The organism is Rhodococcus phenolicus, assembly GCF_001646785.1.
Lineage (GTDB): Bacteria > Actinomycetota > Actinomycetes > Mycobacteriales > Mycobacteriaceae > Rhodococcus > Rhodococcus phenolicus.
Map to the genome: position 1 here is coordinate 1 of NZ_LRRH01000024.1, position 57,671 is coordinate 57,671.

Consider the following 57,671-nt stretch of genomic DNA (forward strand, 5'->3'; position numbering starts at 1 on the left):
CGCCGAGCAGAACGGCCTCGGCGCACAGTTCCAGCAGCTGATCGACATCGCCGGTCGCTGACCCGAACGCAAGGAAGCCGGGCCCCGCACTTGTGCGGGGCCCGGCTTCGTCGTCGGTGATCTACGATCAGCCGCCGGTTGCCTGGTAGGCGTCGACGGCCCGCTGGACCCGCTCGAGGGCCCGGCCGTAGGCGGCGAAGTCACCGCTGCGCTGTGCGTTGCTCAGCTCACCCAGCGCGGCGTCGAGCTCGGTCACCGCGGCTGCCCGGTCCGCCGGTACCGGGGCCGGAGCGGCAGGCTGCGGCTGCGGCTGCGGCACTGCGCCCTCAGCCTGGCCGGTGGACTCGCCCGGCTCCGCCGGTGCGGTCGGTGCCGATTCGCCGCCCGGCGCGGTGGCCGCGTTACCGACGCCACCACCGAACACCTGGTCCAGCGCTCCCGCCAACGTCGGCGCGTAGCCGATGCGCACGCCGCCACCCTGTCCCGGCTCGCGGTAGCTCACCAGCACTCGCGACAGCTGCGGGAACGTCGACGTACTGCCACCGGTGGAGTTGCGTTCGGTGTACATCGGCTGGACATACAGGATGCCGCCCTCCGCGATGGGCAAGGTGAGCAGGTTGCCGTAGTGGATCCGGTTCGATCTCTCGAGCAGGGTCCGTTCCGACGCCACCCGGGTATCGGAGATCATCGCGTTCTGCGTCTGCTCGGGACCGAACGTCTGCGTGTCCGTCGGCAATTGCAGGATCGTGAACTTGCCGTAGTCCTCCGGATCGGCATTCACCGAGATGTACGCCGACAGGAACTGCCGGTTGTAGCCGACCATCGCCGAGCTCAGCCGGAACGAGGGCGCTGCCGTCTTCTCGTCACCGACGAGCACGTAGTACGGCGGCTGGTTGGCGTTCGTCTCCACCGTCGGGTCCGAGGGCACGGACCAGAACGCGTTGTTGGTGAAGAACTCACGCGGATCGTCCACGTGGTACTTGGCGAGCATCTCGCGCTGCACCTTGAACAGGTCCTCCGGGTACCGGAAGTGCGAGCGCAGCTCGTCGGTGATCTGGTCCTGCGGGGTCACCGCATCCGGGAACACGCCCATCCATGCCTTCAGGACGGGGTCCTGATCGTCGACCTGGTACAGGGTGACCGTTCCGTCGTACGCGTCGACGGTCGCCTTCACCGAGTTACGGATGTAGGAGACCTCCTTGCGGGGCAGCAGCCGGCCGGTGTTCTGGTCGATGCTGTCCTCGACGAGGCCTTCGAGGGAACTGCGCTGCGCGTACGGGTAGTTGTCGAGTGTGGTGTACGCGTCGACGATCCACACGATCCGTCCGTCCACCGCCGCCGGGTACGCGTCGCCGTCGGCGGTCAGCCACGGCGCGACCTTGGTGACGCGGTCGCGGGGGTCGCGGTTGAACAGGAGCTTCGAGTCCTCGCCGATCGCGCCGGAGAACAGGATGTTGCGCTCGGCGTACTTCGCGGCGAATGCGAGGCGGTTGAACCAGTTGCCGATCGAGACGCCGCCGGATCCCTCGTAGGTGTACTTGTCGGTGTCGGTGTCGTACTCGCGCGGGCCGGAGTCGCCGGACGCGCCGACGATCGCATAGTCCGGATTCGCCTGCGCGATGACCTCACCGAAGTAGATCCGCGGCTGCTCGACCGGGATCACTTGGGTGTCGGACTTGAGCGAGGCGAGGTCGCTGACCATGTACACGGGATAACCGCTGTTGCTGTTCGCGGCTTCCTCCGCGGATTCGCTGGCGGCCGCGTTGACCCGGTTGGCCGGGGCCGCGACCAGACCGTTGCCGTGGGTGTACACGGTGTGGCGGTTGATCCAGTCGGTCTGGTTGCCGGTCAGGCTCGTCGGCGACAGCTCGCGCGCCGCGACGATGTAGTCCTCGACCTTCCCGTCCACGTTGTACCGGTCGATGTCGAGCGACTGCGGAAACCCGTAGAAGTTCTTGAGCTGCTGTTGCTGCGTGAACGTCCGCGGCAGGACGTTCGGGTCGAGCAGGCGCGTGTTCGCGATGGTCGTGATGTCCGCGGGCACATCGCTCGGGGACTCGGTGCCGACGCCCGGGTAGTCCCGGTACTCCACCTTGTCGTCGGTGATGCCGTACGCCTCCCGGGTCGCGGCGATGTTCCGTTCGATGAACGGGGACTCCTTGTCCGCAGCGTTCGGGCGGACCGAGAACTGCTCGACGACCAGGGGGTACACCGCGCCGACGAGAATCGACGAGAGCACCAGCAGCGCCGTGGCCAGCGCGGGGATGCGCAGATCCCGCAACACGATCGCGGCGAAGAAGGCGATCGCGCAGATGATCGCGATGGACATCAGGATGAGCTTCGCCGGGAGGACGGCGTGGATGTCGGTGTAGCCGGGACCGGTGAACGTCGGTTCCTTGCGACCGCTCCACAGCAACGTGTACCGGTCGAGCCAGTAGGCGACGGCCTTGAGCGCGACGAACAGACCGGCGAGAACAGCGAGCTGGATTCGCGCGGCGCGGCTGACGTTGCCGCCGCGGCCGGCGAGCCGGATCCCGCCGAACACGTAGTGGGTGACCAGGTTCGCGATGAGCGCGAGGATCACCGCGACGAACATCCAGTTCAGCAGGAACCGGTAGAACGGCAGGTCGAACGCATAGAACCCGACGTCGAGACCGAACTGCGGGTCGGCCTTGCCGAACGAGCCGCCGTTCATGAACATCTGGACGGTCACCCAGCTGGCCTGCGCGACAAGACCCGACAACAGACCCAGCACGATGGGGATGCCGAGTCCGAACGCGCGCATCCGGGTCATCACCGTGGTGCGGTACCGCGCGACCGGGTCGTTGGGTCCGGCCGTGGGCACGAACACCGGCCGCGATCGATAGGCCAGCAGCATCGCCAGCCACACGACGGCGCCGATGAACAAAGCCGCCACCAGGAACAGGACGATACGGGTCACCAGCACCTTGACGTACACGTCCCGGAACTGGACCTCACCGAACCACAGCCAGTTGGTGTACGCGTCGACGAGCCGGGGACCGAGCAACAACAAGGCCGCGACCACCAGCGCGAGGATCAGCAGAACCTTGCTCCGTCTCGACAGGGTGGGTACCCCTGAGGGGGGCCTCATTCCCACGTGTCACACTCCCAACTCTCCGGCGACGCCGGGTCACGCCGCAGTTGCTCGCCCCCGTACGTCGCGCATCGCGCGTGCCGGTGACCGTTTCGCCCCACTCTACGGAACGAACCGCCCCCGCCGCCGAATCGCCGACCGCGGGAGCCTCGTCCCGCGCGCCGGGGTGACTCGTGGTGGGCTCACGGTGCAAGGATAGGACGGTGAGTGAGCATCTTCCCGTCCCGTCCGAAGAAGGCCTGCGTCGCTGCGTCGGTGAGATCGTCGACTTCGTCGACGCCGACGGCTGGGGCCGTCCGCCGGTCATGTTCGCGCTGGTCCCGACCGTGCTGCTGGCGGCGGAGGAGCCGTCGCTCGGCGATCAGCTCGACGAGGGCAACGAGTACACCCCGATCGAGCAGGACGCCTTCCCCGACGACGTCGAAGGCGGCAGCCCGGCGTTGGACGAGTTCCTGGCGACGACCAGCTGGCCGCCGTCGGTCGCCGGGTGTGTGCTCGTCCAGGAAATCGTGGTGTTGCCGCCGAGCGCCGAAACCGACCTCGACGACGCGCTCGCGCCGCGGCTGGCGGACGCGCACGCCGCGGACGAGGCCGCCCGTCAGACGGCGCACACTCATCCCGAGCGGCGCGACGCGCGCCTGATCGCGGCGGTGCTGCGCGACGGTCCGTCGCTGTGCCTGCTGCAGTTGCGTCCCACCGACGACGACGATCCGTTCGCGGGCATCGAACTGCGCACCTACGAGAACCTCGCCCCGAACCTGGTGGCCGCGCTCTACGCGACGCTCGAACCCGGCGACGACTACTGACGTCCGTCAGCCGCAGGCGGGTGCGTCGCCGCCGGCGGCGAGGGTCGCGAGAGCGTCGATCGCACCGTCGAGGGATTCGACCTCGACCAGGCGGAGGCCGTCGGGGACGTCGGTGAGCGCCTCGGCGCAGTTGCCGGCGGGTACCAGGAACACGGTGGCGCCGTCGTCGACCGCACCGTCGAGCTTGTGGGTGATGCCGCCGATCGGTCCGACCTTGCCGTCCGAGTCGATGGTGCCGGTGCCCGCGACCGCGAGTCCGCCGTTGAGCGGGCCGGGACTGAGCTTGTCGACGACGGCGAGGCTGAACATCAGGCCGGCCGAAGGTCCGCCGATGTCGGCGAGGTTGAAGGTGACGGTGAAAGGAACCTCGGGTACTTCCTCGGTGGTGATTCCGAGGTAGCCGCTGTCCGGGTCACCGGGCCGCGACGCGACGGTGACGCGCACGTCCTCGTCGGTGCCGTCGCGGCGCACCCGCACGTCCAGGTCGGTGCCCGGCGCGACCGCGCCGACCGCGCGTTGCACGCTGCCGGCGGTCGTCACCGGCTCCCCCGCGACCGCGACGATCCGATCGCCCTCCCGCAACAATCCGGTGGCGGGTGCGTCGTCGCCGACCTGCGCGACCTGCACGGACACCGGCAGGTCGAGGTGGTGCAGCGCAGCGAGTTCGGCGCTGCGTTCGGACTGCGTGAACATGGCCTGGTCGGCGGCGCGGACGTCGTCCTTGCTGACGTCCGGCGGATACACGGTCTCCCGCGGGGTGAGTGCGTACCGGTCGCTGACCCAGACCGTCAGGGCCTGCGCGAGGGTGAGCTGGTCGTTGACACCGACGGTCGTCATCCGCAGCTGGCCGCTGGTCGCGTCGGGTTCGACGCCGTCGATCTGCACCACGGGCTTTCCGTCCGCCTCGCCGAGTGTGTCGAACGTCGGCCCCGGCCCGAGCGCCACGTACGGAACCCTCACGTTGGTGGCGATACCCGTCAGGGCCAGGAGGGGGATCAGCACCGCGAGGGGCGTCACGAAGCGTCGATTCACCCGGCCCAGGGTAGCGGGCGGCCGATGTTCGCGATCAGCGTGATCACGAAGTCCGATCCCCGCGCCGGGCCTTGTACCGTTGAATACATGAGCGACACGCCTTTCGGATTCTCGAACTCCGACGACGACCCGGACCGGAGGAAGAAGGACGACGATTCCGGCACCGGTGCGTCCGGTTCGGAGGGCGGTGCGCCCGGCGGCGGCTTCCCGTTCGGTTTCGGGCTGCCCGGCGGTGCGAGTCCGTTCGGCAGCGGCGAGGCCGGTGCGAATCCCTTCGGTGCACAGGGTTTCGACCCGTCGCAGCTCGGCCAGATGCTCTCCCAGTTCGGTCAGATGCTCAGCGGCATGGGCAGCGCGATGGGCAGTGGCGGTTCCGGGCCGGTGAACTACGAGGTCGCGATGAAGCTGGCCCGGCAGCAGATCGGGTCGTTCACACCTGTCTCCTCCGGCGAATCCGATGCGGTGCGCGACGCGGCGCATCTCGCGGAGCTGTGGCTCGACGGCGCCACGACCCTCCCCGCGGGTGCGACCCGCACGGTCGCGTGGACGCCCGTCGAGTGGCTCGAGAACACCCTCGCCACCTGGAAGCGGTTGTGCGATCCGGTGGCCGAGCAGGTCAACGGCATGTGGATCCAGGGTCTGCCGGAGGAAGCCCGCGCGATGGCGGGTCCGATGCTCGGCATGTTCGGTCAGATGGGCGGGCTCGCGTTCGGCTCCCAGCTCGGTCAGGCCCTCGGCCAGTTGTCGAAGGAGGTGCTGACCTCCACCGACATCGGCCTGCCGCTCGGCCCGGCCGGGACTGCGGCGTTGCTGCCCGAGGCGGTCGACAAGTTCGGCGACGGTCTCGAACAGCCCGCGCAGGAGGTGCTGGTGTTCCTCGCTGCTCGCGAGGCGGCTCACCAGCGGCTGTACAGCCACGTGCCGTGGCTGCGGCAGCGGTTGCTCTCGACCGTCGAGGACTATGCCCGCGGTATCCGCATGGACTTCTCCGCCATCGAGGATCTCGCCCAGGGCCTGGACCCGTCCGCGCTGAGCGATCCGTCGAAGCTCGAGGAGATTCTCAAGCAGGGTGCCCTCGAGCCGCAGACCACCCCGGAGCAGAAGCAGGCCCTCGAACGGCTCGAGACGCTGCTCGCGCTCGTCGAGGGGTGGGTCGAGACCGTCGTGTCGGACGCACTCGGCGAGCGGCTGCCCGGAGCCTCGGCGCTGAGCGAGACGCTGCGGCGCCGGCGCGCGACCGGTGGTCCCGCCGAGCAGACCTTCGCGACGCTGGTCGGCCTCGAGCTGCGGCCGCGCAAACTGCGGGAGGCCGCGTCGCTGTGGCGCACCCTCACCGAGCAGGCCGGCACCGAGGCGCGGGACAAGGTGTGGGCGCATCCGGATCTGCTGCCCGACGCGTCCGACCTGGACAGCCCCGCCGGTTTCGTCGATCGGATGATCGGCGGCGACACCGGGGTCTTCGACGATCCGATCGCCCAGTTGCGGGCCACCGAGGAACGTGAGCGGGCGGAGCGGGAGAAGGGCGGCGACGCCGATCCCGACGAATCGGCCTGACATGCCGTTTCCGCAGGTGGAACGCATTTCTCCCTGTGGACAACTACGTGATCGGGGGCGGGGCCGGACGACGATGCCTGCAGACTCGACGTCATGACGTCGACGACTGCGCACCCGTCCGGCCCCGCCCTCGATCCCTGTCTGGAATTGCTGCGCCGCCCCGACGGCACGGTTCAGCTCGGGTGGGGGCCGGACACCGGCGCCCTGGTGTCCCCACCGGAGGGCATCGATGCGTTCGACCTGCTCGCCGTGTTGCGGATGCTCGACGGTCGCCATTCGCGTGAGACGATCCTCGCCCGCGCCGGCGACCGCGGCATGGACGCCGCCCGGATCGGCACGATCCTCGACGAGCTCGTCGCGTGCGGTGCGCTGCGGGAGCCGGCCGGCCGTCGCGGCCCGGAGATCCCGCCGGAACCGCGGGTCCGGATCCACGGCGACGGGCCGCTCTCGGACGCCGTAGCCGCGCACCTGGCGGTCTCGTCGGTGCGGGTGTCGCGATCCGGCTCGTATACGCAGGCCAGCGATGTCGCGGCGTGGAATGTGCAGTGTGTGCTGCTCACCGACGAGCTGACGCCGGATCCGCATCTCGTGCTGGACCTGATGCGGCACCGGATCCCGCACCTGCCGGTCCGGCTCCGCGACGGCCGGGGCATCGTCGGACCGTTCGTGATCCCGGGCCGGACCAGTTGCCTGCGCTGCGCGGACCTGACCCGCACCGATCTGGATCCGGCGTGGCCGCACCTGGCCGTCCAGCTGTGGGGTCGGGTCGGCCGCGCCGACCCCGCCGTGGTGCTGGCGACCACGGCGGTGGCGGTGGCCCAGCTCGACGCGGTCCTGAACGCCCGCCCGGAGAGCGCTCCGATCCTGGTCGACCGCACGGTCGAGGTGGACCTCGGCGCGCACCGGTTCACGACGCGTCGCTGGTTCCGGCATCCGGCGTGTGCGTGCACGCCGGAGACGGGTGCGGGTCGGGCATGATGGTGGGCGTGGCCGAGATTCCCCGCAAGAGCTCTTCCCGCACCGCCAAACTGGCGAGCATCCCGCTCGGGATCGCCGGACGCGCCGCCGTCGGCTTCGGACGCCGGCTGGCCGGCGGTGACCGCGACGAGATCGATGCCGAACTGACCGCGAAGGCGGCCGAGCAGCTGTTCTCGGTCCTCGGCGAACTCAAGGGTGGCGCCATGAAGTTCGGGCAGGCGCTGAGTGTCATGGAGGCTGCCGTCCCGGAGGAATTCGCCGAACCGTACCGCGAGGCACTGACCAAGCTGCAGTCCGAGGCTCCGCCGCTGCCCGCGAAGGCCGTGCACCGGATGCTCGATCAGCAACTCGGAACGCGGTGGAGGGAGCGATTCTCGTCGTTCGACGACGTGCCGACGGCATCGGCGAGCATCGGGCAGGTGCACCGGGCGGTGTGGTCCGACGGACGCGAGGTCGCGGTGAAGGTCCAGTACCCGGGTGCCGACGAGGCGCTGCGCGCCGATCTGCGTACCCTGCAGCGGTTCGCGGGTCTTTTCGCGACGGTCATGCCCGGCGCCGACGTGCGTCCGGTCCTCGACGAGCTGGCGGCCCGCACCGAGGAGGAACTCGACTACCGCATCGAGGCGGACAACCAGCGGGCTTTCGCCCGCGCCTTCGACGGCGACGACCGCTTCCTGGTGCCGCACGTCGTCGCGAGCGCACCGAAAGTCGTCGTGACCGAATGGCTTTCGGCCACACCGCTGTCCACGATCATCCAGAACGGCACCCGCGAGCAGCGCAACCGCGCGGGGGCGCTGCTCGCCGAGTTCCACTTCGCCTCCCCCGCCGTGGTCGGGTTGCTGCACAGCGATCCGCATCCGGGGAACTTCATGCTGCTCGACGACGGGCGCCTGGGCATCATCGACTTCGGAGCGACGGCGTCGATGCCCGACGGCCTGCCCCCGGTGCTGGGCCGGATGGTGCGCCTGGCAGTGGACGAACGGTTCGACGAACTGACCGAGCTCCTGTACTCGAACCGGTTCGTGCTGCCCGGCAAGGAGGTCACGGACCGCGAGATCGCAGACTACCTGCGACCGTTCACCGATCCGATCCGCACCGAGTCGTTCCACTTCACGCGGGCGTGGCTGCAGAAGGCCGCGGGGACCGCCACCGATTTCTCGAGCCCTCAGTTCCGCACCGCGCGGACACTGAATCTGCCGCCCGAGTACGTGAGTGTGTTCCGTGTGCTCCTCGGCTCGGTGGGCATCTGCGCGCAACTCGACGCGTACGCCCCGTACATGCGGATCCTGTCGGAATGGTTGCCCGGTTTCACCGACGACCGGTCCGAGGCCCTCGACTGATCTCCTGATCCCGAGGGCCCCGGACCGGTTCCGGGTGTGTTTCACGAATTCACGCGCACACCAATTGTTTCCGAGGGCGTCCCCGGGGGCGCTTGCGCGCGACCACGGTCCCGTGGTCGAGGATCTCGCCTCCCCACACGCCCCACGGCTCGGCGCGATCGAGTGCCGCCGCGAGGCAACGCGCGCGGACAGGGCAGTCGGTGCACAGCGCCTTGGCCTGCTCGAGCTCGGCCGGGGTCTCGGCGAACCACAGGTCGGGGTTGTCCTGTCGGCACGGGAGTTCGCGCACACGTGCCGCCCCGGTCCGGTCGATCGCGAAGCCGATCTCGGTCACGGTCGCAGTCGTGGTCGTGGTGGGCACAGTTGCGGTCGGCACAGTGGCCTCCTTCTGGCTGGTTCGAATGATGGAGGCGAACCGATGGCCGGAAAGAGAACGGCCACGGTCCGCTGGGCGGGGTCCGTGGCCGAAACGATGGGGCGGGTTACCGGGAAATCTCCCGGAACCGGCTTCGGGCCACGGACGGGGCGGCGGCAGCGCGGGCACGATGCGCCCACGGTGCGGCAGCAATGGGCGCCACGACGCGCGCGGCGGCCAGGTCCGCTGCAACTGCGTTGAAGCCGATCATCGTGGCCACCTTCTCACATCGTTCGCGCACGAGCTCTTCCCGTGACAACGTCATCCAGCCTAGATATGCGACCATCGATCGCACAAGTTATTTTCTACCTGCGGTTTCACCTTCAGATGTCGAGAGTGTCCGCGGTCCGTTCGCCCCGCACGAGTGCCAGCACGTCCTCGCCGTACTGCTCGAGCTTCTTCGCGCCGATCCCCGGGATCGCCACCAGTGACCGGGTGTCACCGGGCCGCTGCTCGGCGATCGCGACGAGGGTGTTGTCGCTGAACACGACGTAGGCCGGAACCTTCTGCTCCTTCGAGCGTTCCCGCCGCCAGTTCTTGAGTGCCACCAGCAGATCCTCGTCGAGGTTCGACGGGCAGGTTTCACAGCGGCCCAGCATCGTCGACGTCGACCCCATCAGCGGCTTGCCGCACACCCGGCACTGGGGCCGCTTCTTCTTCGACGGCGGCGGTGTCGCGATCCGGGACGCCGGCGAGTCCTCCGGAATGAGCCCGTGCAGGAACCGGGACCGGCGACGTGACCGGCGACCGCCCTCGCTGCGCGACAGGGCCCACGACAGGTGCAGGTGGACGCGGGCACGGGTCACCCCCACATACAGCAGGCGGCGCTCTTCCTCGATACCCGCCTCGTCCGGCGGGGTGTTGCTGTCGCCGGTGACATGGGTGATGGGCAGCGTGCCGTCCGTGAGGCCGACGAGGAACACCGCGTCCCATTCCAGGCCCTTGGCGGCGTGCAACGACGCGAGCGTCACCCCCTGCACGGTCGGGGGCTGCCGCGCTTCGGCGCGCGCAGCGAGGTCGCGCAACAACTCGTCGAGGGTGAGCTCGGGCTGGTGTTCGAGCAGTTCCTCGGTGAGCGCGACGAGCGCGGTCAGCGACGCCCAGCGTTCCCGGGCCTGCGCACCGGCCGGTTCGGTGTCGGTGAGCCCGAGCGGGACCAGGACCGCCCGGACGAGCGTGACGAGCCCGGTGCCTCGACCCGACTCCTCGGGCAGGTCGTCGCGAGCATGGACCTGCCGCAGCGCGTTGACGGCCTGCCGCACCTCGTCGCGCTGGAAGAACCCCTCGCCGCCGCGCACCTGATACGGGATTCCGGCCTGCGTGAACGCCTGCTCGTACACCTCCGACTGCGCGTTGATCCGGTACAGCACCGCGATCTCGGCGGCGTCGACGCCGTCGCGCAGCAGCTTCGCGATCGCCTTCGCGACAGCGGTGGCCTCGGCCGGTTCGTCGTCGTACTCGGCGAAGTGGGGTTCCGGGCCCGGTGGACGCTGCCCGATCAGCTGCAGCCGGGTGCCGGCGATGCGGCCGCGGGCCGCGCCGATCACCCGGTTGGCGAGATCGACGACCTCCGGCGTGGAGCGATAGTCGCGTTCGAGACGCACGATCGTCGCATCCGGGAAGCGCCGGGTGAAATCGAGCAGGTACTTCGGGGTGGCGCCGGTGAACGAATAGATGGTCTGGTTGGCGTCGCCGACGACGGTCAGGTCGTCGCGATCGCCGAGCCACGCATCCAGCACCCGCTGCTGCAAGGGCGTGACGTCCTGGTATTCGTCGACGACGAAGCAGCGGTACCGGTCGCGGAACTCCTCGGCGACGGCGCTGTTCTCCTCGAGTGCGCTGGCGGTGTGCAGCAGCAGGTCGTCGAAGTCGAGGTACATCCCCTCGTCGCGCACCTTGAGCTTCTCGTAGATCTCGTAGACGGCCGCCACCCGCGACGCCTCGGCCGGAGGTTCGCGGCGGACCCGTTCGACCGCGGCCGGATAGTCCTCGGGCGCGATGAGCGAGCCCTTCGCCCATTCGATCTCGGAGAGCAGGTCGCGCACGGTGTCGGTGTCGGTCGCGAACTTGGCGCGGTGCGCGGCCTGCGACACGACCGCGAACTTGCGGTCGAGCAGTTGCCACGGGATGTCGCCGACGACCTGCGGCCAGAAATACCGCAGCTGCCGCAGTGCGGCGGCATGGAAGGTGCGGGCCTGCACCGGTGCGCCCGATCCGCCGACGCCGAGTGCGCGCAGGCGTGAGCGCATCTCCCCGGCTGCGCGCGCGGTGAACGTCACTGCGAGGACCTGTCCGGCGGAGACGTGACCTGCGGAGACGAGGTGCGCGATGCGCCGGGTGATGGTGCGCGTCTTGCCGGTGCCGGCGCCGGCGAGCACGCACACCGGTCCGCGAGGGGCGAGCACCGCCGCCGCCTGCTCTGGGTCCAGCCCGTCCACCGCCGCATCCGCTCGCATGGCCCCCATCATGGCAGTGCGTCCCGACAGCCCGTTGCCGCGACTCCCCCGACGACTGTGGCGCAGAACACATTCGGCACCCTGCCGGGAACAGATCGGCCCCGATGTGGTGTTGTCGCCGACATGACCACGAGTGACGCCTCTGCCCTCACGATGTACTCGACCACCTGGTGTGGCTACTGCCGGCGCCTGAAGACGCAGCTCGATGCGAACGGCATCGCGTACACCGAGATCGACATCGAGGCCGATCCGGCCGCCGCGGAGTTCGTCGGCAGCGTCAACGGCGGCAATCATGTCGTGCCGACCGTCAAGTACGCGGACGGCAGCACCGCGACCAACCCGTCGCTGGTCGAGGTGAAGGCCGCGCTGGGCCTGTAGACACTCCCCCGTTCACGGCAAGAGTCATCCAGCCGGCTCGGCGATCGCGTGTTCCGCGGCCCGGCTCACCTCCGCCCACGCCGTCCAGGTGGCGATCCGCTGCCGAGCTGCCGCGATCGCCGCGTCGAGCACCACGTCGCCCAGAATCAGCCGCAGCGGCGGATCGTCGCTCTCGACGAGGGCCAGCACCGCCTCGGCCGCGAGCGCCGGATCGCTGTCGACGCTGCCGCCGCTCGCGGCCGAGAGATCCTCGCGGACCTGCGCGTAGTCGGCGAGCGGCTCGGTCGTCTCCATCGCGGCGTAGAGGCCGGTCCAGTACCCGCCGGGTTCGACGATGGTGACCGCTGCGCCGAACGGGGCGAGTTCGGCGGCGAACGCTTCGCTCATTCCCTCGAGCGCGAACTTGCTCGCACTGTAGAGGCCGACGGTCGGGCCGGTGACGACACCACCGATGCTCGAGATCTGCACCAGATGACCCGACCCCTGGGCGCGCAGAATCGGGGCGGCGGCCTGGCTCACCCACAGCGCGCCGAAGAAGTTCGTTTCCATCTGCGCGCGGGCCTGGTCCTCGGTGTATTCCTCGACGAAGCCCATCGACATGGTGCCGGCGTTGTTGATCACGACGTCGAGGCGCCCGAACCGTGCGACGGCCCGTTCCACGGCGAGGAATACCGCCGAGCGGTCGGTCACATCCACGGTGAGTGCGAGCACCCGTGGATCACCGCCCAGATCGGCGAGGCTCTCGGCAGTGCGGGACACCGCCACGACGCGGTCCCCGGCGTCGAGTGCGGCCCGCACGAATGCGCGACCGAGCCCGCGGCCCGCGCCGGTGACGAACCACACGCGGGGCGTGTCGGATGATCGGGTCATGAGTCCTCCCGGGTTTCGATCCATCCTGAAACGAGACGGACCGTCTCGTCTCATCGAGAATGAGCCATAGCTCGGCCGCTGTCAAGACGAACCGTCTCGTCTAGTTGCTAGGCTGGCGGCATGCCCGATCGCGCCACCCCCGACACCACCCGACGCAGCGCCGCCGCCCGCAGCGCCATCCTCGATGCCGCCGTCGAACTCGTCGGCGACGCCGGCTACGCCAAGCTGTCCATCGAGGCCATCGCCGCGCGCGCGGGCGTCGGCAAGCAGACCATCTATCGCTGGTGGCCTTCCAAGGGTTCGGTGCTCCTCGACGCGTACCTCCGGCTGAGCACCGGGGACGATCCCCAGCAGCCCGCTGCCCTTCCCGACACCGGCGATCTCGCCGCCGACCTCCGGACCGTGCTGCACGCGATCGTCGCCGAATTCACCGATCCGCGCTTCGAGCGGCCGTTGCGGGCCGTGACCCTCGCGGTGCTCACCGACACCGCACTCGCGGAGGAATACCGGACGCGGGTCGACGGACCGGTGCGCGAGGCGAAGATTCGGCGACTGCGGATCGCTCGCGAATCGGGGCAACTCGCACCCGACACCGATCTCGACGTCGCGCTGGACACGATCTTCGCACCCCTCACCCAGCGCTGGCTGTTCGGAACCGGTCCACTGACAACGGAATACGCCGACGAACTCATCGAGACCGCACTCGTCGGATTGTCACCGCGCTAGCGCGGGCACCGGAGACTCAGGCGTTCGCCCAGCCCTCGAGCATGCCGCGCGCAATCGAGATGGATCCGGGCAGCAACAGCGGTGCGTCCTCGGACGACGCCCAGTCCCCGATCTCGAGCGCCGCGCGCACCTGCTCGCGGGTGAACCATGCAGCCTCGGCGATCTCACCGTCCTGGAATTCGAACGGCTGGTCCGGGTCGGCGACCGCCGCGAATCCGAGCATCACCGACCGCGGGAACGGCCACGGCTGGCTGCCCAGGTAGCGGATGTCGCGCACGTCGAGCCCGACCTCCTCGCGGATCTCCCGGGCCACACACGATTCGAGGGATTCGCCGGCCTCGACGAATCCGGCGAGCACCGAGAACCGGCGCTCGGGCCACGTCGGTTGCCGGGCGAGGAGCACACGGTCGCCGTCGTCGTGCACGAGGCAGATGATCGCCGGGTCGGTGCGCGGGAACTCCTCGTGACCGCTGACGGTGCTGATGCGGGACCATCCGGACATCGTCGGTTCGGTCGCGGATCCGTCGATCGCGCTGAAGCCGGCCTGATCGTGCCAGTTCAGCAATGCCACCGCACTGACCATCAGATCGGCGTCGGAACTGTCGAGGCGTTCACCCAGCCGCCGCAGGTCCGACACCGGCCCCGTCTGGGCGAGGACGCGGACCGCCCACACGTGCCGGCCCTCGCGCACCCCCAGGAAGACCGCGCCGGCTTGAGGTTCGGGGCCCAGTTCGAGTGCCTTGCCGAACACGACCGCGTCTCCGTCGACCGGAACCTGCCCGCGCCGGTCGACGCGCAACAGCCGGGCCTGCGCCCAGCCGGCACGCAGCGCGTCGACGTCGGAGCGCAGTTCCTCGGCGCGGTCGACGACGGTACGGGAGAGCAACGGGGTGCCGGAGAGCTCGAAACGGGTCACGCCCTGCACCTTAACCGCGCAGCGCGAGCATCGATCAGGCAGACACCCTGCGGATGTAGAGCAACTTGTCGTTCGCCTCGACGGCGTCGACCTCCGGGGCGCCGATGCGCAGCAGGCGGCCGTCCCGGACGACGCCGAGCACGATGTCGGACAGGTGCCGCGGCGATCCACCGACCTCGCCCGGCTCGACGTCGCGCTCGGCGATCGCGAACCCGGCCTCCGGGGTCAGGAGATCCTCGATCATCTCCACGACGTTCGGGGTGGTCGTCGCGATGCCCAGGAGCCGGCCCGCGGTTTCGGAGGAGATGACCACCGAGTCCGCACCGGACTGTCGTAGCAGGTGGGTGTTCTCGGACTCCCGGATCGCGGCGACGATCTTTGCCTTCGGGGCGATCTCGCGGGCGCTGAGCGTGACCAGCACGGCGGTGTCGTCGCGGTTCGCGGCGACGATGACCGCCGAAGCGTGCTGCACACCGGCCAGGCGCAGCACGTCCGACTTCGTCGCCGACCCCTGCACCGTCACCAGTCCCTGCCCGGCCGCCGTCTCCAGCACGACCGGGTCCATGTCGACGACCACGATGTCCGACGGCGCGATGCCGTCGCCGAGCATGGCGTCGACGGCGGTACGGCCCTTCGTGCCGTAGCCGATGACGACGGTGTGATTACGCACTCTGCGCCTCCAACGCTGAATCTTGAACGCCTGGCGGGAATTCTCGGTCAGGGCCGACAGGGTCGTACCGACCAGGACGATGAGGAAGAAGATCCGTAGCGGGGTGATCACCAGGACGTTGATCAGCCGCGCCTCCGGGGTGAACGGGGTGATGTCGCCGTATCCGGTGGTGGAGAGCGACACCGTCGCGTAGTAGATGCAGTCGAGCAGGGACATCTCGTTGTCCTGCACGTCGCGATACCCGTCGCGGTCGATGTAGACGACCAGAACCGCCAAGGTCAGTGCGATGACCGCGTATCCGATCCGCCGGGCGATCGCCACGGCGGGACTCTGCTGTTCCTGCGGCACCCGCAGGACGCCGACGAGCGCGAAATCCGGGCGCTCGGTGAGCTGATCGGAGCGGCTGAACCGCGCGCGCAACCTGCCGGGCATTGCGTGGACTCCACCTCTTCGTCGTCGGTTGCCGGCACCGAATCGTGCCGACGTCGCGTCGCAGCCTACGCGTAGACGGCTACCGTGGCGCACATGTCCACACAACCGAACCGCGCGGCCGCCCTGCGGCTCGCTTCGCTCCTGCTCGGCTCCGGAACGCTGCACTTCGTGCGCCCGCAACCGTTCGACCGGATCGTGCCGAGGGCGTTGCCGGGCGATGCCCGGGCCTACACCTACGCCTCGGGGGTCGCGGAACTGGCCGTCGGTACCGCACTGGTGGTTCCGCGGACGAGACGGCTGGGTGGGGCGCTCGCCGCCGCCCTGTTCGTCGCGGTGTTCCCGGCCAACATCCAGATGGCCGTGTCGTGGTGGCGCAGCGACCGGATGTCCCCCGCTGCCAAGGCGATCGCGGGTGCGCGACTGCCCCTGCAGATTCCACTGGTCACCGAGGCCGTGAAGGTCTGGCGCGGAACCGGCCGACGCGCGTCCTGAGGGAAGGGAGTGCGGTTCCGGCCGGTGCCACCCCCGGCCGGGCGCCGCTACGGAAGATCCGGCGGCGTTTCGTCGACGATCTCCGGCATGTCGTTCTCGTCGCCGACCGCGCCGGCCGAACGGATCAGCTGTTCGAGTTCCCCGGCACCCGGTAGATCGACCGGCGCGACCGTGCGGCCGGTGCGCACGTAGTGGAACGCGGCCCGCACCCGGTCGAGCGGCAGCTCGGCGGGACGGCCGGTGTGCCGCGCGGTGCGGGCGGCCATGAGCTGCGCCCACGCGAGGCGGTAGGCGGCGAGCTGCATGGCCACCGATTTCAGTTTCTCGTCGGTCGGTTCGGCACCGGTCTTCCAGTCGATGACGGTCCAGCCGCCGTCCGGGTCCTCGAACACCGCGTCGATGCGGCCGCGGATCACGGTGCCACCGAGGGACGTCTCGAACGGCACCTCCACCTCGACGGGGCTGCGCTGCGCCCACGGCGACCGCAGGAACGCCTCCTGCAAACGGTCGAAGTCGGATTCGTCGCCGTCCTCGTCGTCGGCTCCCGGCAGCTCGTCGAGGTCGAGCAGCCGCGTCGCGCCGTACCGTCGTTCGAGCCAGGCGTGGAAGGCGGTGCCGCGACGTGCCAGCGGATTCGGCCGGAACGGCAGCGGACGCCGCAACCGGGCCGCAAGGGCGTCCGGGTCGGTCGCGAGGTCGACGAGCTGACTGACCGACATCTGCGCGGGAAGCATCACCTCGGCGCCGCGTTCGGCGCGGCGCTCGCGTTCGGCGAGCAGCGCGTCGACGTCGGCGGCCCATTCGTCGGGGTCGTCCTCGATGCTCTCCGGCGGCGCCGGTTCGGGTTCCCCGAGTGCCGTGAGGACCAGCGCCGCACCCCGTTCGACGTCGGCGCGCCGGGCACCGAGGGGGTCGCGCGGCCACGGTGCCGTGCGGGGGCTGGCGGTCAGCGGATTGTCGGTGCCGGCTTCCGGCGCGGGAGCCCACGTCTCGATCAGACCGAGTTCCGGTTGCGCGTCCACGAGGTCGTGCAGTTCGGTCAGGAACGGCGACGGTCCCTTCGGTTCGCTTCCCGACTCGGCCCAGTGGTGACCCGACACGAGCAGGACCCGTTCGGTGCGGGTCAGCGCGACGTAGAACAGGCGGCGGTCCTCGTCGAGCTTGCGTTGCTTGAGAGCGTCCTTGTGTGTGGAGATCGTGTTCTCGAGGACCTTGCGGTCGTAGACCTCGTCGAGGTCGAGCAGCGGGATCCCGTCCGTCGGGTCGTCGCCGGACGCGGTGTCGGCGCGGTCGCCGCGCAACTGCGGCGGCAGTTCCGCGACCGCGCCGAGCCACGTCGCCGCAGCCGTCGACGAGGGGAACACCCCGGCGCTGACGTGCGGCACCGCGACGACCTCCCATTCGAGCCCCTTGGCCGAGTGCACGGTGAGCACCTGCACGCAGTTCGGGTCGACCTCCACCTCACCGGGGGCGAGGCCCTGTTCGATCTGTTCGGCGGCGGCCAGATAGGCGAGCAGGCCGGTGAGGGTGGCGGTGCCACGCCCGGCGTATCCGGCGACGACGTCGGCGAACGCGTCGAGGTGCTCGCGGCCGGTGGTGCTGCCGCGGGTGTCGATGCGGGCCTGGGCTTCGATGCCGATGCCGAGCACGCGTTCGACCTCGGCGACGAGTTCGGTCAGCGGCTGTCCGAGTCGTTCCCGCAGCGACGCCAGCTCCTTCGCGAGCGCGGTGATGCGAGCGTACCCGAATTCCGAATAGCGTTGCGGGGTACCGGGATCGGAGATCGCATCGGCGAGCCCGGCCTGTTCGGCCTGTTCGCCGGGAAGGGCTGCGTCGAGTGCGTCGTCGAGCGCCGCGGTATCGGCGACCGACCCGGTTACCGCATACCGGCCCCCGATCGCCAGTTCGCGGGCGCGTCGCCACAGCGCCGTCAGGTCGGCGGCGCCGAGCTGCCAGCGGGCACCGGTCAGCACCCGCATCGCGGAGCTTCCGGCCATCGGGTCCGCGGCCAGCCGCAGCATCGCGATGACGTCGGCGACCTCCGGGGTGTGCAGCAGACCCCCCAGCCCGACGACCTCGACGGGAAGACCCCGCGCCCGCAGGGCCTCCGCGACCGGGGCGGCATCGGCGTTGCGGCGCACCAGCACAGCGGCGGTCGGCGGCTTGTCGCGTCCTTCCGCGGTGTACTCGGCGGCGATCCGGTCGGCGACCCACTCCCGCTCGGTCTCGATGTCGGGATGCAGCGCCAGCCGCACGTCGCCGGGCTCGGCACCCGGCCTCGGCCGCAGGGTGCTGACCGCGACACCGCTGTACCGCAGCGGCTCGGTCGCGTGGTTGGCCAGCGCCAGCGCCTCCGGCGGGTTGCGCCAGCTGGTGAGCAGTTCGAGGACCGGGGCGGGTCGCCCGTGCACCGGGAAGTCTGCGGTGAACCGCGGCAGGTTGGCCGCGGAGGCGCCGCGCCAGCCGTAGATGGACTGCATGGGATCGCCCACCGCGGTCACGGCGAGATCCGGGTCCTGACCGCCACCGAATAGGGACGACAGCAGGATGCGCTGGGCGTGCCCGGTGTCCTGGTACTCGTCGAGCAACACCACCCGGAACCGTTCGCGCTCGGTGCGCCCCACCTCGGGATGGTCCTGTGCAACACGCGCCGCGAGCGACATCTGGCTACCGAAATCGAGTGCGCCCTCGCGCCGCAGCGTCTCGGCGAGCCGCTGCACCAACGGCAGCAACGCGATCCGGTCGTGTTGGGTCTCGAGGTACTTCAGCAGCGTCTGCGACGGACCGCCCCGCTGCCCCGGACCGGCGGGAAGCGTGTGGATCAGCTTGTCGAGTTCGGTGTGGGCCTCGCGCAGGTCGTCCGGTTCGACGAGGTGCTCGGCGAGCTGACCGGCCAACGCGAGCACTGCCTCGGTCACCGACGCCGGGTTCCGGTCGGTGTCGAGTTCGCCGTCCCACGCGCTGACCACCCGGTGGGCGATCTGCCACAGCTCGGTCTCCGACAGCAGTGTCGCCGACGGTTCGATCGGGAGCAGCAATCCGTGCTCACCGAGCAGGCGGCCCGCGTACGCGTGGTATGTGCTCACCTCCGGTTCGCTGCCGAGGATGCGCCCTCGGAGCCCGCCGCCGGGGTCGAGGTCGCGCACCAGCCGTGATCCGGCGAGCTTGGCCAGACGGGTGCGGATGCGGGTGGTCAGCTGTTGCGCGGCCTTTCGTGTGAACGTCAGGCCCAGCACCTGTTCCGGGTCGACGAATCCGTTGGCGACGAGCCACACCACACGCGCGGCCATCGTCTCGGTCTTGCCGGCGCCGGCGCCCGCCACGACGAGTGTCGGCCCGCGGTGTGCCTCGATGACCGCGGCCTGCTCGTCGGTGGGCGGGAACTTCTGGCCCAGCGCGGCGGCGAGTTCGACCGCTCCGACCCGACGCGTGCTCATCCGCCGGTCACCTGCCTGCCCTCGTCGTGCGCGGGGCAGCTCGACATCACCGGGCAGTGCCGGCATCCGTCGTTGACCTGCGCGAGGAACTGCGGGCCGCGGGTGGCCGCGGCCGCCTCGTGGATCACCGTGCGCCAGTGCGCGAGTCCCTCCGCGTCCAGCGGAGGCTGCACGCGCTGGGTCGCGCCTTCCTTGTTGTGCGGTTTGGCGACGAACACCAGCCGGGCGCCGCCGGGTTCGCCCGCCGGCTCCCCCTCGATCGCCCCGGCCGCGGCCGCGACCTGGTAGGCGGCGAGCTGCGCATGGTCGCGGGCGGCGTCCTTCGTGACGGGGTTCTTGGCGGTCTTGACGTCGACGACGACGGGCCGATCGTCGGGGTCGCGTTCGAGGCGGTCGATGCGGCCGCGCAACCGGACCCGCGGCAGGTCCTCGGACGGCGGTTCCAGGATGCCGTCCACCCCGATCTCGACGCCGACCTCGGTCAGCTCGCCGCGCGACCCCTGCAGCCACGTCGTGAACGTGTCGAGCATCGTGCGGGTCCGCTCCAGTTCCCGGCGCGCGTACCACTGCGAGCCGAGATCGACCGAGTCCCACGCCCGTTCGAGAGCGCGATCGACCTGGTCCGGCGGGATCCGCCCGGCGAGCGCCTGCACGAGGGTGTGCACGAGCGTTCCCGCGACCGCGTGACTGTTCTCGCCGTCGGTGCCGCCGTGCCGCTCGAACATCCACCGAAGCGGGCAGCTCGTCAGCTGCTCGATCGTCGACGGCGACAGGGGCACCGCCTCCGTCTCCGCGTCCCACAGCGGCCGGTCGGTGCTGGGATCGGCGGTGCCGTACCAGCGGTCCGGGTGCGCGCCGCGCACACCCGCCCGCGCGAGCCGCGCGAGTTGCGCGGCGGCTCGTCGTTGCCGTTCCGGCTCGTGTTCGGCGACCACCGGATCGCACACGACGCTGCGCAGTTCGGCGACGAGCGCCGGCAACGCGAGCACCCGGATCCGGGCCTCGTCGGGCAGACCGTCGGGCTCGAGCGCCTCGTCGCCGTCGGTGTCGGTGCCGCCGTCCCGGCCGAGCAGTTCGTCGACGAACCGCGACCGCACCAGATCCGTGTCCGCCGAGGTCGCGTCGACGGCGGTGACGAGCAGGTCGCGACGGGCGCGGCTGCACGCGACGAGGAACAACCGCCGTTCGTCGGCGAGCAGCGGCGCGGTCCGTGACAACCGGGTGGCGCCGTCGGCTCCCCCGTCGACCCCGGACACCGCGTCGAGGAGCGCTTCGATGCCCAGCAGGGTGCCGCGGGCACGCAGGCTCGGCCACAGGCCTTCCTGCACCCCGGCGACCGCGACGACGTCCCATTCGCGACCGACCGCCGAGTGCGCGCTGACCACCGTGACCGATTCGGATTCGGCGGTCGCGCGGTTGCGGACCGTGCCGGGGATCTCCTGTTCACTGAGGTAGTCGACGAACCCGGCGACGTGAGCGCGCGGCAGCCGGTCGACGTAGTCTGCGGCGGCGTCGAACAACGCGACGATGCCGTCGAGATCGCGGTCGGCCTGAGCCCCGGCCGGTCCGCCGCGCGCGGACGCCGCCGCCCAGCGTCGCTCGAGGCCGGTGGCCTGCCACGCCTCCCACAGCACGTCCTCGACCCCGCCACCCCGGTTCATCGCGGCACGGGCCTTGCCGAGCACCGCGAGTGCGCCTCTCAGCGGCGCCGCTTCGACGTCGGTGAGCCCGCGCATCAGATGCGCGGTGGTGTCCGCGTCCTCCCCCTCGACGAGCAGCGCACGCAGCAGCTCGGCGGAGTCGCGGTCTCCGCCGGCGGCGAGCTCGACGCGCCGCAGACCACGGCGCAGACGGCGCAGGGTCACCGGTTCCGCACCGCCGACCGGACCCGACAGCAACGCCAGGGCTTCCTCGCCGCCGAACCGCCTGGCCGAGAGCGCACGCAGCACCAGCAGCAGACCGGCGACGCTGTGCTGGCGGGCCAGCGGCAGTTCGGACGCCGCGGTCGTCATGGGGACGCCCGCGGCGAGCAGTGCGCGGCGCAGCGGCGCGAGGACCCGCGGCACCGACCGCACCACGATGGCCATGCGCGACCAGGGCACCTCGTCGATCAGATGCGCGCGGCGCAGGGTGTCGGCGATCAGTGCCGCTTCCTTGGCCTGCGTCGGCAGGACCCGCACCCGCACCCGTCCGGGTCCGGGATCGTCGGCGACGGCCGCGGCCCCGCGATGCGGCGGCAGGCCGGGCAGCCGCCGTGCGATGGAGTCGGTGACGGCCGCGACATCGGTACCTGCACGATGGTTGGTGCCGAGCACGATGCGCCGCTCCGGATCCGTCTCGGCGAGTTCGGTGAGGAACCGGGTGTCCGCGCCGCGGAAGGTGAACACCATCTGGTCGGGATCGCCCGCGACGGTGGCAGTGCGGGTGCCGATGCCGATGGCCCGGATCAGCTGCGCGGACTGCGGATCGAGGTGCTGGGCGTCGTCGACGAGCAGGTGCCGGACGCGGCTGCGTTCGGACGCGAGCAGATCCGGGTCGGTGGCGAACGCCGCGAGCGCGGCCCCGACGAGTTCGGCGGCGTCGAGGGCCGGTGCCGTGGCCTCGGGGGCTTCGAGTCCGACGGCTCCGCGCAGCAGCATCACCTGCTCGTACCGGGCCGCGAACAGGCCCGCCGCGACCCATTCGGGACGGTCGCGTTCCTCTCCCAGCGCCACGAGGTCCTCGGGGCCGAGGCCGCGTTCGTTGGCGCGCAGCATCAGGTCGCGCAGTTCGACCGCGAACCCGGTCATTCCCAGCGCGGGCCGCAGCCGTTCGGGCCACATGCCGGCGCCGTCGTCGATGTCTCCGCGCAGCAGTTCGCGCAGGACCGCGTCCTGCTCGGCGCCGGTGATCAGCCGCGGCGGCGGATTGCCGTGCGCCGACGCCTGCAGCCGCAGCACCGCGAAGGCGTACGAGTGCACCGTCCGGACGAGAGGCTCGCGGGTGGCGCGCGGCCCGGCGAGGGCGCCCTCGCGCAGCAGGCCCGCGGTGATCTCCTCGCGCACGGCGGTCGCGGCGCGGCGCGAATGCGTGAGCACCAGGACCGATTCCGGTTCGGCGCCGCGCGCGATCCGGGAGACCGCCAGGTCGACGAGCAACGAGGTCTTGCCGGTGCCGGGGCCGCCGAGGATCTGCCAGGGTCGCCACCGCGGCAGCGGTGGTGCGTCCGCGAACACCGGACGTACGTCGTCGGGCCATTCGCGCCGCGGGGGCGCCGTGTCCGGGCGCTGCACCAGCCGCGCGGCCGGACGGCGCGGCCGGTCGAGCGTGCGGGTGTCGGCGTCGATCATGACTGCCATCCCATCAGAGGGGTCCGACAATTCCCGGGGCACCCAGCGGTCGCCCCCCGTAGGGACTGCGATAGTGGTCGGCGTGAACACGCCTCCGCCGCCGCTGCACACCCACCTGTTCGGACCCGTGAACGGTCCGCAGGTCCTGGCCCTGCACGGCCTGACCGGCCACGGCCGCCGGTGGGAACACATTGCGGCCCGGCACCTGCCGGACGCCCGGTTCGTGGCGCCGGACCTGCGCGGGCACGGCCGGTCGCCGTGGACACCGCCGTGGAATTTCGAGACGCACGTGCAGGATCTGCTGGGGGTGCTCGACGCCCACACCACCGAACCGGTGCTCGTCGTCGGGCATTCGTTCGGTGGCGCCCTCGCGGTGCACCTCGCCGCTGCCGCGCCGGACCGGGTCCGCGGGTTGCTGCTGCTGGATCCGGCGATCGGCCTGCCGCCCGACCGCATGCAGGAGATCGCCGACCTGACGGTGCGTCACCCCGACTACACCGATGCGGCCGAGGCCCGCGCCGACAAGGTGCACGGTGCTTGGGGCGAGGTCGCGGAGGAACTCCTCGACGCGGAGCTCGCCGAGCATCTGATCGAGCTCGGGTCGGGGCGGGTGAACTGGCGCCTGTGCGTGCCGGCGCTGGTGACGTCCTGGAGCGAGCTGGCGCGGGACTTCGTGCTGCCGCCCGCGCACATCCCGACCACCGTGGCGCGGGCCGCGAAGGTGCAGCCGCCGTACGTCACCGACGAGTTCCGCGCGGCACTCGCCGGGCGTCTCGGCACGAATCTGACCGAGGTGGAGATGGACTGCGATCACATGATCGACCAGGCCCGTCCCGAGGAGACCGCGGCCCTCATCCGCGGAATGCTGTAGATGGCCGCGACCACCGACGCCCAGATCGAACGCGTCCGCGAACTGGTCGCGTCGATTCCGGCCGGCCGGGTCGCGACCTACGGCGACATCGCCGACGCCGCGGGGCTGTCGAGCCCACGCACCGTCGGGTGGATCATGCGCACCGACAGCGCGGACCTTCCGTGGCACCGGGTGCTGCCGGCGTCCGGGAAACCCGCGGCACACCTCGCGCGGCGGCAACTCGCGCGCCTCGCACTCGAGGGCACCCCGATCCGCGGCGACCGCGTCGACCTCACGGCGGCGCGGCACCGGTTCTGAGTCCCGTTCATTCTTCTGGGGCGCGGTCCGGGGTGCGCCGCCGCCGGATCCGGCGGATCGCGAGGACGACGACCACGACGACGACCGCGACGATCACGATGCGCTGAAATCCCGACGCGTACGGCTCGATACGCGACCAGTTGTTTCCCAGCTGATATCCGGCCAGTACGAACACCGCGTTCCAGATCAGGCTGCCGCAGGTGGTGAGGACCGCGAACCGCCACAACGGCATCCGGGTGACCCCGGCGGGAATCGAGACGAGGCTGCGGAACAGCGGGATCATCCGGCCGAAGAACACCGATTTGCCGCCGTGCCGGTGGAACCAGTCCATCGTCCGGTCGAGATCGGCGACGTCGACGAGGGGCATCCTGTCCACGATCCGCCGGATCCGCTCCTCCCCGACCGCCCGCCCGAGCGCGTACAACCCCAGCGCGCCGGCCAGGGACCCCAGGGTCGTCCAGAACAGGGCCGCCGCCAGCGTGAAGCTGCCGAGTCCGGCCGCGAACCCCGCGAGCGGCAGGATCACTTCGCTGGGCAGCGGCGGGAAGAAGTTCTCCAGCGCGATCGCCAGGCCGGCGCCGAGACCGCCGAGCCGGTCCATCAGTGTCAGTGCCCACCCCGCCAGCCCGTCGGTGGGGACGTTCGATCCCGGCGGCACGGCGGCGATACTGGTGGGGCTCACGGGCTCCACCCTAGGCAGTCCGGTCAGTCCGGTTCCGCGGCCAGTTCGCGCAACAGCTCCCGGGTGCGGCGCAGGGAGGCGCGCGGATCGTCCCCGACGGGGAACGGGGCCGCCCACACGTCGGTGACCCCGGCGGCGACGAGCGATCGCAACTGCGCTCGCACCGATTTCTCGTTCCCCACGACCGCGACGTCGGCCGGTTCGGACGCGCCGCCTTCCTCGAGGACGCGCCGGTAGGTGGGCACCCCGGCGTAGGACGTCGCGGTCGCGGCGCACGCGGCCCGGGCCTGGGCCACGTCGTCGTGGACCGCGACGGGCAGTCCGGCGACGACCCGCGGCGCCGGACGGCCCGCCCGCTGCGCCGCGGCGTGCAGGGCGGGCACGATCCGGGACTCGATCACCGGCGCGGCCGCCATCCACAGGATCGTGCCGTCGGCGTGACTGCCCGCGACCCGCAGCATCCGCGGCGACAGGGCCGCCAGCAGCACCGGTACCGGATGCGTGACCGCGGTCATGCGTCCGGCGCTGCGCGTGCTCCACTCGGTGCCGTGCACGTCCACGTCGTCGCCGCGGAGCAGTGCCGTGACGATGCTCACGTATTCCTCGGTGTTCGTCCCGGGCCGGTCGTAGGACAGGCCGTAGACGTCGCGGACGGAGGTTTCGTGCGAGGGGCCGAGCCCGAGGGTGAATCCCGGCCGTCCCATCGCCTCGGCGACCGCGGCGGCGCGGTTGGCCTGCAGCAGCGGGTGGCACGGGTAGGTCTGCAGCACGGCCGTGCCCAGTTCGATCGAGGACGTGGCACGCCCGGCGACCGCCAGCGCGGCCAGTGGGTCGCCGAGCACCCCGCTGGCGAACCACAACGACGTGAAGCCGTCCGCTTCCGCCTGCTCCGCCTGCCGGACCACCTTGTCGGTCGACGCGGCACCCCCGGTCACTCCGATTCGCATGCGGCTCCTTCCGCTCGTCGGCTGCTCGCGCTCCCCTTCGAGGGATACACGACTTCCCCGTCCAACGGAATTATTACTTTCTCAAACGGATATGTGATATCCAAATATGAGAACGTCATTTCAGAGCCGACACGACGGACCTTCGGAGGCAACCGTGTTCACCAACGCCACGCCGGTCAACCCGGCGATCGGAATCGAGATCACCGGAGTCGCGGGCAACAACCTCGCCGACGCCCGGGCCGCCGACCGATGCCGCGAACTGCTCGACCTGCACGGCGTCGTCGTCTTCCGGAGTGCACACATCGACGACGACTCCCTCGTGGCCCTGAGCCGCCTGCTCGGCGAGGTCGTCGTGGCCCCGATGGGCGGCCAGGAAGAGCACCCCGAGATCTCCGCGATCAGCCTCGACCCGAGCAAGACCGTCCTGGCGACCGCCAACCGCGGAACCTTCCACTGGCACATCGACGGTGCCACCGATGCGATCCCCCAGAAGGGCACGCTGCTCACTGCTCTCGATGTGTCCGACGAGGGCGGCGACACCGAGTTCGCCAACACCTACGCCGCGTACGAGGCCCTCGGCGAGGACGAGAAGGCCGAGCTGAGCGGGCTCCGCGTCGTCCACAGCTTCGCCGCCGCGCAGCTGCTGGCCGAACCCGACCCGACCGACAAGCAGCGCGCCGCGTGGGACCGGGTCCCGGTGCGCGAGCATCCGCTGGTGTGGACGCGCCGCAGCGGCCGCCGGTCCATGCTCCTCGGGGCCACCGCGTCGCACATCGTCGGCCGCCCGTACGAGGAGGGCCGCGAGCTGCTCGACCGGCTCCTCGCCTGGTCGACGCAGCCGCGCTTCGCGCTGCGCCACCACTGGCAGCCCGGCGACCTCGTGCTGTGGGACAACACCGGCATGCTGCACCGCGCGGTCCCGTACTCGCCGACCTCACCGCGCCTGCTGCATCGCACGACACTGGTGGGCGAGGAAGCCGTCGCCTGACCCACACCCCGCGCCGGGGCCCACCCACGGTAGGGCGCGTCCCGGCACGGTACGGCAGCATGGTCGCCATGACCACGCTGAGCGGTTCCGAAGCCGTCGTCGTCGCGGGCGGGAAAGCGACGAGGATGGGGGGCGTCGACAAGCCGACACTGGTCGTGCACGGCCGGCGCATGCTCGACACCGCCCTCGCCGCGGTCACCGCGTGCCGGCGCGTCACCGTCGTCGGGCCGTTCCGCGACGACCTCGATCCCGCGATCGGTCAGGTCCAGGAAACGCCCGCGGGAGCAGGGCCGGTGGCCGCCCTCGCGGCCGCTACCCTCCCCGCCGACGCGCCGGTCCTGACCCTCGCCTCGGACCTGCCGTTCGTCACCGAGGGCACACTCGTCGCGCTGCTCGCCGCGCTGCACGACGATCCGGACGCGGATGCCGCGTTCGCGGTCGACCCGGACGGCCGGCTCCAGTTCCTCCTCGCCGCCTGGCGTGGGGCCGCCCTGACCGCGCGGCTGGGCCGGCTCGCCGGTGCGGTCGCGAACCAGCCGATGAAGGCGCTGCTGCCCGACCGCTACGTGACGGTTCCCGTGCCCGGCACCACCGACTGCGACACCCCGGAAGATCTCCACCGTGCCCGCTCCGCCCATACCGGGGTGGTCGCCTCCGATCCCGCCGATGCCCGCGAGATCATCCGGAAATCGCTGCAGCCGTTGCCTGTTCGCCGCGTTCCGGTTCGCGCGGCGCTCGGCGCGACCCTCGCGGCGCCACTGGTCGCGACAGAGGCCCTGCCGCCCGTCGCGGTGTCCGCGATGGACGGTTACGCCGTGGCGGGGAACGAGCCGTGGACGCTGCGCAGCGAGATCCGCCGCGCCGGATCGGCCAGCGGATTCGCCCTCGCCGATGGTGAGGCCGCACGCATCGCGACCGGGGCGCATCTCCCGCCCGGCGCGACCGCGGTCGTGCGCGACGAACACGTCGACGTCGGCGCGGGCGGGGTGCTCCGCCGCCGCCCCGGCGCACCGGTGCGCGACGATGCCCGCCGCCGCGGAGAGGACTGGCAACCCGGATTCGTTCTCGCACAGGCGGGGACGGCCATCGATCCGACGGTGGTCTCGGCGGCGCTGAGCGGCGAGGTCGCCGCAGTCGAGGCGCGCGGCCCGGTGCGGGTGCACATCGTCGTCAGCGGTGACGAGATCCGGCGCGACGGCCCGTTGCACGAGGGCCAGACCCGCGATTCGCTGGGGCCGGTGCTCGGGCAGTTCGTCCGGGCGTGCGGCGCCGACGCGGTGAGCGAGGCACACCTGCGCGACACCGAGGACGGATTCGATCGACTGCTGCGCGAAGCCACCGATGTGGACGCGATCGTCGTCGTCGGCGCGACCGGGGGCGGTGCCGCCGATCAGCTGCGTGGTGCACTCGCCCGCACCCGAGCGCACATCGCCGTCGAACGGGTGCGGTGCAAGCCGGGCGGCTCCCAGGTCGCCGCGGTGCTACCGGACGGCCGGGCCGTGCTGGGGTTGCCGGGCAATCCGGTGGCGGCGGTCGCGACGCTGCTGGTCGCGCTGCCCGCCGTGATCGACGGTCTGACCGGCCGGACCGCGGGCGTGCCGTGGAGGGTGCCGCTGGCGAACGCCTCGGACGTGGTGGGCGAGGTGACGCGCCTACTGCCCGCTCGGCAGCTGCCCAACGGACAGTGGCTGTGCGACAACACGATCCGAACGTCGCATCTGGCCGGTCTGGTCGGACACCGGGCGATCGCGCTGGTTCCGCCGGCCGCGGCCGACGGGGATCTCGTCGAGATCGTGCCGCTGCCGCGCTGACCGGCAGGTTCCGGCCTCGCTCCCGATCCGGGTGGTCAGCGCGCCGGGATGAGCCGCGCACCCTCGCGGTAGCGCCGGGCGACGAGCCCGACGATCGAGTCGGTGACACCGAGGGGCGCGGAGACGCCGTCCGCACCGGCATCGGCGAGGCGGGCATGGAACAGGCCGTCCGCGAGCAGGTACGAGGCGATGAACACGCGGCGTGCCCCCTGCGCACGCAGCGTGTCGACCACCTTGGGAACGCGCGGTGAGCCGGTCGCGACATACGCGATGCGCACGGTGGTACGCACCAGTGCGGACAGCATGCGGGCGGCGCCGCGCACGTCGCGCAGCGCGCGCGGATCGGACGAACCGGCAGCGGCGAGGACCACCGCGTCGCCGGGACGCCACCCGGCGGCATCGAGCCGCTGTACCAGCACCTGCGCGAGTATCGGGTCGGGTCCGAGGGCGCGGGTCACCGACACCGCGGTGTGCCCGCTCGCCTCGACTTCCTTCGGGACGTCGCTGTGCACGTGGTAACCGGAGGCGAGGAACGCGGGCACCAGCACCGTGGGGCGCGACGAGTCGCGCAGGACCTCCGCGGGGGACGGTCCCAGCACGTCCACGAACGCGACGCGCGTGGGCCCGACCCGATCGGCGACGGCGTCGGCGAGTGCGGCGATCATGTCGACCCCGCGCGGATTGCGGGTGCCGTGGGCGACGAGAAGCAGCTGGGATCGGGACATCAGCGCATATCCTCCGGGTCCACGGCGAGTCGGTAGCCGCGCTTGACGACGGTCTGCACGATCGCGGGCGCGCCGAGCGACGAGCGCAGTCGTGCCACGGCGGTCTCGACCGCATGGGTGTCTCCCCCGCCGCCGGGCAGGGCGGCGAGCAGCTCCTCACGTGCGACGACCCGGCCGGGGCGGGACGCGAGCGTGCGGAGCAGGGCCATTCCTGCGGGGGCGAGGCAGCGCTTCTCCTCGTCGACGATGACGCAGCGTCCACGCATCCCCAGCACGTGCCCGCCGGCTTCGATACGTACCGCTCGGCGGGGCAGTTCTTCGGCGAGGTGCCGCGCGAGGGCGCCGAGCCGAGCCCGCGCGGGCATGGTGACCGGCACGTCGAGAGCGACGAGCGGCGCAGCGGTGACGGGGCCGACGCACACCGCCGTGACCCCGCTCCGCAACGCGCGCAGCATCAGGTCGAGCATCCCGGTCTGTTTGGCCCGCATCAGCATCGACGCGACCGCCGGCGCGCTGGTGAAGCTGACCGCGTCGATCCCGTAGTCGGCGACCTGCTCGATGAGCCGGTCCAGGGCGGTCGGGTCCTCCGGCGGAGTCCACCGATAGACGGGCACGGCGACGACCTCCGCGCCGGCGGCGCGCAGTTCCTCGCACAGGTCGGCGCCGGGTTCCCACTCGGTGCGCTCACCGTGCAGCTGCACCGCGATGCGCAGCCCCTCGACGCCTTCCGCGAGCAGATGCGCGAGCACCTCCGCCGACGATTCCGACGCCGGCGACCATTCCTCGCGCAGTTCGGCCGCGCGGATCGCGCCGGTGACCTTCGGGCCGCGCGCCAGGATGCGGCTTCCGGCGAGCGCACCGGTGAGTTCGTCGGACAGGCCCCAGCCCTCGGCCGCGCCGATCCAACCGCGGAAGCCGATCGCCGTGGTGGCGACCGTGATATCCGGCGGACTGGCGATGACGTCGCGGGTGACGCGTTCGAGTTCGGCGTCGTCGGCGAGCGGAATGATGCGGATCGCCGGGGCGAGCACGACCTCCGCGCCCCGGCGGGTGAGCAACGTCGTGAACTCCTCCGCACGGCGGGACGCGGTCACACCGACGGTGAATCCCCGCAACGGCTCGGTGCCGTCGCTCACGAAAGCTCGCCGGTCTCGCCCGGCGTCCGGTTGCTGTGGATCTGGACCACACCGGCCCAGACCCGCACGTCGTACACCGGCAGCGTCACCTCGGGAGCGTCGAGGCAACGACCGTCGTTGAGGGAGAACACCTGCTTGAGCAGCGGCGATGCGACGGTCGGCTCGCCGGAACGGTCGCCGACGAGTCCCCGCGACATCACCGCGGCGTGCCCGTACGGATCGATGTTGCCGACGGCACGCAACGTGCCGTCGTCGAGCAGGAACAGGGCGACCTGCTCGCCTCCGCGCAGGAGCACCGCGACTCCGCAGCCGGGGACGAGCCGGCTGAGCGGGCATGCCGACGTCCATTCCAGGCGCCCGTCGTACACGCTCTCGCGCGTCGTTCCCCCTGCACCGTGCGTCTCGATGACGGTCATTGGTCCTCCCTCGAAAAGTACTTCCGAAATTCTCCGGGTCCGGTGTTTCCGGCCGGTTACCCGGAGATTCCCGGCCGGTAAGCGGGCATCCCGACCAGGACGGGAACCTTCCGCTTGCCGGAATCGTCGAACTGCACGGTCGGGTCGGTCTCGTCGGGCGCGTTGACGAACGAGACGAACCGCGCGAGCTTCTCCGGGTCCTCGAGCACGCCGGCCCATTCGTCGCGGTAACCCTCGACGTGCTTGGCCATCGACGCCTCGAGTTCGGCGGCGATACCGAGGCTGTCCTCGCACACGACCTCGCGGAGATGGTCGAGACCGCCGTCCATGGCCTCGAGCCACGGCGCGGTGCGTTGCAGACGGTCCGCGGTACGGATGTAGAACATCAGGAACCGGTCGATGTACCGCACGAGTGTGTCGTCGTCGAGGCCGCCGGCGAGCAGCTGCGCGTGCTTGGGCGACTGGCCTCCGTTGCCGCACACGTACAGGTTCCAGCCGCTTTCGGTGGCGATGACGCCGACGTCCTTGCCCCGGGCCTCCGCGCATTCGCGGGCGCAGCCGGAGACACCGAACTTGAGCTTGTGCGGCGAGCGCAGGCCGCGGTAGCGCATCTCCAGGTCCACCGCCATGCCCACGGAGTCCTGCACGCCGTACCGGCACCAGGTGGAACCGACACAGCTCTTCACGGTCCGCAGCGACTTGCCGTAGGCCTGACCGGATTCCATACCGGCGTCGACCAGCCGTTTCCAGATCAGCGGCAGCTGCTCGACGCGCGCACCGAACATGTCGATCCGCTGCCCGCCGGTCATCTTCACGTACAGGCCGAAATCCCGGGCCACCTCACCGATCACGATGAGCTGCTCGGGGGTGCATTCACCGCCGGGCATCCGCGGCACCACCGAATACGTGCCGTTCTTCTGGATGTTCGCCAGGAAATGGTCGTTGGTGTCCTGCAGGCCGGCCTGCTGGCGGTGCAGGATGTGGTCCGAATCGGTGGAGGCGAGGATCGAGGCGACCACCGGCTTGCAGATGTCACAACCCGATCCTCTGCCGTACTTCGAGATCAACGCGGAGAAGGTGCGGGTGCCGGTGGCCTGGACGATCTCGAACAGCTCGGCCCGGGACTGCTCGAAGTGCTCGCACAGCGCCTTGCTGAGCACCACGCCGGAGGACGCGAGCAGCTGCTTGACGGTCGGGAGGCAGCCACCACAGGTGGTGCCGGCGTTCGTGCACGCCTTGACCTGGGCGATGTCGCACGCGCCCTCGGCGATCGCACCGCAGATCGTGCCCTTGGTGACGCCGTTGCACGAGCACACCTCGGCGTCGTCGGGAAGCGACCCCGCGCCGGGCTTCTCACCGGCCGGGGAGATCAGCGCCGCCGGGTCGCCGGGCAGTTCACGCCCGACGAGCGGACGCAGCGACCCGTACGCGGAGGCATCGCCGACGAGGATGCCGCCGAGCAGGGTCTTCGCGTCGTCGGAGACCACGAGCTTGGCGTAGGTACCCTTCGCCGCATCGGACAGCACCACCTCGAGCGCGCCGGGGCTCGTCGCGTGGGCGTCGCCGAAGCTGGCGACGTCGACCCCGAGCAGCTTGAGCTTGGTGGACAGGTCGGCGCCGGGGAACTCGGCCTCGCCCTCGAGCAGGCGGTCCGCGACGACCTCGGCGGTGCTGTAACCGGGAGCGACCAGTCCGTAGCAGGTGCCTTCGACGGCCGCGCACTCACCGACCGCGTACACCGCTTCGTCGGTGACGCTGCGGCATCCCAGGTCGGTGAGGACCCCGCCGCGCGCGCCGACCTCGAGGCCGGTGTCGCGGGCGAGCCGGTCCTGCGGGCGCACACCGGCCGAGAACACCAGCACCGCGGCGTCGATGACCGATCCGTCGGACAGTTCGACCTGCAACCCGGCGGGACCCTCGGTGATCGCGGAGGTACCGACTCCGGTGTGCACGGTCAGGCCGAGGTCGGTGACGAGGCGCGCCAGCACGTTTCCGCCGCCCTCGTCGACCTGCAGCGGCATGAGCCGGGGCGCGAACTCGACGACATGGGGGGTCATGCCCATGAGCTTGAGGGCATTGGCGGCTTCGAGGCCGAGCAGGCCACCACCGACCACGACACCGACGGCGCCGGGCCCGGCGGCCTCGGCGGCGGCACGGATGCCGTCGAGGTCGTCGAGGGTGCGGTAGACGAATGTGCCGGGCAGATCCTTGCCGGGAATCGGGGGAACGAACGGGTACGAGCCGGTGGCGAGGACCAGCGCGTCGTAGCCGATCGTCTCGCCGCCGTCGGTGGTGACCGTGCGCGCGGCGCGGTCGACCGCGGCGGCGCGCGTCCCGAGCTTCAGGTCGACGAGGGGGTCGCCGTCGTAGGTGTTGCCGGCGAGCGCGAGTTCCTTCGCATTCCACGAGCCGACGTACGAGGACAACCCGACGCGGTCGTAGGCGGGTTGCGTCTCCTCGCTCAGTACCGTCACCGACCAGGTGTCGTGCTCGTCGCGGGCACGCAGTGCTTCGACGAAGCGGTGCCCGACCATACCGTGTCCGACGACGACAACGTTCTTGCGGCTCATGGGATTTCGCTTTCTCTCGTGCAGGGTGGAACGGTGCCGGGTTACGGCGTCAGACGACGGGGACGGTCGGACGGTCCGGTTCGGCGGTCTCGGTGACGGTCGCCGTGCGGGGGGTGCGCAGGAACACCAGCCAGGTGACGGCGATGCAGATCAGGTAGAAGGCGCCGAACACCCAGAAGGCCATGGTCGCGGACTTCGCCGCGCCGGCGTAGGAGGCGCGGAGCACCAGGTTGATGCCGACACCGCCGAGTCCGCCGATGGCGCCGGCGAAACCGATAAGAGCGCCGGACATGGTGCGCGACCACGCGGCCCTGGCGGCCCGGTCCAGGCCCTCGAGACCCTGTGCCTTCGCTTCGAAGATCGACGGGATCATCTTGTACACCGAGCCGTTGCCGAGACCGGACAGCAGGAACAGGGCGATGAACCCGAGGACGTACGCGACCATGATGCCGCCGCTGGGCGCACCGGCCGTGGCGTCGTCGAGGACACCGGCGACGATGAGGACACCCGCGGCCATGGTCATCGCGGCGAAGGTGAACATCGTGATGCGGCCGCCGCCGATGCGGTCGGCGAGCTTGCCACCGAACGGGCGGGAGATCGAGCCGAGCAGCGGGCCGATGAACGCGATCTGCGCGGCGTGCAGCGCGGCCTGCGCGGCCGTGTCGCCGCCGGCGAGGAAGTTGATCTGCAGTACCTGGCCGAACGCGAAGCTGAAGCCGATGAACGAACCGAACGTGCCGATGTACAGGAAGGACACGACCCACGAGTCGCGGAACTTCAGGGCCGCGCCCATCGCCCGCAGATCCGCCTTCTGGCCGCCGAGGTTGTCCATGAACAACGCCGCACCGACCGCCGCGACACCGCACAGCACGAGGTAGACGGCACACACGATCCACGGTTCGGTGTTGCCGACGGTGGCGATGACGAACAGGCCGACGAGCTGGATGACCGGTACCCCGATGTTGCCGCCGCCGGCGTTGAGTCCCAGCGCCCAGCCCTTAAGCCGCTGCGGGTAGAACGCGTTGATGTTCGTCATCGAGGAGGCGAAGTTGCCGCCGCCGACACCGGCGATCGCGGCGACCAGCAGGAACGTGGTGTACGAGTATCCGGGGTTGAGCATCAGGTAGAGCGTCGCCACCAGCGGCACCAGCAGCACCAGCGCGCTGAAGATCGTCCAGTTGCGGCCGCCGAACCGCGCGGTGGCGACGGTGTACGGAATGCGCAGGATCGAGCCGACGAGAGTCGGCACCGCGACGAGGAAGAACTTGCCCGCAGCGTCGATGCCGTAGACGTCGGTGGGCATGAACAGGACCATCACCGACCAGATGGACCACACCGAGAATCCGACGTGCTCGGCGACGACCGACCAGATCAGGTTCCGCTTCGCGATGTCCTTGTTGCCGGACTCCCAGGCCTCGACGTCCTCGGCGTCCCAGCGCTCGATGTTGTGCTTGCGCGCGAATTTCGCTCGCAGCGTTTCCTTTTCGACTGCCACAGCCACCCCGGCCACCCCTTTCGGATTCGTGTGGAACCCAAGGTAGGAAGTGGGTGTTGCCGCGGTGCTGCCCGCGGTGACCTCCGCGTCAAGAGTTTCTCACGCACGCGGGGGCCGCCCTGTGAGGGCGATCAGAGGAGCAGCCGAACCAGATCCGACGTGTGCGCGAGGCCCGGAAACGCCTCCTCGGTCGAGCGGGGGTGCAGCGCATGCACGGCGAGGCGGAACATCACCGCACGCAACAGCATCTGCGGCCACTCGGGCAGATCGTCCCAGCGGGCGATCAGCGCGTCGTCGGCGCCGCCCCACGACAACGCGTCGACGACGGCGACGGCCGCGGCCCATGTCGCGGGCCGCCAGTAGGGGGTGATGTCGGTCAGCCCGGGCGCGGCGCGGCCGGCGAACAGGACGGTCCCGAACAGGTCGCCGTGCACCAGCTGGTCCGGCAGGTGCACCGGTTTGCGGAAGGTCGCGAGCTGATTGATGAGGTCGAGGCTCTTGCGTCCGTCCGGCGTCGTGGTCTCCGGCGCTCCGGCCGCGCGCGCCGAACGCATCGGCACGGTCTCCCACGCGGCACGGTCGGCGGCGACGAACACGTCGACGTCGGCCCACGGCGCGACCGGCGGTTGCATGAGGAACCGCGGACGCTCGAGCTGCGCGGTCGCGGTGTGCAGGCGCAGCGACAGCGACACCACCTCGTCGTGGCGCGGCTCGGACGTGCCGACGATGTAGGTGTCGGCACGCCACCCGGACACGACGTACCGGCCGTCGGTGGACCGGACCGGACGGGCCAGGCGCAGCCCGTCCACGCTGAGTGTCTCGCGCACCTTCGCCGACCACGCCGCCCGGGCGTGATCGGCCACCGGTGAGAGCACCACGTCTCCACATCGCCAGCCGCCGTCCCAGTCCGAGCCGAGCGGTACCGGTTCGACGTCGCGAAGGCCGAACGTGGAGCACACGTGCTGCGGGGGTTCGAGTGAGCTCACGACGCTCACGGTACCGTCGTGCGGCGTGCGATCCGGGAAGGCACTCCGTTGTCGGTGGTCACAGAATCCGGTGGACGCCGAGCACCACGGGCACGGTCGGCGGCGGCGTCAGTACAACGGCAGCGACGGATCGACCTGCTGCGCCCACGCGACGACACCGCCCTGCAGGTGGGTCGCGTCCGCGAATCCGGCCCGTTTGAGCGCGGCGAGCACCTCCGCGGACCGGATACCGGTCTTGCAGTACGCGACGATCGGAACGTGCTGCGGCAGCTCCGCGAGCGCGGCGCCGGACAGGATGCGGTCCTTGGGAATCAGCCGGGCACCGTCGATGTGCACGATGTCCCATTCGACGGGTTCGCGGACGTCGACGAGGGCGAGTTCGCGGCCGGAGTCGAGCATGGTGCGCAATTCGGTTGCGGTGATTGTGGATTCGGCGGCAGCGATCATGCCCTCGTCGGACACCACGCCGCAGAACTCGTCGTAGTCGACGAGGTCGGTGACCGGGACGCGGCACGGATCGCGGCGCAGGGTGACGGTCCGGAACGTCATCGAGAGCGCGTCGTAGATCATCAGCCGGCCCAGCAGCGTGTCGCCGATGCCGGTGATGAGCTTGATCGCCTCGGTCGCCATGATGCAGCCGACCGTGCCGGGCAGAACCCCGAGGACTCCGCCCTCGGCGCAGGACGGCACCATGCCGGGGGGAGGCGCCTCCGGATACAGGTCGCGGTAGTTCAGCCCCACTCCGCCGGGGGCGTCCTCCCAGAACACCGACACCTGACCTTCGAATCGGAAGATCGATCCCCACACGTAGGGCTTGCCGGCGAGGATCGCGGCGTCGTTGACGAGATAGCGGGTCGCGAAGTTGTCGGTGCCGTCGACGACGAGGTCGTACTCGCGGAACAGGTCGACGGCGTTGGTGGTGTCGAGGCGCACCGGATGCAGGCGCACGTCGACGGTGTCGTTGATGCCGACGATGGTCTCGCGGGCGCTCTCCCCCTTCGACCGGCCGACGTCGGCCTGGCCGTGGATGATCTGGCGCTGCAGATTGGAGCTGTCGACCTCGTCGAACTCGACGATGCCGATCGTGCCGACACCGGCGGCGGCGAGGTAGAGCAGAGCCGGGGAGCCGAGGCCGCCCGCGCCGATGAACAGCACCTTCGCGTTCCGGAGTCGTTTCTGCCCGGTGACCCCCACGTCCGGGATGATCAGATGCCGGCTGTACCGGGCCACGTCCTCCCGGGTCAGCTCGGCGACGGGTTCCACCAGCGGTGGCAATGCGGTCACGACAGGCTCCTCGGCGCGCTCGACGGTACGACGCCATTGTCACATCAGGCGCCCGCCCCGGATCACCCGCGCGGGAACGGCCACGGATTGAATCGGCAGATCAGCCCGTCGGCGGGTACGGCTCCCCCGGGATCGACGCGCGCGATGTCGTCGTTGGCGATCCCGAACGTCTGCTGCATCATGATCGGCGCGAGACCGCCCTGGCTCCGGCACGGCTCGTGCGCGGCGAAACCGATGGCGTGGCCGACCTCGTGGTTGATCTGATACTGCCGGTACGAGCCGATGTCGCCCTGGAAGGCGACGGCTCCGCGCACCCACCGGGCCTCGTTGAGCAGCACTCGGTCGATCCCCGGGTTGTAACAGGACCCCTCGAGCGGGATGTCGAAACCGCAGTACTGCCGGATGCTCATCTGCGAGGTGAGGGAGATCCGGAAATCGGGTTCGCCGCCGTCGACACGCCGGAACGCGAAGTCGGGGCTGTTCGTCCAGCTCTTCGGGTTGGCCAGGGTCTCGTCGACCATCCGGCCGAACGCCGCTTCACCGCCGTATCCGGTCGCGTCCACCCCGTCCTCGACCTCGACGGTGTAGGTGAACACCTTCTTCGTGCCGGCGCCGACCTGTCCGGTGCTGCCGGGCACCGTGTGCCAGGTCCCGGCGCCGGACACCGTGAACGGCCCGCCCTCGGGAAGATCACCCGGGCCGGTGCCGGCCGGGAACAATCCGTCCGGATTCGGGACCTCGGCCGCGAGCGCATCGTCCGCGGCGACGGGATCGCCGGATTGCGCCGGCGCCGGACGCAGGGCATCCCACCCGACGAAGACGGTGACGGCGACGAGGACCGGGATGGCGTACGCCCGCCACCCGTAGGTCGCGACGAAGCGGCCCACCCGCGACTGCTTGCGCACGTCGCGCTCGGGACGCGGGCGCCGGGGCACCCGGTCCTCTCCTCCGACGGGGTCCCACTGTGCGCGCAACGGCTGGTGTGACGCCCGGTGCGGCGATTCTCCGGATGCCCGGTGCGGTGTCCGGGGTGTGCCGGCTGCAGTGCCTGCCCCTCGCGCTCCTCCTCGGTCGGTCACGGATGTCAGAATGTCACATCGCGCAAAATCGTCGGCCGAGTCGCTCCGGTGATCCTTCCTTCCGCGGCCGACGCGGGGATACTCGTCGGTAGGGCGGTACACACCCGCGAGGTGCTCTGCCTGTAACCTGCAAGGACGATCGACGTCGACAGTGGTGTCCGTCACCACGGGCTCGTCACTGCCGGCGACTTGTGCAGATTTGGGAGCGACATGACCGAACTCGCCGACCGCACGTCCGGCCGGGGCAACAGCTCAGGTAACGGAGCCAAGCGGGGCGCACGTATGCCCCGCGACGAACGTCGGGCCCAGCTCCTCGCCGCCGCGAGCGAGGTCTTCGTCACCCGCGGCTACCATGCCGCGGGAATGGACGAGATCGCGGAGTGCGCCGGCGTCAGCAAGCCGGTCCTCTACCAGCACTTCCCCGGCAAGCTCGAGTTGTACTGCGCGGTGCTGCAGAGCTACGTCGACATCCTCATCGCCAGTGTCCGTCAGGCGCTGCGTTCGACCACCGACAACCGTCAGCGTGTGCGCGCCGCGGTCCAGGCGTACTTCGATTTCGTCGACAACGACTCGCAGGGTTTCCGCCTCGTGTTCGAATCCGACCTGATGGGTGAGCCGCAGGTGTCGCAGCGGGTCGAGCAGGCCACCGAGGCATGCGTGGATGCGGTGTTCGACCTGGTCAGCCACGATTCGGGTCTCGATCCCTATCGGGCGCGCATCCTGGCGGTCGGGCTCGTGGGCACCAGCCAGTTCACCGCGCGGTACTGGCTCGAGGCGGCCCGGCCGATCCCGAAAGAGGACGCGGTGGACACGACGGTGGCCCTGGCCTGGGGCGGGCTCAAGCACGTTCCGCTGCAGCCCGAACTGCGACTGCAGTGACCACACCCCGGCGGTGACCGGAACACGAAACAGGGCCGGGGCGATCGCCCCGGCCCTTTCTCGTCACGACCCGATCAGCCGGCCGCGAACCCGACCTTGCGGATGTCGGCGGGGCCGATCTCCACGTACGTGATGCGCGATGCCTGGACGAGGAGCTTGCGGCCCTTCTCGTCGACGAGAGCGAGCACACCGTCCGTGCCGCCGGCCAGGGCGGTCGTCACCAGCGTCTCGACTTCGTCGGGCGTCTGGTCGCTCACCACGGTGAGTTCGCGCGGGCTGTCCGCGACACCGATCTTGACCTCCACGGTGGACCTCCGAAATCTCAGGGCTACAGCTGTCTCCGTCAGGTTAGTGCAGTCCGAGCACTGCCATCCGTTTGGCGTGCTCGACCTGCATACGGTCGAACAGCGCGGCGATGTTCGTCAGGTCGCCGGTCGCGGTGATGACCAGGTCGGCGAGGTCCTCCTGCTGCGCCATCACGTACTGGGCCTGGGTGATCGCCTCCCCGAGCAGTCTGCGTCCCCACAGCATCAGCCGGTCCTTCTCGAGGCTGCTCTTCTCGACCGCGGCGCGCACCTCGTGGACCACGAAGTCCGAGTGCCCGGTCTCGGCGAGAACCTCGCGGACGACGGACGCGACCTCCGGCGCGAGGGTGCCGGCGATCTCGCAGTAGAAGTCGGCGGCGATGCCGTCGCCCACATGCGCCTTGACCAGTGATTCGAGCCACGTCGAGGGGGTGGTGCACGCGTGGTAGGCGTCGAGGGAGCGGCGGAACGGTTCCATCGCCGTGTAGATCTCGACGCCGCGAGCCTCGAGCGCCTCGTGCAGCGTTTCGAAGTGACTCATCTCGGCGGCGGCCATGCTGGCCAGCGCGACGCGACCACGCAGCGTGGGCGACAGTTTCGCGTCCTCGGCGAGGCGGTAGAAGGCGGAGATCTCACCGTAGGCGAGAACCGCGAACAGCTCCGCGACACCCGGATGATCGGCCGGAACCGGCGCCTGCGCGAGGGTCGGTTCGGATGCTGCTGCGGACGGCGACGTTTCGGCTCCCATGACGACAAAGCGTAGTACCGCAGGGGCATGTTCGCCGGAGCCGGTACAATGGGCCTGGAAGACTGCGCTTCGAGCTGTCGAACACGGCCCGCAGTCCTCACCGATGATGTGCGCGCACCCGACGCCGATCGCGCTCGCGCCTCGCCGAGCTCACCGAGATGCTCGCGCTGAGGCGCTGATCCGGTCGCCTTTCCACCTCGTGCGTGCGTGCCGAGACCAGGAAGGCCAGACCCCTGAGCAAGATCACTGTCGACCACGAAGACGACGCCACCGAGAGCACCGTTTCCGCACAACTCGATTCCACCCACGTCGCTCCCACCTTCGGCGAGCTGGGTGTGCGTGACGAAATCGTCCGCGCCCTCGCCGAGCACGGCATCGAGCGCACCTTCGCCATCCAGGAGCTCACGCTCCCGCTGGCCCTCGCCGGCGACGACCTCATCGGTCAGGCCCGCACCGGCATGGGCAAGACCTTCGGTTTCGGCGTGCCCCTGCTGCACCGCGTCACCACCGAGGGATCCGGGACCACCGCCCTCGACGGCACCCCGCGCGCCCTGGTCATCGTCCCGACCCGGGAGCTGTGCATCCAGGTCACCGGCGACCTGGAGAACGCGTCGAAGTACCTGCCCGGCAGCGGCAAGAAGGGCCTCGAGGTCCTCGCCATCTACGGCGGCCGCCCGTACGAGCAGCAGATCGAGCAGCTGCAGAAGGGCGTCGACGTCGTCGTCGGCACCCCCGGCCGCCTGCTCGACCTCGCGAACCAGGGTCATCTGATCCTCGGCAAGATCGGCGTGCTCGTCATGGACGAGGCCGACGAGATGCTCGATCTCGGTTTCCTCCCCGACATCGAACGCATCCTGAACATGGTTCCCGACCGGCGTCAGACGATGCTGTTCTCGGCCACCATGCCGGGACCGATCATCACTCTCGCCCGCACGTTCCTGACGCAGCCGACCCACATCCGGGCCGAGGAGCCCGAGTCGTCGGCTGTGCACGAACGCACCAACCAGCTCGTGTACCGGGCCCACGCGCTCGACAAGGCCGAACTCGTCGCCCGTGTGCTGCAGGCCGAGGGCCGCGGCGCGACCATGATCTTCACCCGCACCAAGCGCACCGCCCAGAAGGTGGCCGACGACCTCGTCGAACGCGGATTCGCGTGCGGTGCCGTCCATGGCGACCTCGGGCAGATCGCCCGTGAGAAGGCCCTCGACAAGTTCCGCAACGGCAAGATCGACGTGCTCGTCGCCACCGACGTCGCCGCCCGCGGTATCGACATCGACGACGTCACCCACGTCATCAACTACCAGTGCCCCGAGGACGAGAAGACCTACGTCCACCGCATCGGCCGCACCGGTCGCGCCGGACGCACGGGTACCGCGATCACGCTCGTCGACTGGGACGACGTGCCGCGCTGGGAGCTCATCGACAAGGCCCTGGACCTCGGGATGTCGGAGCCGGTCGAGACGTACTCGAGCTCGCCGCACCTGTTCGAGGATCTGAACATCCCCGAGGGCGCGACCGGCACGGTGCGCAAGGCCCGTCCCGAAGCCACCGGCGAGGCAGCCGACGGCGAAGCGCGCCGCGAGCGCCCGAAGCGCACCAGCACCCGGGTGCGCCGCCGCACCCGCGGCGGCAAGTCCGTCACGGGTGACACCGGCGCCCCCGACACGGCGGCGCAGGACGCGTCCGCCGGCAGCGACGCTGCGGCCCCGGCCGAGAAGACCGCTGCGGACGGGGACGCCCCTGCCCGCCGCCGTCGCCGGCGGCGTCGTGGAGGTTCATCCTCGAACGCCACCGCAGCAGCCACGCAGGACACGGTCTCGGCCTCGGCCGCCCAGTAGCGCGGCCACGTGCTCGCTCCCGAGCGCCGCACGCGCACCGACCTGATCGTCGCAGCCGCACTCGCCGTCGCCGTCGTGGTGGCGGCGAGTGTGATCTGGCTGCGATCCGACGCGCGAGGCACGACATCGATCACGTGGGACGGACCCGTCGCCGTCCCGGCCGCGGCAACCGCGGTTCCGGCCACCCTCACCGAGGCGTGGCGCGCCGGCAGTGGCGCCACCGCGCGACCGCTCGCGGTGGCCGGCACGGTTGCGACCGCCGACGGCGGCACCGTCGTCGGTCGTGATCCGGGCACCGGCGCAGAGCACTGGCGCTATCAGCGGGACATGCCGTTGTGCGCGGCGACCTCCGCGTGGCAGACGGTCGTCGCCGTCTACCGGGACCGGCGCGGATGCAGCCAGGTCACGCAGTTGACCGCGGCGAGCGGAACGCGGGGGGCCCAGCGGGCCAGCGACGCAGACGACGCGATCATGCTCGTCGACGCCGGCACCCACCTGATCTCCGCGGGCGACACCCGCCTCGAACTGTGGCGATCCGATCTGGTCCGCACCGTCGAGTACGGGCGCGTCGACGCAGCGGTGAACCCGAACGCGCAGCCGCGCAGCGGATGCACACTGCTGTCCGCCGGGGCGAGCGCAACCCGGCTCGCCGTCGTCGAACGCTGCCCGGGCGAGCCCGCCGACCGGCTGACACTGCTCGAGCCCGTGCCCGACGACAATCAGGAGCCCGAGGAGTTCGCGTCCTCTGTACTGCCCGAGTCGACGGCCGGAACGCCCGGCTCCGACACGGCGGGAACGCGCGTCGTCGCGGTCGCGGGCGACCGCACCGCCCTGTACCTGCCGCCCGGAGACGGTGCCGGCCCGCGCATCCAGGTGTTCGGGGGCGCGGGTCAGGCGGTCGGCGAGTACCCGCTCCCCCATCCGGCCACCGACGCCGCGACAATCCCCGCGACGACCAGGGACGGCATCCTCACGTGGTGGACCGGTGAGGACACCGTCGGACTCGGACCGTCGGATCTGGCGCCGCGCTGGACGGTGCCCGACACCATCGGTTCCGGCGATTCGATGGCCGGCGCGCTGCTGCTTCCGGTCGACGACGCGCTCGCGGTCGTGGACCCGGTGTCCGGTGCAGTGCAGCGCCGCATTTCCGTCGACCGGGACACGGCCGGTCCCGTGGCCGTGACCGTCGCCGGCGAGATCGTTCTCGAGCAGCGCGGCGACGAGGTCGTCGCGCTGCACTGAGTCACGAGCGGGCGGGCTACTGCTGGTCGAACGTCACCAGGTCGTTGCCGGCCCAGTGCTCGAGCAGGTTCTCCGCGAGTTCCCGATAGGCCTGCGCACCCTTGTTCTTCCGGCCGGCGAGCACCGTGGCACCGGACGCCGACGCCTCCGCGAACCGCACCGTTCGGGGAATGGGCGGCGACAGCACCGGCAGGTCGTACCGGTCCGCGACATCGGCGAGCACGTCCCGGCTGTGCGTGGTGCGCGCGTCGTACAGGGTCGGCAGCGCCCCGAGCAGTTCCAGCCCGGGATTGGTGACCTGCTTGACCTCCGACACCGTGCGCAGCAGCTGGCCGACGCCGCGATGTGCGAGGGTCTCGCACTGCAACGGCACGAGCACCGCCTCGGCGGCGGTCAGCCCGTTGAGTGTCAGTACACCCAGCGACGGCGGGCAGTCGATGATCACGACGTCGACGTTCGCGAGCAACGGCGCCAGCGCCCGCTTCAGCGCGAACTCACGTCCCGGCCGCATGAGCAACAGAGCCTCGGCCCCCGCGAGATCGATGGTCGCGGGCAGCAGGCTCACCCCTTCGTCCGTGTCGAGCAGAACCTCCTTCGCTTCGGCGTCGCCGACGAGCACGTCGTGCACGGACCGTTCGAGCCGGTCCGGGTTGTGCCCGAGAGAGAACGTCAGGCATCCCTGGGGGTCGAGATCGACGACGAGTACCCGCTGTCCCACCCCTGCCAATGCCGCCCCCAGCGACGCGACGGTGGTCGTCTTCGCGACGCCACCCTTCTGATTTGCCACCGCAAGTACCGTTGTCACGCGTCGATCCTCGCGCACTTCCCCTCCACACGCGAGAATTGATGCCACTTCGCGAATCCCGCGAATCGCTTCCTACCGGAAAGGTTGGCACCGATCGTGATCCGCCGCGCCCGCCCCGACGACGTCGACGCCGTCACCGGCCTGATCCACGGCCTCGCCGAGTACGAGAAGGCTCCCGACGAATGCACCGTGGTGCCCGAGCAGATCCGTACGGCCCTGTTCGGTCCGAATCCGGCCGCGTTCGCGCACGTGGCCGAGTCCGACGGCGGCGAGGTCGTCGGCCTGGCGCTGTGGTTCCTGAACTTCTCCACCTGGGACGGCGTGCACGGGATCCATCTCGAGGACCTGTTCGTCAGTCCCGGGCACCGCGGGCACGGTCACGGCCGCGCGCTGCTGGCGGCGCTGGCCGCCGAATGCGTCGAACGCGGCTACAGCCGGCTGAGCTGGGCGGTGCTGGACTGGAACACACCGTCGATCGGTTTCTACCGTGCGCTCGGTGCGATACCGCAGGACGAATGGACGACGTTCCGCCTCACCGGCGACGCGCTGACGGCGCTGGGCACCGGCGGCTGACTACCGGTCAGCGCCCGTCCGGGCCTTCCTCCGGTTCGGCATCCGGCGCATAGTCCTCGGCGAGCCAGGTCGTCGTCTGCGGCGCGAACAGCAGCACCAGCGCGGGCAGGACGATCACGGCGAGCACGATCCCGAGGACCACCTGGTGCGAGTCCGTCAGCAGCGACCATGCCACCGGCAGCAACAGCAACTGCGCGACGACGGCGACGGCCCGGCCCCAGCGCTTGCCGCGCAGCAGCGCGATCCCGGCGGCGAGGACGCCACCGAAGAGGATGCCCAGCCACAGCGCGAGGCCGTATCCGTTGGTGACGCTCTGGTCGTGGGTCCCGGACAGGGCACGGACGACCGAGTACACCGCGAACGCGATCGCGACGACTCCCTCGAGGACGACGAGGGACCCTGCGATGCGCACGGTCGGCGGAACGATGCTGCGGGGGGACTCGATGGGCACCCGGCCAGCGTAGTGGACCCGATCGCGACCACTTAGGCTGATGTTCCGTGCGCGCACTGCTGATCGTGAATCCCCACGCGACGACGACCACTCCCGCAGGCCGGGACCGGCTCGCGCACGCGCTCGGCGGCAGCGTCGCCCTCACTGTCGCGCACACCACACATCGCGGTCATGCCGCGGAGCTGGCCCGGTCCGCGCACGCCGACGGCATGGACGTGATCGTCGCGCACGGCGGCGACGGCACCGTCAACGAGATCGTCAACGGCCTGCTCGGATCTCCGGGTGATCCGGCCGATCCCACCCTGCCGCTGCTGGCCGTCGTGCCGGGCGGCTCCGCGAACGTGTTCGCGCGGTCGCTGGGGATGTCGGCGGATCCGATGGAGGCGACCGAGCAGCTCCTCGGGTTGCTCGCCGAGCGCACACACCGCCGGATCGGTCTGGGGCACTGCGCGGGCCGCTGGTTCGTGTTCAACGCGGGGCTGGGTCTGGACGCCCAGGTCTGCGAGGCGATCGACGTCAGCCGGGCCGCGGGGAAGAAGGTCACGACCGCGCGCTACGTGCGGCACGCGATCGCCCAGTTCTTCGCGTCCAAGCGCGCCGAACCCGCCCTCACGGTCGAAATGCCGGGCCGCGATCCGGTGTCCGGGGTCTTCTACGCGTTCGTGTCGAATTCGAGTCCGTGGACGTTCCTGGACGAGCGGCCGGTCCACACCAATCCGGGTACTTCCTTCGAAACCGGCCTGGGTGTCTTCGCGATGCGCACGATGTCCGTGCTGCCGAGCCTGCGCGTGATCCGGCAGTTCCTTGCACGGCAGGGCGATCCCCGGTCGAAGCATCTGGTTCGGGCCGACGATGTGGAGCGGGTGCGGGTGGTCTCCTCCCGGCCGATCGGTCTGCAGGCCGACGGCGACTACCTGGGTCGCCGCACCGAGGTCGAGTTCGTGTCGGTGCCCGCAATACTCGATGTGGTGGCTCCCGTGGGATGAATTCCACTGATGGGATTATGTGAATTGGGCGACATTCACGTTGTCAAGGGTGTAAAAAGTTAGATCGACAACATGCCTGAACACCGGTGGCGTGAGCTTCCCCACGGTCGGGGCGAATTCTATTGACTTCACGCTCGTTCGTGAAAGCATTCACAAGTAACCGCGCGGAAACACTCGTCGGACGCGCGCATGAACTTGCAGAGACCATCACCCCGGTGCGGAGAGCACCTTCGAAGGAGAGTAGAAGCATGGACTGGCGCCACAAGGCAATCTGTCGCGACGAGGATCCGGAGCTGTTCTTCCCCGTGGGAAACAGCGGCCCGGCCATCGCGCAGATTGCTGATGCCAAGCTCGTGTGCAACCGTTGCCCGGTCGTCGCCGACTGCCTGTCCTGGGCCCTCGAGTCCGGTCAGGACGCCGGCGTCTGGGGCGGCATGAGCGAGGACGAGCGTCGCGCCCTCAAGCGTCGTAACGCTCGCACCCGCGCGCGCACCGCGGTCTAGACGGAACACGGACGTAGCCCTGCTTCACCGCAGGGAGAGCGTCGCAGGGCAAGAAGACGGCCCGGCACCATTTCGGGTGCCGGGCTTTTGTCTGCCCGCGGCAGGGCCGGACGACCCGTCAGGTCACCGGCACCCGGCCGAGCGGCAACCGCAGATACGCGTCGGTTCCGCCCGCCTCGCCCCGCTCGAGCCGCAGCGTCCCACCGAGTTCCGCGGCGACCAGGGTCCGCACTATCTGCAGTCCGAGCCGATCCGCATCCTCGAGCACGAAGCCGTCCGGCAGGCCCTTGCCGTCGTCGTTGACGACGACGTCGAGCCAGCGCGCCGAGCGGTCCGCCCGCAGTGTCACGGTGCCGTGCACCCCGGGGTCGAAGGCGTGCTCGACGGAGTTCTGGACCAGTTCCGTGAGCACCATGACCAACGGTGTCGCCCGGTCCGCGGGGAACACACCGAGACTGCCCTCGCGTCGCACCCGGATCTGGCTCCCCACCGTCGCGACATCGATGACGATCGGGATCAACCGGTCGACGACGTCGTCCAGGTCGACCTCCTCGTCGACGGACATCGACAGGGCCTCGTGGACCAGCGCGATCGACGTGACGCGGCGCACCGCCTCACCGAGCGCCTGCTGTGCCTCCGCGTTGCCCGTGCGCCGCGCCTGCAACCGCAGCAGCGCCGCCACGGTCTGCAGGTTGTTCTTCACCCGGTGGTGGATCTCGCGGATCGTCGCGTCCTTGCTCAGCAGCGCGCGGTCGCGCCGCTTGACCTCGGTGACGTCGCGGATCACGACGGCCGCGCCTTCGAGCCGGCCGCCCGGTGCCAGCACCAGCGCCCGCAGCAGCACCGTCGCGCCGCGCGCCTCGATCTCCATGCGCTGACCGATACGGCCCTCCACCGCGCCGCTCAGGTAGTCGGAAACATCGCGGCTCTCGAACGGGTCGGTGACCAGCGCGCGCGTCGTCGCGACGAGATCCTGGCCGACCAGATCCGAGTTGAGGCCCATGCGGTGGTAGGCGGACAACGCGTTGGGGCTCGCATATACGACCCGGCCCTCGCGGTCGAGTCGGATGAATCCGTCGCCGGCACGGGGACTGGACTTCGTGTCCGATCGGGATTCCGGTGTCGGGAACGTGCCCTCGCAGATCATCCGGTACAGCGCGTCGGCGCATTCCAGATAGGCGGTCTCCAGGGCGCTCGTCGAACGCCGGGACACGCGCGCGGCGTCGCGGCTGAGCACCGCGATGACCTCGCCGGCCCAGCGCACCGGGACGGCCTGGCGGCGCAGCGGAACCGGGTCGGTCGGGTCGACGTCCGCGACGACGATCTTGCCGGTCTCGAACGCCCGCGGAACGTACGGATGCTCGTCCTCGGAGACCACCGTGCCCACGGAGTCCTCCGGCAGCACCGTCGAGGCCGTGGTCGGCCGGCACTGCGCCACGCACACGATGCCACCGGGCTCCGCGTTGACCCACAGCAGCACGTCCGCGAACGACAGGTCGGCGAGCAACTGCCATTCCCCGACGACCCGCTGCAGATGATCCACGGCCGCGCCCGGCAGGTCGGTGTACTGGGCGAGAAGGGCACTGAGTGTCGACACCGGTGCCTCGCCGCTCAGGAGATGACGGCGATGAGGTCGCCGGCCTGGATGACGTCACCCACGGCGACGTCGAGCGCGGTGACCGTCCCGGCGGTCTCGGCGATGACGGGAATCTCCATCTTCATCGACTCGAGGACGACGAGGGTGTCGCCCACGTCGACGACGTCTCCCTTGTTCACCACCACCTCGAAGACGGTGGAAACCATCTCGGCGCGTACGTCTTCAGCCATCGAAACCCCAATCCGTGGACATGACGGCGGACCTGCCGACAGGACCACCCAACCACACGTGAAACACTGTAATGAACGAGAAAGGAGTCCAGACCATGGGTAAGCGAGGCCGCAAGAAGCGCAGCCGCAAGGGTAACGCCGCCAACCACGGTAAGCGTCCCAACGCCTGAGGCGTGCGCACAGACGTCGAGGGGCCGGAAAGCACACGCTTTCCGGCCCCTCGATCGTTGTCGGGCGGCTCGATCAGCCTTCCGTCTCGGTGCGGGTCACCACGACGGTCCGGCGGATCTCGATCATCAGGCGTTCACGCAGCCCTTCGGGGGCGTGCTCGCCGCCGCACTTGCGGCTGAGCAGCGATTTGATCTTCTCCTCGATGCCATAGGCCTCGAGACACGCGCCGCATTCGTGAAGGTGGCGTTGCAGCCGCTCGCGGGACGTGTCGTCGCACTCGGAGTCGAGCAGCAGATACACGTCCGCGATCACTGCGGAGCAGTCGATGGGTTCGAATTCGGTCGGCTCGCTCACCGAGCTCCCCCCTTCTCGTTCACGATGTTCGCATCGGCGGCCGCTGCGGTGGCCGCGCCGGCGGACTCCTTCGCAGCGCCACCACCCCGGTTGAATCCTCGTTCGCGCGCGACATCGGCGAGCAGGCCGCGCAGCTGCTTGCGTCCGCGGTGCAGGCGGGACATCACGGTGCCGATGGGCGTGCCCATGATCTCCGCGATCTCCTTGTAGGGGAATCCCTCGACGTCGGCGTAGTACACGGCCATCCGGAACTCCTCGGGAAGTTCCTGCAGCGCGTTCTTGATCGCATCGTCCGGCAGCGCGTCGAGTGCCTCGACCTCGGCCGACCGCAGTCCGGTGGAAGTGTGCTCGGCGGTCGCCGCGAGCTGCCAGTCGGTGATCTCGTCCGTCGGATACTGCGCCGGCTGGCGTTGCTTCTTGCGGTACGAGTTGATGTAGGTGTTCGTCAGGATCCGGTACAACCACGCCTTGAGGTTGGTGCCTTCCTTGAACGACGCGAATGCCGAGAACGCCTTGATGAACGTCTCCTGGACCAGATCCTCCGCGTCCGCCGGGTTGCGGGTCATCCGCAGCGCCGCGCCGTAGAGCTGATCGAGCATCGGCAGCGCGTCGCGCTCGAACCGTTCGGCCAGTTCCGCACCTGACTCTTCGACCACACCGATCCCTTCACTTGCCGTATCCGTGAAGGCTACCGGCCGAGGTGGGCACAGCACAGGCACGCGGCACTCCGATCACTGTTCGTCCGTCACTGTTCGCCCACCCCGAGGGGGCGGACACCCCTGATCAACATCCGGCCTCGGCGGGTTGTTCCCGGTCCGCGGCATTTTCACGGGGGCCCTCTTCCTAGAGTGGTCGCCATGGCCTCGACGTCCACCCCCGCCACGAAACTGCTCACCCGCGAGAAGGTGCCGCACCGCGTGCACGAGTACGACCACGACGCGCGCGCCGCGTCGTACGGCACCGAGGCCGTCGACGTGCTCGGTGAGCGGCTCGGCGTCGCACCGGGGCAGATCTTCAAGACGCTGGTGGTGAAGTTGTCCGACGGCAAACTCGCGGTCGCGGTGATCCCGGTGCCGTCGAAGCTCTCGTTCAAGGCCGCTGCGGGCGCCCTGTCCGGCGGCAAGGCCGTGATGGCCGAGCGTGCCGACGCCGAACGCGCGACGGGGTACGTGCTCGGCGGGATCTCCCCGCTCGGCCAGCGCAGCCGGTTGCGCACCGTCGTCGATGTGTCCGCTCAGGACTGGGGGCAGGTGCTGTGCAGCGCCGGCCGCCGCGGACTGGAGATCGAACTGGCCCCGGCGGATCTGATTCGCCTCACCGGCGCCGTCGTCGCCCCGATCACCGCGGGGCCGTAGCCCGCGACCGCGCGGATCGCGGACGGACGAGTCGTCGGGCCGGGTGAGGGGCGACCTTCACCCGGGCCCGACGACGTGTGGGCTCCGCACCGTCGGACACACCGGCGCCGGTGGGCATCTTCTTCCGTTCCACTCCGGTGTGACCCTTGACACCTTCGGATAGTGAATCTCCGTTCATAGGCAGTGAAGCACTATTCACTTCTCATGAGCGAAGCCTCACCATTCCGGTATCCGAGCCGACGAGGAGTCACCAATGTCCGAATTCGACGACATCACCTACGAAATCGACGAACGCGCCGCGATCATCACGATCAACCGTCCCGAGCGCTACAACGCCTTCCGCGGCAAGACGGTCGAAGAACTGATCAAGGCCTTCCGCTGTGCCTGGGCGGACAGCCGCGTCTCCACCGTGATCCTCACGGGCGCGGGCGAGAAGGCGTTCTGCACGGGCGGTGACGTCAAGCAGCGCGCCGAAACCGGCGACTACGGCCCCACCGAGTCCGGAATGTTCGAGATCGGCTACCTCCACAAGCTGATTCGCGACATCCCCAAGCCGGTCATCGCCGCGGTCAACGGGGTCGCCGTCGGCGGCGGACACGTCCTGCACGTGCTGTGCGACCTGACCATCGCCTCCGAAACCGCCAAGTTCGGGCAGGCCGGCCCGAAGGTCGGATCGTTCGACGCCGGCTTCGGCTCCGCCTTCCTCGCCCGCGTCGTCGGCGAGAAGCGCGCCCGCGAGATCTGGTACCTGTGCCGCCAGTACGACGCCCACACCGCCGAGCGCTGGGGCCTGGTCAACTGGGTCGTCCCGGCCGACCGGCTGCTGGACGAGGCCAAGGCCGTCGCCGCCGAGATCGCCGAGAAGAGCCCGACCGCAATCAAATTCCTCAAGCAGTCCTTCAACGCCGACACCGACCATCAAGCCGGCCTGAGCAACCTCGCGATGTCCGCCCTCGACCTGTTCGGCAAGTCCGACGAGGGCCTCGAAGGCGCGAAGGCCTTCGCGGAGAAGCGGCCCGCCGAGTTCGGCAAGTTCGTCAAGGCCTGACCCACCCGACCGAGCCGAAAGGGCATCGACACCATGAGCACCACCATCGCGCTGGTCACCGGGGCCGGCTCCGGGATCGGCAAGGCCATCGCACTCGCCTTCGCCGGCCGGGGCGACCGCGTCGTCGCCGCCGACCTCGACATCGCCGCCGCCGAGGCGACCGCCAAGGAATTTCCCGACCTCGTCACCGCGCTGCCGGTCGACGTCGCCGATCGCTCCCAGGTCGACGCGCTGCGCGAGCGCACGGTCGCCGAGGTCGGCGTCCCGAACGTCGTCGTCAACGCGGCCGGCTGGGACCGGACCGACCAATTTCTCAATGCCACACCGGAATTCGCCGAGAAGGTGGTTGCCATCAACTATCTCGGCCCGGTGCACGTCTGCAGCGCCTTCCTCCCCGGCATGATCGAGGCGGGCAACGGCGGCCGCGTGATCAACCTCGCCTCGGACGCCGGCCGCGTGGGCAGCTCGGGCGAGTCCATCTACGCCGGAGCCAAGGGCGGCGTCATCGCCCTCACCAAGTCGCTGGCCCGCGAGATGGCCCGGCACGGCATCTCCGTCAACTGCGTGTGCCCCGGCCCTACCGACACCCCGCTGTTCCAGGCACAGGACGAGAAGCTCAAGGCCGCACTGATCAAGGCAATTCCGTTCCGCCGGCTCGCCCGACCCGACGAGGTCGCGGCGCCGGTGCTGTTCTTCGCGTCGGAGTCCGCGTCGTTCATCACCGGCCAGGTGATCAGCGTCAGCGGCGGTCTCACCATGGCCGGTTGAGGCCGGGATCAGGAGGACGGGCACAATGAGCGAGTCGTACAACCCCCGGGCCTACCGGGAGTTCTTCGAGAACGATTTCACGTATCTCAACGGCTTCCGCCGCAACATCGGGCGTTTCGGGAACCGGGTCGCCGTCAGCGACCCGGACACCGGGAAGCAGTGGACCTACGCCCAGCTCGGCGAACGGGTCGACCGCATCGCAACCGGCCTCGCGGACGCCGGGATACGCGCCGGGGACGTCGTCGCCTACCAGTTGTTCAACGGAGTCGAATTCGCCGAGCTCTATCTCGCGACGCAGGCCGCAGGCGCGGTGGGCTCACCGGTGAACCATCGCCTCGCCGCAGGCGAGACGGCGTTCGTCCTGGACAAGAGCGCCCCGGCGGTGTTCGTCTACGACACCGAACTCACCGTCCCGGTGCGGGAGGCACTGCGTCTCGCACTGCACACCCCGAAGCTGATCGTCGCCGTCGGTGACGGCGACCCGGTCGAGGTCCCCGGCACCACGGTGATCCACTACCGGTCTCTGGCCGCCGACCGCATCGCCCTGCCGCCACTGCACCGCACGGTGTGGGACGAGACCACCCGGCTCTACACCTCCGGCACCACCGGCATGCCGAAGGGAGTGCCGCTCAACAGCATGATCGAGGTCTTCAGCGCACACGACGTCATCATGCACTTCCCGTTGAGTCCCGAGGACCGGACGCTGAACATGACGCCGTGGTTCCACCGGGGTGGTCTCTACTCCGGCGGGCCGAACCCGACGTTCTATGTCGGCGGCGAGGTCGTGCCGCTGCGGACGTTCGACGCGGACCGGGTGCTCGACCTCGTCGTCGAGCACGGCCTGACGTTCCTCATCGGCGCGCCCACCAACCTCGCGATGCTGGCCTCCGCACAGGAGGCGCACCCGCGGGACCTGTCGAGCCTGCGCGGCATCGTGACGATGGGCGCCCCGCTGGAGCGGGAGGCGGCGCTGCACTACCAGCAGGTGCTCAACCCGCGGATCTTCAACGGCTACGGCAGCACCGAGGGTTTCTGGAACACCTTCCTGCGGCCGTCGGATCTCCCGGCACGGGCCGGCAGTGCGGGCCGCGCCTGCACCGACGACGACGTCCGGGTGGTCCACGTGTACGCGGACCGGGTCGCCGACCCGGACGACGTGGTCGCCAGGAACGGCCGGGACGTCGGCGAGATCATCGTCCGCTCCCCCAAGTGCGCCAACGCCTACTTCGACTCCCCCGACCAGGAGAAGGCGAAATTCCATCAGGGGTGGCTGCACATCGGCGATCTCGGCACATGGGACGCCGACGAGTTCGTCACCGTCGTCGGCCGCAAGGACGACATGCTGGTTTCCGGCGGCGAGAACGTTCACCCGGTGCAGGTGGAGGAGGCGCTCAACGCCCATCCGCAGGTTCGGGATTCGCTCGTGGTCGGTGTTCCCCACGACACGTGGGGGCGGCTCGTCGTCGCCTACGTCGTCGCCGACGATCCCGTCCCGACGGTCGACGATCTCGACGCCCACTGCCGTGCCCATCCGATGCTGTCGTCGTTCAAACGACCTCGCGCCTACCGGTTCGTGGAGTCGCTGCCGGTCAGCGCGACGGGCAAGAAACTGCACTACCGGGCCACCGACATCGCCGCCGGCGAGTTCGCCGCCGGCCTGTTCGCCACCCCCACCGACGCGCGGATCACCCGGTGAGCCCCGCCATCCAGGTCAAGGACGGATCACTATGAACGCCCGACTCGAGTACGACTCCGAACACCGTCAGTTCCGCGAGGTCGCGCGCGGCTTCGTGCGGGACCGGATCACTCCCGTTCACGAGGACTGGGAACGGGCCGCATGCCTCGACCGGTCCCTGTTCACCGACGCCGGCAAGCTCGGCCTGCTCGGCTTCTCGGTGGAGGAACGGTACGGGGGCCCCGGCGTGGACGACTTCCGCTACAACGCGATCCTGATCGAGGAGGTCAACCGGGCCGGGAACGCCGCAGCCGGCATCGCGTTCTCCCTGCAGAACGATGTGGTGCTGCCGTACCTGACGGACCTGACCGACGACGAGCAGAAGGCCCGCTGGCTGCCCGGCGTCGTGTCCGGCGAGACCGTGCTGGGCATCGCGATGACCGAACCCGGCACCGGCAGCGATCTGACCGGCATCCGCACCACCGCGGTGCGCGACGGCGACCACTACGTGGTCGACGGGGCCAAGACGTTCATCTCCAACGGGCAGAACGGGGACCTGTTTGTCGTCGCGACCCGCACGTCCGACGATCCGCACAAGGGACTGACCCTGCTCGTCGTCGAGGCCGGCACCGCCGGCTTCGCCCGGGGGCGCAACCTCGAGAAGATCGGCCTGCACGCTCAGGACACCAGCGAACTGACCTTCACCGGCATGCGCGTACCGGTCGCGAACCGGTTGGGCGAGGAAGGGCAGGGGTTCTACCAGCTCGTGCACAACCTGCCGCAGGAACGGTTGTCGCTGTCGATCGGCGCGGTCGCCGCCGCCGAAGGGGTGTTCGCGCAGACCCTCGACTACGTCAAGGAACGCACCGCGTTCGGCACGAAGATCTCCGGTTTCCAGAACACGCAGTTCGTGCTCGCGGAACTGGCCACCGAACTGGATCTGGCCCGCACCTTCCTCGACGACTGCATCGCCGAGCATGTCGCCGGTGAGCTGTCCGCGGCCCGCGCCGCCCGACTCAAGTGGTGGACGACCGAACTGCAGGTGCGTGTGGCGGATCGCTGCCTGCAACTGCACGGCGGCTACGGCTACATGCGCGAGTACGCCGTGTCCCGCGCGTTCGTCGACGCCCGGATCCAGACGATCTACGGCGGCACCACCGAGATCATGAAGACGATCGTCGCCAAGGACCTGGGCATCTGAGCACTCGTGCCGAATCCGGTTCCGGCACAGTCGGATCCATCATCCGAATCCTGGAGGCACCATGAGCGTCGCCGTCGCACGCGAAGACCGCGTCGGCATCATCACCCTCGACCGTCCCGCGGTGAACGCATTCGACGAGGAGCAGACCGCCCGGTTCGCCGCGGCGGTCGCCGAACTCGGAGCCGACACCGGGATCCGCGCCCTGCTGATCCGCGGTGCGGGACGGCACTTCTGCGGCGGAGCGGACATCGCCATGATGGCGTCCTGGCGCACCGCCCCCGATCGCCGGGAGCGTCTGGCCCGCTTCGCCTCCGATCTGCAGCACGCACTGCAGGCACTGTCGGAGTTGCCCAAGCCCTCGATCGCGGCGATCACCGGCGCCGCGACCGGTGGTGGACTCGAGCTGGCGCTGGCCTGCGACTTCCGGATCGCCGGCGTGTCCGCCCGGCTGGGGCTGCCGGAGGTCGGGCTCGGGCTGCTGCCCGGCGCCGGGGGCACGCAACGGCTGACCCGGATCGCCGGGCCCGCCGTGGCCACGCGCCTCGTCCTCGGCGCCGAACTCGTCGACGGCCGCCAGGCGGCGCAACTGGGAATCGTGCACTGGACGGTCGACGGCGATGTCGAGGGCGAGGCGATGCGGCACGCGCACCGGCTCGCAGCACTTCCGCCTGCCGCCTACGGCGCGGCCAAGCGGTGCATCGCCGCGGCCCGTGGTGCCGACGGTTTCGCCGCCGAGATCGACGAGATCGGCCGGCTCATCGAAACCGACGAGACTGCTCGGCTGTTGCACCGCTTCACCATCGGCGCACGCTGACGACCGGCCCGTCCGGCGATCGGTACTGTGAATTCACCCATCGGCGACGAGGAGCACCCATGACCACCCGAGACGACGCGCTGACCGTCGACGAGGCGGTGCGCGCCGTGCGCACCCACTCGCGTCGCAAGCAGGTGCTCGCGGCCGCGGTGCGACTGATGGAGAAGACCGGGTTCCACCAGATGTCGATGCAGGCTCTCGCCGACGAGGCCGGTGTCAGCGTCGGGCTGATCTACAAGTACTTCGGCGGCAAGGAGGACGTGCTCCTCGCGACCGTCACCGGCATCCTCGATTCCTTCCGCGACCAGCTCGAGCCGGCGATGGACGCCGCCGGCGAGGATCCGGTGGAGCGCCTGGCCGCGGGCATGCGGCGCTACCTCGAGGTCGTCGACGACAACCTCGACGCGGTCGTCCTGACCTACCGGGAGAGCCGCACCCTCGACCGGGCCGGCCGCGAACGCATCAAGGAACTCGAGGTCGCCACCGCGGCTCCGTTGCGCACCACCCTCGAAGCGGGCATCGCCACCGGGGAGTTCAGCCCCGTCGACGTCGACCTCATCGTCTTCGACTTCATGCTTCTCGCGCACGGGTGGGCGCTGAAGCAGTGGCACTTCGGCCCGCTGTACACGCTCGACGAGTACACGGCCCGGCAGATCCGGTTCGTGCTGAACTCGATCGTCCCGGCCGGCCGGCGCGAGCGGTACCCGCATCTGCTGAGACCGGCGTAGCGGAACCGGCACAGGCCGCACCGGCGGACGGGACCGGTGTGCGGATCTGCCTGGTGTCTCCGTCAGAGCAGCGCCATCTGCTCGCCGCTGCCGTCGTCCGGGGCGAGCAGTTCGGGACCGTTGTTGCGCACACTGTTGACCTTCGGCGACACCCGGCGCACGGTGATCGCCGAGACCGCGTCGAGGCTCGGGCGGATCAGATCCGGATGACCGAGGCTGTCCGGGTCCAGCCAGGCGTCCCATCGCTCCGGTGGCAGGATCAGCGGCATCCGCTCGTGGACGTTGCGCAGCTGCGCGACCGAGTCGGCGGTCAGGATCGTGGTGCTCACCAGCGGCGCCGCGTCCGGGTTCTTCGGATCGTGCCACACCGCCCACAGCCCGGCCGTGCAGATCCGCGATCCGTCCGCCGGGGACATGTAGTACGGCACCTTCGCGGTCCTGCCGTCCGGTGTCGGTTCGACCTGCCACTCGAACCAGCCGTCCATCGGCACCAGGCAGCGCTTGTACCGCAGCGACTGCGCGAACGACGGTTTGGTGGCCACCGTCTCGGAGCGGGCGTTGAACAGCGGCGCGCTCTTGCCGATCTCCTTCGCGAACGGCGGCACCAGACCCCACCGCATGCGCCGGATCCGGCGTGACACCGGATCGTCGGGATTCTCCCGATCGTGCCGGGCGACGACAGCGAGCACCTGCGTCGTGGGGGCGACGTTGAAGTTGGCGGCGTCGGGGTCGCCCACCTCACCCCCGCCCGTCTCGTCGATCGCGTCGAGTTCCGCCGCGAGGGTCGCCGGGTCCGCCGTCGTCGCATACCTGCCGCACATACGTCGAGTGTGGCAGCCGGCTCCGACCGCCGGATTCCCCGCGTCGGCCGCGCCGGGTGCACACCGGGATCCGGCGATGGGAGAAGATGGTCGGGTGAGCCTGTGGAGAGCCCCCCGAGCCGAGTCCCCCGTCGACGCGACAGTCACGCTGCCCGGATCCAAGTCGATCACCAATCGCGCGTTGATCCTCGCGGCCCTCGCCGACGGTCCCTCGACGATCGCCGGGGCTCTGCGCAGCCGCGACACGGACCTCATGATCGGTGCCCTGCGCGGACTCGGAGCGACGATCACCGAACGTGACGGGGGCACCACCCTCGACGTCGTCCCCGGCGACCTGCGCGGGGGC

The 57,671-nt window shown here is 70.2% G+C and carries 55 protein-coding genes (1 of these 55 running past the window's edge); 26 read left to right on the forward strand and 29 right to left on the reverse strand.

Going from position 1 to position 57,671, the window contains the following annotated elements; genetic code table 11:
- Positions 1-127: 127 nt before the first annotated feature.
- Entirely contained in the window at positions 128-3,118 is a 2,991-nt protein-coding gene (locus tag A8G15_RS08385) for a UPF0182 family protein (RefSeq protein WP_211270131.1), read from the reverse strand.
- 200 nt (positions 3,119-3,318) lie between these two features.
- Here A8G15_RS08385 and A8G15_RS08390 point away from each other — a divergent pair, with 200 nt between their 5' ends.
- A complete protein-coding gene (locus A8G15_RS08390) occupies positions 3,319-3,921 on the forward strand; it encodes a PPA1309 family protein (protein WP_068157820.1) in 603 nt (200 codons plus the stop codon).
- 6 nt (positions 3,922-3,927) lie between these two features.
- On the opposite strand, the gene A8G15_RS08395 is transcribed toward A8G15_RS08390, so the two are convergent.
- Positions 3,928-4,953, reverse strand: coding sequence for a YlbL family protein (locus A8G15_RS08395; RefSeq protein ID WP_068157821.1), 1,026 nt, complete (start codon positions 4,951-4,953; stop codon positions 3,928-3,930).
- 87 nt (positions 4,954-5,040) lie between these two features.
- Between A8G15_RS08395 and A8G15_RS08400 the strand changes: the two genes are divergently transcribed.
- The 3 genes from A8G15_RS08400 (at position 5,041) to A8G15_RS08410 (ending at position 8,825) form a co-directional block, all read left to right on the forward strand.
- Entirely contained in the window at positions 5,041-6,507 is a 1,467-nt protein-coding gene (locus tag A8G15_RS08400; RefSeq protein ID WP_068157966.1) for a zinc-dependent metalloprotease, read from the forward strand.
- Positions 6,508-6,600: 93 nt separating this feature from the next.
- Positions 6,601-7,485: a hypothetical protein gene (locus tag A8G15_RS08405; protein ID WP_068157824.1), complete on the forward strand. Its 885-nt coding sequence runs from the start codon at positions 6,601-6,603 to the stop codon at positions 7,483-7,485.
- Positions 7,482-8,825 (forward strand): ABC1 kinase family protein, encoded by a 1,344-nt coding sequence (locus tag A8G15_RS08410; RefSeq protein ID WP_068157969.1) that lies wholly within the window; start codon positions 7,482-7,484, stop codon positions 8,823-8,825. The genes A8G15_RS08405 and A8G15_RS08410 overlap by 4 nt, the downstream gene beginning before the upstream one ends.
- 49 nt (positions 8,826-8,874) lie before the next feature.
- On the opposite strand, the gene A8G15_RS08415 is transcribed toward A8G15_RS08410, so the two are convergent.
- The 3 genes from A8G15_RS08415 to A8G15_RS08425 form a co-directional block, all read right to left on the reverse strand.
- The gene (locus A8G15_RS08415) at positions 8,875-9,159 is read right to left on the reverse strand and encodes a WhiB family transcriptional regulator (protein WP_281180608.1); all 285 of its coding nucleotides are present in this window, start codon (positions 9,157-9,159) and stop codon (positions 8,875-8,877) included.
- Positions 9,160-9,307: 148 nt separating this feature from the next.
- Positions 9,308-9,505, reverse strand: coding sequence for a hypothetical protein (locus A8G15_RS30520; protein WP_068157826.1), 198 nt, complete (start codon positions 9,503-9,505; stop codon positions 9,308-9,310).
- A gap of 58 nt (positions 9,506-9,563) precedes the next feature.
- Positions 9,564-11,696, reverse strand: coding sequence for an ATP-dependent DNA helicase UvrD2 (locus A8G15_RS08425; protein WP_156665307.1), 2,133 nt, complete (start codon positions 11,694-11,696; stop codon positions 9,564-9,566).
- A 123-nt stretch (positions 11,697-11,819) separates the two neighbouring features.
- On the opposite strand from A8G15_RS08425, the gene mrx1 reads away from it, so the two are divergent.
- A complete protein-coding gene (gene mrx1 / locus A8G15_RS08430; RefSeq protein WP_068157836.1) occupies positions 11,820-12,074 on the forward strand; it encodes a mycoredoxin Mrx1 in 255 nt (84 codons plus the stop codon).
- A 24-nt stretch (positions 12,075-12,098) separates the two neighbouring features.
- Here the strand turns inward: mrx1 and A8G15_RS08435 are convergent, their stop codons facing one another.
- Positions 12,099-12,944, reverse strand: a complete 846-nt coding sequence (locus A8G15_RS08435) for an SDR family NAD(P)-dependent oxidoreductase (protein WP_068157841.1) — start codon at positions 12,942-12,944, stop codon at positions 12,099-12,101.
- A 120-nt stretch (positions 12,945-13,064) separates the two neighbouring features.
- Between A8G15_RS08435 and A8G15_RS08440 the strand changes: the two genes are divergently transcribed.
- The gene (locus A8G15_RS08440; protein ID WP_068157845.1) at positions 13,065-13,670 is read left to right on the forward strand and encodes a TetR/AcrR family transcriptional regulator; all 606 of its coding nucleotides are present in this window, start codon (positions 13,065-13,067) and stop codon (positions 13,668-13,670) included.
- Between the two features lie 16 nt (positions 13,671-13,686).
- On the opposite strand, the gene nudC is transcribed toward A8G15_RS08440, so the two are convergent.
- On the reverse strand, positions 13,687-14,586 hold the full coding sequence (gene nudC / locus A8G15_RS08445; RefSeq protein WP_068157973.1) for an NAD(+) diphosphatase: 900 nt from the start codon (positions 14,584-14,586) through the stop codon (positions 13,687-13,689).
- A gap of 34 nt (positions 14,587-14,620) precedes the next feature.
- Positions 14,621-15,688 carry a potassium channel family protein gene (locus A8G15_RS08450; RefSeq protein WP_068157848.1) on the reverse strand — a complete coding sequence of 356 codons (1,068 nt, stop codon included), beginning with the start codon at positions 15,686-15,688 and terminating at the stop codon, positions 14,621-14,623.
- A gap of 93 nt (positions 15,689-15,781) precedes the next feature.
- Here A8G15_RS08450 and A8G15_RS08455 point away from each other — a divergent pair, with 93 nt between their 5' ends.
- The gene (locus A8G15_RS08455; RefSeq protein ID WP_068157975.1) at positions 15,782-16,180 is read left to right on the forward strand and encodes a DoxX family protein; all 399 of its coding nucleotides are present in this window, start codon (positions 15,782-15,784) and stop codon (positions 16,178-16,180) included.
- A gap of 47 nt (positions 16,181-16,227) precedes the next feature.
- Here A8G15_RS08455 and A8G15_RS08460 read toward each other — a convergent pair whose 3' ends face one another.
- Both A8G15_RS08460 and A8G15_RS08465 read right to left on the reverse strand, forming a co-directional pair.
- Positions 16,228-19,617 carry an ATP-dependent helicase gene (locus A8G15_RS08460; protein ID WP_068157977.1) on the reverse strand — a complete coding sequence of 1,130 codons (3,390 nt, stop codon included), beginning with the start codon at positions 19,615-19,617 and terminating at the stop codon, positions 16,228-16,230.
- Positions 19,614-22,946 (reverse strand): ATP-dependent helicase, encoded by a 3,333-nt coding sequence (locus A8G15_RS08465; protein ID WP_068157980.1) that lies wholly within the window; start codon positions 22,944-22,946, stop codon positions 19,614-19,616. The genes A8G15_RS08460 and A8G15_RS08465 overlap by 4 nt, the downstream gene beginning before the upstream one ends.
- Before the next feature lie 82 nt (positions 22,947-23,028).
- On the opposite strand from A8G15_RS08465, the gene A8G15_RS08470 reads away from it, so the two are divergent.
- A complete protein-coding gene (locus A8G15_RS08470) occupies positions 23,029-23,817 on the forward strand; it encodes an alpha/beta fold hydrolase (protein ID WP_245687759.1) in 789 nt (262 codons plus the stop codon).
- Positions 23,818-24,114: an MGMT family protein gene (locus tag A8G15_RS08475; protein ID WP_068157865.1), complete on the forward strand. Its 297-nt coding sequence runs from the start codon at positions 23,818-23,820 to the stop codon at positions 24,112-24,114.
- Between the two features lie 7 nt (positions 24,115-24,121).
- Here the strand turns inward: A8G15_RS08475 and A8G15_RS08480 are convergent, their stop codons facing one another.
- A complete protein-coding gene (locus A8G15_RS08480; RefSeq protein WP_425415080.1) occupies positions 24,122-24,796 on the reverse strand; it encodes a DedA family protein in 675 nt (224 codons plus the stop codon).
- A 23-nt stretch (positions 24,797-24,819) separates the two neighbouring features.
- A complete protein-coding gene (locus A8G15_RS08485; RefSeq protein WP_068157867.1) occupies positions 24,820-25,743 on the reverse strand; it encodes a TIGR03564 family F420-dependent LLM class oxidoreductase in 924 nt (307 codons plus the stop codon).
- A 154-nt stretch (positions 25,744-25,897) separates the two neighbouring features.
- On the opposite strand from A8G15_RS08485, the gene A8G15_RS08490 reads away from it, so the two are divergent.
- A complete protein-coding gene (locus A8G15_RS08490; protein ID WP_068157868.1) occupies positions 25,898-26,731 on the forward strand; it encodes a TauD/TfdA dioxygenase family protein in 834 nt (277 codons plus the stop codon).
- A gap of 68 nt (positions 26,732-26,799) precedes the next feature.
- A complete protein-coding gene (locus A8G15_RS08495; protein WP_068157982.1) occupies positions 26,800-28,542 on the forward strand; it encodes an NTP transferase domain-containing protein in 1,743 nt (580 codons plus the stop codon).
- A 35-nt stretch (positions 28,543-28,577) separates the two neighbouring features.
- Here the strand turns inward: A8G15_RS08495 and A8G15_RS08500 are convergent, their stop codons facing one another.
- The 8 genes from A8G15_RS08500 to A8G15_RS08535 form a co-directional block, all read right to left on the reverse strand.
- A complete protein-coding gene (locus A8G15_RS08500) occupies positions 28,578-29,267 on the reverse strand; it encodes a sirohydrochlorin chelatase (RefSeq protein WP_068157869.1) in 690 nt (229 codons plus the stop codon).
- Entirely contained in the window at positions 29,267-30,403 is a 1,137-nt protein-coding gene (locus A8G15_RS08505; RefSeq protein ID WP_068157876.1) for a uroporphyrinogen-III synthase, read from the reverse strand. The genes A8G15_RS08500 and A8G15_RS08505 overlap by 1 nt, the downstream gene beginning before the upstream one ends.
- A complete protein-coding gene (gene nirD / locus A8G15_RS08510) occupies positions 30,400-30,819 on the reverse strand; it encodes a nitrite reductase small subunit NirD (RefSeq protein ID WP_068157878.1) in 420 nt (139 codons plus the stop codon). The genes A8G15_RS08505 and nirD overlap by 4 nt, the downstream gene beginning before the upstream one ends.
- 56 nt (positions 30,820-30,875) lie before the next feature.
- Positions 30,876-33,389, reverse strand: coding sequence for a nitrite reductase large subunit NirB (gene nirB / locus A8G15_RS08515; RefSeq protein WP_068157880.1), 2,514 nt, complete (start codon positions 33,387-33,389; stop codon positions 30,876-30,878).
- A 49-nt stretch (positions 33,390-33,438) separates the two neighbouring features.
- Complete coding sequence (locus A8G15_RS08520) at positions 33,439-34,890, reverse strand: nitrate/nitrite transporter (RefSeq protein ID WP_068157883.1); 1,452 nt, start codon at positions 34,888-34,890, stop codon at positions 33,439-33,441.
- A 125-nt stretch (positions 34,891-35,015) separates the two neighbouring features.
- Positions 35,016-35,870, reverse strand: coding sequence for a TIGR02569 family protein (locus A8G15_RS08525; RefSeq protein WP_068157985.1), 855 nt, complete (start codon positions 35,868-35,870; stop codon positions 35,016-35,018).
- 108 nt (positions 35,871-35,978) lie between these two features.
- Positions 35,979-37,154: an adenylyltransferase/sulfurtransferase MoeZ gene (moeZ, locus tag A8G15_RS08530; protein ID WP_082899754.1), complete on the reverse strand. Its 1,176-nt coding sequence runs from the start codon at positions 37,152-37,154 to the stop codon at positions 35,979-35,981.
- 62 nt (positions 37,155-37,216) lie between these two features.
- Complete coding sequence (locus A8G15_RS08535; RefSeq protein WP_068157884.1) at positions 37,217-38,233, reverse strand: DUF3152 domain-containing protein; 1,017 nt, start codon at positions 38,231-38,233, stop codon at positions 37,217-37,219.
- A 210-nt stretch (positions 38,234-38,443) separates the two neighbouring features.
- Here A8G15_RS08535 and fasR point away from each other — a divergent pair, with 210 nt between their 5' ends.
- Positions 38,444-39,112, forward strand: coding sequence for an HTH-type transcriptional activator FasR (gene fasR / locus A8G15_RS08540; protein WP_068157885.1), 669 nt, complete (start codon positions 38,444-38,446; stop codon positions 39,110-39,112).
- A 74-nt stretch (positions 39,113-39,186) separates the two neighbouring features.
- Here the strand turns inward: fasR and A8G15_RS08545 are convergent, their stop codons facing one another.
- Positions 39,187-39,417, reverse strand: a complete 231-nt coding sequence (locus A8G15_RS08545; protein WP_068157886.1) for a DUF3107 domain-containing protein — start codon at positions 39,415-39,417, stop codon at positions 39,187-39,189.
- Positions 39,418-39,460: 43 nt separating this feature from the next.
- Positions 39,461-40,165 (reverse strand): ferritin-like fold-containing protein, encoded by a 705-nt coding sequence (locus A8G15_RS08550; protein WP_068157890.1) that lies wholly within the window; start codon positions 40,163-40,165, stop codon positions 39,461-39,463.
- A gap of 203 nt (positions 40,166-40,368) precedes the next feature.
- On the opposite strand from A8G15_RS08550, the gene A8G15_RS08555 reads away from it, so the two are divergent.
- Entirely contained in the window at positions 40,369-42,003 is a 1,635-nt protein-coding gene (locus A8G15_RS08555; RefSeq protein WP_068157897.1) for a DEAD/DEAH box helicase, read from the forward strand.
- Between the two features lie 9 nt (positions 42,004-42,012).
- Positions 42,013-43,245, forward strand: coding sequence for an Rv3212 family protein (locus A8G15_RS08560; protein ID WP_068157898.1), 1,233 nt, complete (start codon positions 42,013-42,015; stop codon positions 43,243-43,245).
- 16 nt (positions 43,246-43,261) lie between these two features.
- On the opposite strand, the gene A8G15_RS08565 is transcribed toward A8G15_RS08560, so the two are convergent.
- Positions 43,262-44,050, reverse strand: coding sequence for a ParA family protein (locus A8G15_RS08565; RefSeq protein ID WP_068157899.1), 789 nt, complete (start codon positions 44,048-44,050; stop codon positions 43,262-43,264).
- Between the two features lie 96 nt (positions 44,051-44,146).
- On the opposite strand from A8G15_RS08565, the gene A8G15_RS08570 reads away from it, so the two are divergent.
- A complete protein-coding gene (locus A8G15_RS08570) occupies positions 44,147-44,623 on the forward strand; it encodes a GNAT family N-acetyltransferase (RefSeq protein WP_068157990.1) in 477 nt (158 codons plus the stop codon).
- A 7-nt stretch (positions 44,624-44,630) separates the two neighbouring features.
- Here the strand turns inward: A8G15_RS08570 and A8G15_RS08575 are convergent, their stop codons facing one another.
- Positions 44,631-45,074 carry a hypothetical protein gene (locus A8G15_RS08575; protein ID WP_156665308.1) on the reverse strand — a complete coding sequence of 148 codons (444 nt, stop codon included), beginning with the start codon at positions 45,072-45,074 and terminating at the stop codon, positions 44,631-44,633.
- 47 nt (positions 45,075-45,121) lie between these two features.
- On the opposite strand from A8G15_RS08575, the gene A8G15_RS08580 reads away from it, so the two are divergent.
- Entirely contained in the window at positions 45,122-46,060 is a 939-nt protein-coding gene (locus tag A8G15_RS08580) for a diacylglycerol/lipid kinase family protein (RefSeq protein ID WP_068157902.1), read from the forward strand.
- A gap of 248 nt (positions 46,061-46,308) precedes the next feature.
- Positions 46,309-46,563: a WhiB family transcriptional regulator gene (locus A8G15_RS08585; protein ID WP_068157905.1), complete on the forward strand. Its 255-nt coding sequence runs from the start codon at positions 46,309-46,311 to the stop codon at positions 46,561-46,563.
- A 118-nt stretch (positions 46,564-46,681) separates the two neighbouring features.
- Here A8G15_RS08585 and A8G15_RS08590 read toward each other — a convergent pair whose 3' ends face one another.
- Together A8G15_RS08590 and A8G15_RS08595 are read right to left on the reverse strand one after the other, a co-directional pair.
- On the reverse strand, positions 46,682-48,160 hold the full coding sequence (locus A8G15_RS08590) for a sensor histidine kinase (RefSeq protein WP_068157908.1): 1,479 nt from the start codon (positions 48,158-48,160) through the stop codon (positions 46,682-46,684).
- A 14-nt stretch (positions 48,161-48,174) separates the two neighbouring features.
- Positions 48,175-48,390: a biotin/lipoyl-binding carrier protein gene (locus tag A8G15_RS08595; protein ID WP_068157911.1), complete on the reverse strand. Its 216-nt coding sequence runs from the start codon at positions 48,388-48,390 to the stop codon at positions 48,175-48,177.
- Positions 48,391-48,485: 95 nt separating this feature from the next.
- Between A8G15_RS08595 and A8G15_RS32485 the strand changes: the two genes are divergently transcribed.
- Positions 48,486-48,560 (forward strand): 50S ribosomal protein bL37, encoded by a 75-nt coding sequence (locus A8G15_RS32485; RefSeq protein ID WP_022597109.1) that lies wholly within the window; start codon positions 48,486-48,488, stop codon positions 48,558-48,560.
- A gap of 73 nt (positions 48,561-48,633) precedes the next feature.
- Here A8G15_RS32485 and rsrA read toward each other — a convergent pair whose 3' ends face one another.
- Together rsrA and A8G15_RS08605 are read right to left on the reverse strand one after the other, a co-directional pair.
- Positions 48,634-48,915 carry a mycothiol system anti-sigma-R factor gene (rsrA, locus tag A8G15_RS08600; protein WP_068157914.1) on the reverse strand — a complete coding sequence of 94 codons (282 nt, stop codon included), beginning with the start codon at positions 48,913-48,915 and terminating at the stop codon, positions 48,634-48,636.
- Positions 48,912-49,571, reverse strand: coding sequence for a sigma-70 family RNA polymerase sigma factor (locus A8G15_RS08605; RefSeq protein ID WP_068157918.1), 660 nt, complete (start codon positions 49,569-49,571; stop codon positions 48,912-48,914). Before A8G15_RS08605 ends, rsrA begins: the two co-directional genes overlap by 4 nt.
- A gap of 201 nt (positions 49,572-49,772) precedes the next feature.
- Between A8G15_RS08605 and ybaK the strand changes: the two genes are divergently transcribed.
- From ybaK to A8G15_RS08640, 7 genes are all read left to right on the forward strand, one after another.
- Positions 49,773-50,270, forward strand: a complete 498-nt coding sequence (ybaK, locus tag A8G15_RS08610) for a Cys-tRNA(Pro) deacylase (RefSeq protein WP_068157992.1) — start codon at positions 49,773-49,775, stop codon at positions 50,268-50,270.
- Positions 50,271-50,523: 253 nt separating this feature from the next.
- A complete protein-coding gene (locus A8G15_RS08615) occupies positions 50,524-51,318 on the forward strand; it encodes an enoyl-CoA hydratase-related protein (RefSeq protein ID WP_068157927.1) in 795 nt (264 codons plus the stop codon).
- A 33-nt stretch (positions 51,319-51,351) separates the two neighbouring features.
- Positions 51,352-52,086, forward strand: a complete 735-nt coding sequence (locus tag A8G15_RS08620; protein WP_068157929.1) for an SDR family NAD(P)-dependent oxidoreductase — start codon at positions 51,352-51,354, stop codon at positions 52,084-52,086.
- Positions 52,087-52,111: 25 nt separating this feature from the next.
- Positions 52,112-53,782, forward strand: coding sequence for a class I adenylate-forming enzyme family protein (locus tag A8G15_RS08625; RefSeq protein WP_068157932.1), 1,671 nt, complete (start codon positions 52,112-52,114; stop codon positions 53,780-53,782).
- A gap of 31 nt (positions 53,783-53,813) precedes the next feature.
- The gene (locus A8G15_RS08630) at positions 53,814-54,962 is read left to right on the forward strand and encodes an acyl-CoA dehydrogenase family protein (RefSeq protein ID WP_068157933.1); all 1,149 of its coding nucleotides are present in this window, start codon (positions 53,814-53,816) and stop codon (positions 54,960-54,962) included.
- A gap of 61 nt (positions 54,963-55,023) precedes the next feature.
- Positions 55,024-55,776, forward strand: coding sequence for an enoyl-CoA hydratase/isomerase family protein (locus A8G15_RS08635; protein ID WP_068157934.1), 753 nt, complete (start codon positions 55,024-55,026; stop codon positions 55,774-55,776).
- Positions 55,777-55,835: 59 nt separating this feature from the next.
- Positions 55,836-56,504: a TetR/AcrR family transcriptional regulator gene (locus A8G15_RS08640; RefSeq protein ID WP_068157935.1), complete on the forward strand. Its 669-nt coding sequence runs from the start codon at positions 55,836-55,838 to the stop codon at positions 56,502-56,504.
- A 62-nt stretch (positions 56,505-56,566) separates the two neighbouring features.
- Here A8G15_RS08640 and A8G15_RS08645 read toward each other — a convergent pair whose 3' ends face one another.
- Positions 56,567-57,325, reverse strand: a complete 759-nt coding sequence (locus A8G15_RS08645; RefSeq protein ID WP_068157937.1) for an SOS response-associated peptidase — start codon at positions 57,323-57,325, stop codon at positions 56,567-56,569.
- A 76-nt stretch (positions 57,326-57,401) separates the two neighbouring features.
- Between A8G15_RS08645 and aroA the strand changes: the two genes are divergently transcribed.
- Positions 57,402-57,671: the 5' portion of a 3-phosphoshikimate 1-carboxyvinyltransferase gene (aroA, locus tag A8G15_RS08650; protein WP_068157995.1), read on the forward strand. Its footprint extends 1,017 nt past the window's final position; only the first 270 of its 1,287 coding nucleotides appear in the window; its start codon is at positions 57,402-57,404; its stop codon lies off the right edge, out of view.

Bases quoted from the DNA above. Each gene is read 5' to 3' on its own strand.
- ybaK (WP_068157992.1), top strand. From the start codon at position 49,773: ATGGCCTCGACGTCCACCCCCGCCACGAAACTGCTCACCCGCGAGAAG.
- A8G15_RS08440 (WP_068157845.1), top strand. From the start codon at position 13,065: ATGCCCGATCGCGCCACCCCCGACACCACCCGACGCAGCGCCGCCGCC.
- A8G15_RS08585 (WP_068157905.1), top strand. From the start codon at position 46,309: ATGGACTGGCGCCACAAGGCAATCTGTCGCGACGAGGATCCGGAGCTG.
- A8G15_RS08550 (WP_068157890.1), bottom strand. From the start codon at position 40,165: ATGGGAGCCGAAACGTCGCCGTCCGCAGCAGCATCCGAACCGACCCTC.
- A8G15_RS08425 (WP_156665307.1), bottom strand. From the start codon at position 11,696: ATGCGAGCGGATGCGGCGGTGGACGGGCTGGACCCAGAGCAGGCGGCG.
- nirB (WP_068157880.1), bottom strand. From the start codon at position 33,389: ATGAGCCGCAAGAACGTTGTCGTCGTCGGACACGGTATGGTCGGGCAC.
- A8G15_RS08450 (WP_068157848.1), bottom strand. From the start codon at position 15,688: ATGCCCGGCAGGTTGCGCGCGCGGTTCAGCCGCTCCGATCAGCTCACC.
- nirD (WP_068157878.1), bottom strand. From the start codon at position 30,819: ATGACCGTCATCGAGACGCACGGTGCAGGGGGAACGACGCGCGAGAGC.
- A8G15_RS08460 (WP_068157977.1), bottom strand. From the start codon at position 19,617: ATGAGCACGCGTCGGGTCGGAGCGGTCGAACTCGCCGCCGCGCTGGGC.
- A8G15_RS08485 (WP_068157867.1), bottom strand. From the start codon at position 25,743: ATGCGAATCGGAGTGACCGGGGGTGCCGCGTCGACCGACAAGGTGGTC.
- A8G15_RS08435 (WP_068157841.1), bottom strand. From the start codon at position 12,944: ATGACCCGATCATCCGACACGCCCCGCGTGTGGTTCGTCACCGGCGCG.
- A8G15_RS08455 (WP_068157975.1), top strand. From the start codon at position 15,782: ATGTCCACACAACCGAACCGCGCGGCCGCCCTGCGGCTCGCTTCGCTC.
- A8G15_RS08410 (WP_068157969.1), top strand. From the start codon at position 7,482: ATGATGGTGGGCGTGGCCGAGATTCCCCGCAAGAGCTCTTCCCGCACC.
- A8G15_RS08400 (WP_068157966.1), top strand. From the start codon at position 5,041: ATGAGCGACACGCCTTTCGGATTCTCGAACTCCGACGACGACCCGGAC.
- A8G15_RS08640 (WP_068157935.1), top strand. From the start codon at position 55,836: ATGACCACCCGAGACGACGCGCTGACCGTCGACGAGGCGGTGCGCGCC.
- A8G15_RS30520 (WP_068157826.1), bottom strand. From the start codon at position 9,505: ATGACGTTGTCACGGGAAGAGCTCGTGCGCGAACGATGTGAGAAGGTG.
- A8G15_RS08465 (WP_068157980.1), bottom strand. From the start codon at position 22,946: ATGATCGACGCCGACACCCGCACGCTCGACCGGCCGCGCCGTCCGGCC.
- A8G15_RS08615 (WP_068157927.1), top strand. From the start codon at position 50,524: ATGTCCGAATTCGACGACATCACCTACGAAATCGACGAACGCGCCGCG.
- A8G15_RS08635 (WP_068157934.1), top strand. From the start codon at position 55,024: ATGAGCGTCGCCGTCGCACGCGAAGACCGCGTCGGCATCATCACCCTC.
- A8G15_RS08630 (WP_068157933.1), top strand. From the start codon at position 53,814: ATGAACGCCCGACTCGAGTACGACTCCGAACACCGTCAGTTCCGCGAG.
- mrx1 (WP_068157836.1), top strand. From the start codon at position 11,820: ATGACCACGAGTGACGCCTCTGCCCTCACGATGTACTCGACCACCTGG.
- A8G15_RS08645 (WP_068157937.1), bottom strand. From the start codon at position 57,325: ATGTGCGGCAGGTATGCGACGACGGCGGACCCGGCGACCCTCGCGGCG.
- A8G15_RS08405 (WP_068157824.1), top strand. From the start codon at position 6,601: ATGACGTCGACGACTGCGCACCCGTCCGGCCCCGCCCTCGATCCCTGT.
- fasR (WP_068157885.1), top strand. From the start codon at position 38,444: ATGACCGAACTCGCCGACCGCACGTCCGGCCGGGGCAACAGCTCAGGT.
- A8G15_RS08625 (WP_068157932.1), top strand. From the start codon at position 52,112: ATGAGCGAGTCGTACAACCCCCGGGCCTACCGGGAGTTCTTCGAGAAC.
- A8G15_RS08595 (WP_068157911.1), bottom strand. From the start codon at position 48,390: ATGGCTGAAGACGTACGCGCCGAGATGGTTTCCACCGTCTTCGAGGTG.
- A8G15_RS08495 (WP_068157982.1), top strand. From the start codon at position 26,800: ATGACCACGCTGAGCGGTTCCGAAGCCGTCGTCGTCGCGGGCGGGAAA.
- A8G15_RS08475 (WP_068157865.1), top strand. From the start codon at position 23,818: ATGGCCGCGACCACCGACGCCCAGATCGAACGCGTCCGCGAACTGGTC.
- A8G15_RS08620 (WP_068157929.1), top strand. From the start codon at position 51,352: ATGAGCACCACCATCGCGCTGGTCACCGGGGCCGGCTCCGGGATCGGC.
- A8G15_RS08500 (WP_068157869.1), bottom strand. From the start codon at position 29,267: ATGTCCCGATCCCAGCTGCTTCTCGTCGCCCACGGCACCCGCAATCCG.